This window comes from Mucilaginibacter sp. UYP27 (assembly GCF_040547175.1).
Lineage (GTDB): Bacteria > Bacteroidota > Bacteroidia > Sphingobacteriales > Sphingobacteriaceae > Mucilaginibacter.
Window position 1 is genome coordinate 691169 of the sequence record NZ_JBEPPE010000002.1, and the last position, 57671, is coordinate 748839.

The 57671-nt window shown below is 42.3% G+C and carries 57 protein-coding genes (2 of these 57 running past the window's edge); 12 read left to right on the plus strand and 45 right to left on the minus strand.

Translation table 11 applies throughout. The annotated features are described in order from the left end of the window. The 4 genes in view from ABIB39_RS11040 to ABIB39_RS11055 are tightly spaced (at most 37 nt apart) and all read left to right on the plus strand, a layout consistent with a single transcriptional unit that may run on beyond the window. Positions 1 to 1227 carry the 3' portion of an FAD-dependent oxidoreductase gene (locus ABIB39_RS11040; RefSeq protein ID WP_354429912.1) on the plus strand. 321 nt of this gene lie to the left of the window's left edge, so only the last 1227 of its 1548 coding nucleotides appear in the window; its start codon lies off the left edge, out of view; its stop codon occupies positions 1225 to 1227. 37 nt (positions 1228 to 1264) lie between these two features. Further along, positions 1265 to 1396, plus strand: coding sequence for a DUF3606 domain-containing protein (locus ABIB39_RS11045; protein WP_354430123.1), 132 nt, complete (start codon positions 1265 to 1267; stop codon positions 1394 to 1396). Between the two features lie 33 nt (positions 1397 to 1429). Beyond that, positions 1430 to 1879, plus strand: coding sequence for a hypothetical protein (locus ABIB39_RS11050; protein WP_354429914.1), 450 nt, complete (start codon positions 1430 to 1432; stop codon positions 1877 to 1879). Beyond that, on the plus strand, positions 1876 to 2301 hold the full coding sequence (locus tag ABIB39_RS11055) for a DUF1810 domain-containing protein (protein ID WP_354429916.1): 426 nt from the start codon (positions 1876 to 1878) through the stop codon (positions 2299 to 2301). Before ABIB39_RS11050 ends, ABIB39_RS11055 begins: the two co-directional genes overlap by 4 nt. Positions 2302 to 2739: 438 nt before the next feature. Here ABIB39_RS11055 and ABIB39_RS11060 read toward each other — a convergent pair whose 3' ends face one another. Both ABIB39_RS11060 and ABIB39_RS11065 read right to left on the minus strand, forming a co-directional pair. Continuing rightward, positions 2740 to 2880 carry a hypothetical protein gene (locus ABIB39_RS11060; protein WP_354429918.1) on the minus strand — a complete coding sequence of 47 codons (141 nt, stop codon included), beginning with the start codon at positions 2878 to 2880 and terminating at the stop codon, positions 2740 to 2742. 79 nt (positions 2881 to 2959) lie between these two features. Continuing rightward, on the minus strand, positions 2960 to 3979 hold the full coding sequence (locus ABIB39_RS11065; RefSeq protein ID WP_354429920.1) for a hypothetical protein: 1020 nt from the start codon (positions 3977 to 3979) through the stop codon (positions 2960 to 2962). 126 nt (positions 3980 to 4105) lie between these two features. Between ABIB39_RS11065 and ABIB39_RS11070 the strand changes: the two genes are divergently transcribed. The 3 genes from ABIB39_RS11070 to ABIB39_RS11080 are packed head-to-tail and all read left to right on the plus strand — an operon-like array spanning position 4106 to position 7157. Next, positions 4106 to 6340, plus strand: coding sequence for a heavy metal translocating P-type ATPase (locus ABIB39_RS11070; RefSeq protein WP_354429921.1), 2235 nt, complete (start codon positions 4106 to 4108; stop codon positions 6338 to 6340). A 17-nt stretch (positions 6341 to 6357) separates the two neighbouring features. Beyond that, a complete protein-coding gene (locus ABIB39_RS11075) occupies positions 6358 to 6570 on the plus strand; it encodes a heavy-metal-associated domain-containing protein (protein WP_354429923.1) in 213 nt (70 codons plus the stop codon). Positions 6571 to 6593: 23 nt separating this feature from the next. Continuing rightward, positions 6594 to 7157 carry a helix-turn-helix domain-containing protein gene (locus ABIB39_RS11080; protein ID WP_354429924.1) on the plus strand — a complete coding sequence of 188 codons (564 nt, stop codon included), beginning with the start codon at positions 6594 to 6596 and terminating at the stop codon, positions 7155 to 7157. 28 nt (positions 7158 to 7185) lie between these two features. Here ABIB39_RS11080 and ABIB39_RS11085 read toward each other — a convergent pair whose 3' ends face one another. The 3 genes from ABIB39_RS11085 to ABIB39_RS11095 all read right to left on the minus strand — a co-directional run bounded on the left by ABIB39_RS11085 (position 7186) and on the right by ABIB39_RS11095 (position 8720). Then, the gene (locus tag ABIB39_RS11085) at positions 7186 to 7647 is read right to left on the minus strand and encodes a 5-fold beta-flower protein (RefSeq protein WP_354429926.1); all 462 of its coding nucleotides are present in this window, start codon (positions 7645 to 7647) and stop codon (positions 7186 to 7188) included. Between the two features lie 354 nt (positions 7648 to 8001). Next, the gene (locus ABIB39_RS11090; RefSeq protein WP_354429928.1) at positions 8002 to 8226 is read right to left on the minus strand and encodes a hypothetical protein; all 225 of its coding nucleotides are present in this window, start codon (positions 8224 to 8226) and stop codon (positions 8002 to 8004) included. Then, positions 8220 to 8720: a hypothetical protein gene (locus ABIB39_RS11095; RefSeq protein ID WP_354429930.1), complete on the minus strand. Its 501-nt coding sequence runs from the start codon at positions 8718 to 8720 to the stop codon at positions 8220 to 8222. The genes ABIB39_RS11090 and ABIB39_RS11095 overlap by 7 nt, the downstream gene beginning before the upstream one ends. Before the next feature lie 158 nt (positions 8721 to 8878). Between ABIB39_RS11095 and ABIB39_RS11100 the strand changes: the two genes are divergently transcribed. Together ABIB39_RS11100 and ABIB39_RS11105 are read left to right on the plus strand one after the other, a co-directional pair. Continuing rightward, positions 8879 to 10045, plus strand: coding sequence for an FIST signal transduction protein (locus ABIB39_RS11100; protein WP_354429932.1), 1167 nt, complete (start codon positions 8879 to 8881; stop codon positions 10043 to 10045). After that, the gene (locus ABIB39_RS11105; RefSeq protein ID WP_354429934.1) at positions 10046 to 11257 is read left to right on the plus strand and encodes a sensor histidine kinase; all 1212 of its coding nucleotides are present in this window, start codon (positions 10046 to 10048) and stop codon (positions 11255 to 11257) included. A gap of 591 nt (positions 11258 to 11848) precedes the next feature. On the opposite strand, the gene ABIB39_RS11110 is transcribed toward ABIB39_RS11105, so the two are convergent. Continuing rightward, on the minus strand, positions 11849 to 12907 hold the full coding sequence (locus ABIB39_RS11110; RefSeq protein ID WP_354429936.1) for a PAS domain S-box protein: 1059 nt from the start codon (positions 12905 to 12907) through the stop codon (positions 11849 to 11851). Positions 12908 to 13113: 206 nt separating this feature from the next. On the opposite strand from ABIB39_RS11110, the gene ABIB39_RS11115 reads away from it, so the two are divergent. After that, a complete protein-coding gene (locus tag ABIB39_RS11115; RefSeq protein WP_354429938.1) occupies positions 13114 to 14835 on the plus strand; it encodes a GAF domain-containing protein in 1722 nt (573 codons plus the stop codon). Between the two features lie 150 nt (positions 14836 to 14985). After that, positions 14986 to 16707, plus strand: a complete 1722-nt coding sequence (locus ABIB39_RS11120; protein WP_354430125.1) for a PAS domain S-box protein — start codon at positions 14986 to 14988, stop codon at positions 16705 to 16707. Positions 16708 to 17916: 1209 nt separating this feature from the next. Here the strand turns inward: ABIB39_RS11120 and ABIB39_RS11125 are convergent. Further along, a complete protein-coding gene (locus ABIB39_RS11125) occupies positions 17917 to 18141 on the minus strand; it encodes a helix-turn-helix domain-containing protein (protein WP_354429940.1) in 225 nt (74 codons plus the stop codon). A 128-nt stretch (positions 18142 to 18269) separates the two neighbouring features. Here ABIB39_RS11125 and ABIB39_RS11130 point away from each other — a divergent pair, with 128 nt between their 5' ends. Then, complete coding sequence (locus ABIB39_RS11130; RefSeq protein WP_354429942.1) at positions 18270 to 19331, plus strand: IS110 family RNA-guided transposase; 1062 nt, start codon at positions 18270 to 18272, stop codon at positions 19329 to 19331. A gap of 296 nt (positions 19332 to 19627) precedes the next feature. Here the strand turns inward: ABIB39_RS11130 and ABIB39_RS11135 are convergent, their stop codons facing one another. From ABIB39_RS11135 to ABIB39_RS11320, 38 genes are all read right to left on the minus strand, one after another. Continuing rightward, positions 19628 to 21205: a hypothetical protein gene (locus ABIB39_RS11135; protein ID WP_354429943.1), complete on the minus strand. Its 1578-nt coding sequence runs from the start codon at positions 21203 to 21205 to the stop codon at positions 19628 to 19630. 9 nt (positions 21206 to 21214) lie between these two features. Beyond that, a complete protein-coding gene (locus ABIB39_RS11140; protein ID WP_354429945.1) occupies positions 21215 to 21766 on the minus strand; it encodes a WcaF family extracellular polysaccharide biosynthesis acetyltransferase in 552 nt (183 codons plus the stop codon). Beyond that, on the minus strand, positions 21753 to 22322 hold the full coding sequence (gene xrtY, locus ABIB39_RS11145; protein ID WP_354429947.1) for an exosortase Y: 570 nt from the start codon (positions 22320 to 22322) through the stop codon (positions 21753 to 21755). The genes ABIB39_RS11140 and xrtY overlap by 14 nt, the downstream gene beginning before the upstream one ends. Further along, the gene (locus ABIB39_RS11150) at positions 22312 to 23193 is read right to left on the minus strand and encodes a glycosyltransferase family 2 protein (RefSeq protein WP_354429949.1); all 882 of its coding nucleotides are present in this window, start codon (positions 23191 to 23193) and stop codon (positions 22312 to 22314) included. The genes xrtY and ABIB39_RS11150 overlap by 11 nt, the downstream gene beginning before the upstream one ends. A gap of 38 nt (positions 23194 to 23231) precedes the next feature. Continuing rightward, positions 23232 to 24371 (minus strand): XrtY-associated glycosyltransferase XYAG1, encoded by a 1140-nt coding sequence (locus ABIB39_RS11155; protein ID WP_354429950.1) that lies wholly within the window; start codon positions 24369 to 24371, stop codon positions 23232 to 23234. Beyond that, entirely contained in the window at positions 24368 to 25768 is a 1401-nt protein-coding gene (locus ABIB39_RS11160; protein WP_354429952.1) for an exosortase Y-associated Wzy-like protein, read from the minus strand. Before ABIB39_RS11160 ends, ABIB39_RS11155 begins: the two co-directional genes overlap by 4 nt. After that, complete coding sequence (locus tag ABIB39_RS11165; RefSeq protein WP_354429954.1) at positions 25758 to 26939, minus strand: glycosyltransferase family 4 protein; 1182 nt, start codon at positions 26937 to 26939, stop codon at positions 25758 to 25760. The genes ABIB39_RS11160 and ABIB39_RS11165 overlap by 11 nt, the downstream gene beginning before the upstream one ends. Positions 26940 to 27215: 276 nt before the next feature. Next, positions 27216 to 28487 carry a glycosyltransferase gene (locus ABIB39_RS11170; RefSeq protein ID WP_354429955.1) on the minus strand — a complete coding sequence of 424 codons (1272 nt, stop codon included), beginning with the start codon at positions 28485 to 28487 and terminating at the stop codon, positions 27216 to 27218. A gap of 159 nt (positions 28488 to 28646) precedes the next feature. Continuing rightward, positions 28647 to 29603, minus strand: a complete 957-nt coding sequence (locus tag ABIB39_RS11175; protein WP_354429957.1) for a hypothetical protein — start codon at positions 29601 to 29603, stop codon at positions 28647 to 28649. Next, positions 29587 to 30810: a glycosyltransferase gene (locus ABIB39_RS11180; protein WP_354429959.1), complete on the minus strand. Its 1224-nt coding sequence runs from the start codon at positions 30808 to 30810 to the stop codon at positions 29587 to 29589. Before ABIB39_RS11180 ends, ABIB39_RS11175 begins: the two co-directional genes overlap by 17 nt. A 9-nt stretch (positions 30811 to 30819) precedes the next feature. Then, entirely contained in the window at positions 30820 to 31767 is a 948-nt protein-coding gene (locus ABIB39_RS11185; RefSeq protein WP_354429961.1) for a glycosyltransferase family 2 protein, read from the minus strand. 5 nt (positions 31768 to 31772) lie between these two features. Next, the gene (locus ABIB39_RS11190; RefSeq protein WP_354429963.1) at positions 31773 to 32690 is read right to left on the minus strand and encodes a hypothetical protein; all 918 of its coding nucleotides are present in this window, start codon (positions 32688 to 32690) and stop codon (positions 31773 to 31775) included. 4 nt (positions 32691 to 32694) lie between these two features. Further along, positions 32695 to 33615 (minus strand): glycosyltransferase, encoded by a 921-nt coding sequence (locus ABIB39_RS11195; protein ID WP_354429964.1) that lies wholly within the window; start codon positions 33613 to 33615, stop codon positions 32695 to 32697. A 6-nt stretch (positions 33616 to 33621) separates the two neighbouring features. Beyond that, positions 33622 to 34833, minus strand: a complete 1212-nt coding sequence (locus ABIB39_RS11200) for a glycosyltransferase family 4 protein (protein WP_354429966.1) — start codon at positions 34831 to 34833, stop codon at positions 33622 to 33624. Further along, complete coding sequence (locus ABIB39_RS11205; RefSeq protein WP_354429968.1) at positions 34830 to 35696, minus strand: glycosyltransferase family 2 protein; 867 nt, start codon at positions 35694 to 35696, stop codon at positions 34830 to 34832. Before ABIB39_RS11205 ends, ABIB39_RS11200 begins: the two co-directional genes overlap by 4 nt. Beyond that, the gene (locus ABIB39_RS11210) at positions 35693 to 36763 is read right to left on the minus strand and encodes an alginate O-acetyltransferase AlgX-related protein (protein ID WP_354429969.1); all 1071 of its coding nucleotides are present in this window, start codon (positions 36761 to 36763) and stop codon (positions 35693 to 35695) included. The genes ABIB39_RS11205 and ABIB39_RS11210 overlap by 4 nt, the downstream gene beginning before the upstream one ends. Then, positions 36763 to 37785 carry an MBOAT family O-acyltransferase gene (locus ABIB39_RS11215; RefSeq protein WP_354429970.1) on the minus strand — a complete coding sequence of 341 codons (1023 nt, stop codon included), beginning with the start codon at positions 37783 to 37785 and terminating at the stop codon, positions 36763 to 36765. The genes ABIB39_RS11210 and ABIB39_RS11215 overlap by 1 nt, the downstream gene beginning before the upstream one ends. A gap of 413 nt (positions 37786 to 38198) precedes the next feature. Continuing rightward, a complete protein-coding gene (locus ABIB39_RS11220; protein ID WP_354429971.1) occupies positions 38199 to 38444 on the minus strand; it encodes an acyl carrier protein in 246 nt (81 codons plus the stop codon). Next, positions 38444 to 40162 carry an HAD-IIIC family phosphatase gene (locus ABIB39_RS11225; protein ID WP_354429972.1) on the minus strand — a complete coding sequence of 573 codons (1719 nt, stop codon included), beginning with the start codon at positions 40160 to 40162 and terminating at the stop codon, positions 38444 to 38446. The genes ABIB39_RS11220 and ABIB39_RS11225 overlap by 1 nt, the downstream gene beginning before the upstream one ends. Positions 40163 to 40171: 9 nt before the next feature. Next, the gene (locus tag ABIB39_RS11230; RefSeq protein ID WP_354429974.1) at positions 40172 to 41101 is read right to left on the minus strand and encodes a glycosyltransferase family 2 protein; all 930 of its coding nucleotides are present in this window, start codon (positions 41099 to 41101) and stop codon (positions 40172 to 40174) included. Between the two features lies 1 nt (position 41102). After that, on the minus strand, positions 41103 to 42206 hold the full coding sequence (locus ABIB39_RS11235) for a hypothetical protein (protein WP_354429975.1): 1104 nt from the start codon (positions 42204 to 42206) through the stop codon (positions 41103 to 41105). Then, entirely contained in the window at positions 42199 to 43203 is a 1005-nt protein-coding gene (locus ABIB39_RS11240; protein ID WP_354429977.1) for a glycosyltransferase family 2 protein, read from the minus strand. The genes ABIB39_RS11235 and ABIB39_RS11240 overlap by 8 nt, the downstream gene beginning before the upstream one ends. Beyond that, positions 43196 to 43744 carry a hypothetical protein gene (locus ABIB39_RS11245; RefSeq protein WP_354429978.1) on the minus strand — a complete coding sequence of 183 codons (549 nt, stop codon included), beginning with the start codon at positions 43742 to 43744 and terminating at the stop codon, positions 43196 to 43198. The genes ABIB39_RS11240 and ABIB39_RS11245 overlap by 8 nt, the downstream gene beginning before the upstream one ends. Next, a complete protein-coding gene (locus ABIB39_RS11250) occupies positions 43731 to 44273 on the minus strand; it encodes a glycosyltransferase family protein (RefSeq protein ID WP_354429980.1) in 543 nt (180 codons plus the stop codon). The genes ABIB39_RS11245 and ABIB39_RS11250 overlap by 14 nt, the downstream gene beginning before the upstream one ends. Then, positions 44266 to 45369 (minus strand): DegT/DnrJ/EryC1/StrS family aminotransferase, encoded by a 1104-nt coding sequence (locus ABIB39_RS11255; protein ID WP_354429981.1) that lies wholly within the window; start codon positions 45367 to 45369, stop codon positions 44266 to 44268. The genes ABIB39_RS11250 and ABIB39_RS11255 overlap by 8 nt, the downstream gene beginning before the upstream one ends. A gap of 6 nt (positions 45370 to 45375) precedes the next feature. After that, complete coding sequence (locus ABIB39_RS11260) at positions 45376 to 46380, minus strand: ketoacyl-ACP synthase III (protein WP_354429983.1); 1005 nt, start codon at positions 46378 to 46380, stop codon at positions 45376 to 45378. A gap of 1 nt (position 46381) precedes the next feature. Next, on the minus strand, positions 46382 to 47137 hold the full coding sequence (locus tag ABIB39_RS11265; protein WP_354429985.1) for an SDR family NAD(P)-dependent oxidoreductase: 756 nt from the start codon (positions 47135 to 47137) through the stop codon (positions 46382 to 46384). Beyond that, positions 47130 to 48188 carry a ketoacyl-ACP synthase III gene (locus tag ABIB39_RS11270; RefSeq protein WP_354429986.1) on the minus strand — a complete coding sequence of 353 codons (1059 nt, stop codon included), beginning with the start codon at positions 48186 to 48188 and terminating at the stop codon, positions 47130 to 47132. The genes ABIB39_RS11265 and ABIB39_RS11270 overlap by 8 nt, the downstream gene beginning before the upstream one ends. Further along, on the minus strand, positions 48188 to 48424 hold the full coding sequence (locus ABIB39_RS11275; RefSeq protein WP_354429988.1) for an acyl carrier protein: 237 nt from the start codon (positions 48422 to 48424) through the stop codon (positions 48188 to 48190). The genes ABIB39_RS11270 and ABIB39_RS11275 overlap by 1 nt, the downstream gene beginning before the upstream one ends. A 7-nt stretch (positions 48425 to 48431) precedes the next feature. Continuing rightward, positions 48432 to 48965, minus strand: a complete 534-nt coding sequence (locus ABIB39_RS11280; RefSeq protein ID WP_354429989.1) for a GNAT family N-acetyltransferase — start codon at positions 48963 to 48965, stop codon at positions 48432 to 48434. Further along, positions 48962 to 49384, minus strand: a complete 423-nt coding sequence (locus tag ABIB39_RS11285; RefSeq protein ID WP_354429991.1) for a sugar 3,4-ketoisomerase — start codon at positions 49382 to 49384, stop codon at positions 48962 to 48964. Before ABIB39_RS11285 ends, ABIB39_RS11280 begins: the two co-directional genes overlap by 4 nt. Continuing rightward, a complete protein-coding gene (locus ABIB39_RS11290) occupies positions 49374 to 49778 on the minus strand; it encodes a sugar 3,4-ketoisomerase (RefSeq protein WP_354429992.1) in 405 nt (134 codons plus the stop codon). Before ABIB39_RS11290 ends, ABIB39_RS11285 begins: the two co-directional genes overlap by 11 nt. 1 nt (position 49779) lies before the next feature. Then, positions 49780 to 51048 carry an ABC transporter ATP-binding protein gene (locus ABIB39_RS11295; protein WP_354429994.1) on the minus strand — a complete coding sequence of 423 codons (1269 nt, stop codon included), beginning with the start codon at positions 51046 to 51048 and terminating at the stop codon, positions 49780 to 49782. After that, complete coding sequence (locus ABIB39_RS11300) at positions 51048 to 51908, minus strand: ABC transporter permease (RefSeq protein WP_354429996.1); 861 nt, start codon at positions 51906 to 51908, stop codon at positions 51048 to 51050. The genes ABIB39_RS11295 and ABIB39_RS11300 overlap by 1 nt, the downstream gene beginning before the upstream one ends. Further along, positions 51901 to 53022, minus strand: coding sequence for a glycosyltransferase family 4 protein (locus ABIB39_RS11305; RefSeq protein ID WP_354429997.1), 1122 nt, complete (start codon positions 53020 to 53022; stop codon positions 51901 to 51903). The genes ABIB39_RS11300 and ABIB39_RS11305 overlap by 8 nt, the downstream gene beginning before the upstream one ends. After that, positions 53015 to 54796 (minus strand): asparagine synthase (glutamine-hydrolyzing), encoded by a 1782-nt coding sequence (asnB, locus tag ABIB39_RS11310; protein WP_354429999.1) that lies wholly within the window; start codon positions 54794 to 54796, stop codon positions 53015 to 53017. The genes ABIB39_RS11305 and asnB overlap by 8 nt, the downstream gene beginning before the upstream one ends. 126 nt (positions 54797 to 54922) lie before the next feature. Next, entirely contained in the window at positions 54923 to 55438 is a 516-nt protein-coding gene (locus tag ABIB39_RS11315; RefSeq protein ID WP_354430001.1) for a UpxY family transcription antiterminator, read from the minus strand. A 15-nt stretch (positions 55439 to 55453) separates the two neighbouring features. Then, on the minus strand, positions 55454 to 57671 hold the 3' portion of the coding sequence (locus ABIB39_RS11320) for a GumC family protein (RefSeq protein ID WP_354430002.1). 203 nt of this gene lie beyond the right edge of the window; 2218 of the gene's 2421 nt are visible here — the last part of the coding sequence; its start codon lies beyond the right edge, outside the window — the gene reads right to left on this strand; its stop codon occupies positions 55454 to 55456.

Consider the following 57671-nt stretch of genomic DNA (forward strand, 5'->3'; position numbering starts at 1 on the left):
TTTGCCGATGCGGTAAACGAGGGCTTTGCACTGATCAAAGACAATATTAATCGATACAAAATCAATTGTGATTTCGAGGACAAGCCCGGTTACCTGTATGCGGAAGATGAAGATCAGGCAAAGCAACTGGATGATATTTACCAGGGTGCAAACCAGGTTGGTGTAGCTGCAGCATATATACAAGAGGTACCTACGCCGTTTAATTATGTGAAAGCTTTGCTATTTGAGGGGCAGGCGCAATTTCATCCTTTAAAATATTTACAGGGGCTATTGGCTGAGTTTAAAAGTAGTGGTGGTAAGCTGCTTGAAAATAGCATGATTGACGAAATATTAAAGGATGGTGAGGTGTATATTGCTAAAGCCGGCAAACTTGATATTAAGGCCGCAAGCATCATTTATGCTACACATATCCCGCCTAAGATAACCTCGTTCAGCTTTAGGTGCGCACCTTATCGCAGTTACATTATTGCGGTTAAACTTAAAGGAAATGATTATCCTAAAGCTCTTATTTATGATATGCAAGAGCCTTACCATTATTTCCGTACGCATGAAATAGACGGACAGCCATTACTGTTGGTGGGTGGTAACGATCATAAAACCGGCCATGATGATCCTGAAACGGCTTTCGCCGACCTTGAGAAGTACACCCGCGAGCATTATTCTGTTTCTTCGGTAAAATACCACTGGTCAAGCCAATACTATGTACCGGTGGATGGTTTTCCATATATCGGCCAAATGCCTGGCGCGCCTGCCGGCACCTATTGCGCCACCGGGTATAATGGTAATGGGATGATGCTGGGCAGCATTGCCGCAAAGATCATCAGTGACCTGATATTAGGGATAGAAAGTAAATTCGAAAATGTGTTTAGCCCGTCGCGGATCAAACCTATTGACGGCTTTACAGAATTTGTAAAAGAGAACGCAGACGTTGCTTATCATTTTATTACAGATCGTTTTAAAATAAACGAAACAGACTCGCTGAAGCGGATGGCAAACGATACTGGTAAAGTAGTAGAAGTTGATGGCGAAAAAATAGCCGCCTACCGGGACGAAAAGGGGGTACTACATACCTTAAGCCCGGTTTGTACACACGCGGGGTGTATTGTTAACTGGAACCAAGAGGAAAAAAGTTGGGATTGCCCCTGCCATGGTGCAAGGTATAGTATTGTCGGAAAAGTACTGACCGGCCCGGCAGACCGCGATTTGCAGCAACTTAACCAGGACTAAATTAATTAATAAAAGTAAAGTTAGATATGGACGACAGATCAAAGCCGGAAGCCCGGATAGCAAATTCATTAATGTAAACGAAGATTACGAAGTGCAATACTGGACAAAAGAACTGGCTGTTAGCAAGCAAGAACCGGAAGTTGCGGTAAAACCGCCGGGACTACAGTAATTGCTATACCCTAACATCTTACAAATAAGTACCATGAGAATCATTAAAAACTTATTAGGAGGGCTGGCCGGCGCGGCAGCTCTTAACCTGCTTCACGAAACTGTGAAGCGGTTTGACCACGATGCACCCCGGGTTGAACTGGTAGGTGAAGAAGCGATAGTTAAAGGTATGGAAGCGATAGGTAAAGAGCCGCTATCCGGCGATGCACTGTATGCCGCAACATTAGCCGGCGATTTGTTAAGTAATACCTTTTATTACAGCCTGATAGGTGCCGGAAAGCAAAAGAACCTGCTTTTACGCGGTATAGTTTATGGTGCCTTTGCAGGGTTTGGCGCAATAAAACTTACCAAGCCCGTAGGCTTGAGTGATGCACCGATAACCCGTACAGATAAAACAAAGATATTAACCGTTGCTTACTACACTTTTGGCGGGTTAGTTACGGCATTAGTGATAAAAAGCATGTGCAAAATAAGCTTGTTATGACAGAGGATAAATTGAGCCGCTTTATTGACGCACAAGCGAAAGATTACCAAATTGCGCTAAGCGAAATAAGAAGTGGTAAAAAACGTAGCCATTGGATGTGGTATATTTTCCCCCAGGTGGCAGGATTGGGGATGACTGAAACCTCGCGTTATTATGCTATTAAGGATGTAAAAGAAGCAACCGACTACCTGGAGCACCCCAGGTTAGGGATTCGTTTGGTCGAAATATGTAATGCATTACTTGCGCTGCACATTAACGACCCCAATGCATTGTTTGGCAGCCCCGATGACCTGAAATTAAGATCGAGTATGACGCTGTTTGATGCGGTGCCGGCTACCTATCCCATATTTAGCCGTGTACTCGAAAAATTTTACAATGGCCAGCGCGATCCACGAACGCTGCAAATTTTAGGTATCGGTTAGTGCAGTTTGCAGTAAACAAAACCTGCTAAGTGATTTTTAGAAAATGAAAAGTATTCCCCGGATATAACAGAAATTATCCGCCAAGTCACAAGAACCTGGAAAGGGGGCAGATAAGCCGATAACTAAGAGCGAAGGGTTACTGTGGTACCCAAATTAGTCTTTTAGGTCGGCGATAAGCATCTCGGCAGTGGACTCAACTGTTTGATGAATAATATCCTCGCAAGTGCCTTTAAAAACTTTACGGAAGTTTAGTTTTTTACCCTGGTTAAATGCATATACAAAGATAGTTCCAACCGGTTTTTCGGCCGTTTCACTTATTGATCGTGATAGCCACTAAATGCTGTTTTAAGCACATACTTGCCTGTTGGAACATTGTCAAATTGAAATGCACCGTTACCTTTAGATATCGTGCGCTCACTAGGGAAGAATCTGCACTTTTTAAAAGGCGATACTGGCATATTCTACCGGCTGCTTACTTTGCCGGTCGGTGATCAACCCTTTGATCGCGCCAGTTTGCGCCATGAGCAGATTGGATAATGATATCAATAAAACAAAAAAAAGCACTTTAAGCATATTCATAGATAGTACAGATACGGACACCGCTAAGATATTGTAAGAGGAGTATATTATTACAAGCAGTACGCATCCTTTGAATACCTTACAAGGTTTTTAACTTCACTTGTTCCGCTTCTTCCCAAACCAACAGAAGTTTACTTTCAGGCAGGCCTATAGTTTTTAAATAACTGCCTCTACTTACATCGATCACTCTATTGGTTCCGACATATTTTATTTTAAGGTTACCGTTCTCGGAAAATGAAACCACGTTTTGGCCGCCTATTGAACTGATACTACAATCACGCCCTGTGCCTAATTCTAACTCATTGCTGCCCGGCTTAGCATAATAAACAGTGCCCTGTCTTTTCCAAATCGTCGAGATGGAATGATCGGTATTGAATGTCAAACCGCCGCCGTCCATTGGGCAGGCGTTGAGTTTCCACGTACCGGTCCCTAATTTTTGCGCGGCATCAAAAGTAATTCCCCGGTTTTCTGATCTGACGAGGTATAGATCTCTCGACCCCATCATCCAATTGCGGAACATGATCGCTACCCGGCTTCCGTCCACGGCGATGCTTGGACGGCAACATTCACATACATGGCCGTCCGGCGAGTGATAAGCCAACCTGTTACGGCTCCATTTATTTGGTTTCGGTGCTAAAGAGGAGAAGTAAATGTTATTTTTTTTACCAATACGGGTATCCAGCCATACCGCATAGAAGTGATCCTGCACATCCGAAGCTATATTCATTAATCCTTCCGGCGCAGACGCGCGCTGGTCGTTTAAAAAGCCCATCGCCTTCCAGCCTTGCCTTGTTCGATGGTTCAGTGTGAAATAATGAATATCCCCTTTTTTGTCGATAGCCGTTACCAGGCTATAAGATACTGAACTGGCCAATTGCGGTCCCCTGGCCATGCCCAGATGCATATCAGGCACGATACCGACTAAAATTGGCTTTGAAAAGGTTTTACCTACATCAGTAGAGGTTGTACAAAAGATACTGTCCGTTCGGCCATAGACCAACCTAAGCGTACCGGCTGCATCCTTAGCGACCTGCGGCTGGCGACCCTGAAAAGAAGTTTGTGCAGTAGCAGTGTTCCAACTGATAAAGCATAGTAGCAAAGCAAATAAGTTTTTCATAGGGTTTGATCATGTCAATAACAAGGTAAAATTATGTAAAAAACAAACGGAATGCTATAAAATTACCTGCGGGGGTATGGGTTAATTTTGTGTCGTTAGATAATAATCATGGAAACAACAAAATTACAGACACTGACTTTTCCCGTTACCGGCATGACTTGTGCCTCTTGCGCATCCAGCGTGGAATCCATGATCGGTAACCAAAAAGGCGTAGAAAAATCAGAAGTCAATTATGCCACACAATCGGTAAAGGTCGTCTTTAATCCTGAATTGGTACAGGCCATAAAATTGCAGCAAGCCGTTCAGTTAATCGGATATGACTTGATCATCGACGCGGTTAACGGAAAGGAAAAGCAGGAAGAAGCACAGCTGAAACAATATGATAAGCTAAAAAAGAATATTACCTGGGCAACAGTGTTAACAATTCCGGTGGTACTGATCGGTATGGTGTTTATGGATATTCCCTATGCCAATTACATCATGCTGGTATTAACAGCACCCGTGCTGTTCGTAGCCGGAAGAAGTTTTTTTACCGGAGCCTGGAAACAAGCCTCCCACGGAAAAGCCAATATGGATACGCTGGTAGCCATGAGTACCGGGATCGCCTTTTTATTCAGCGTTTTCAATACCGTCTATCCGGAATTCTGGCACCGGCAGGGCTTGCATCCCCATGTTTATTTCGAGGCGGCTTCCGTCGTGATCGTTTTTATCATGTTGGGCAAACTACTGGAAGAAAAGGCAAAATCCAATACTTCATCCGCGATAAAGAAGCTAATAGGCCTGCAACCAAAAACAGTGTTGCGCGTTACCAAGACGGGCGAAACAGAAACCGCCATTGAAGATGTGCAGGCCGGCGACCAATTGTTGGTTCGTCCCGGCGATAAGATCCCGGTTGATGGTGTAGTTTATCATGGCAACTCATTTGTCGACGAAAGCATGATCAGCGGCGAACCTGTTGCCGTGGAGAAGAAAGCCGGTGACCAGGTGTTTGCAGGTACCTTAAATCAAAAAGGTAGTTTTCGCTTTACGGCCGAAAAGGTGGGCAGCGGCACGATGCTGGCCCAGATCATGCAATTGGTGCAGGATGCGCAGGGTTCTAAAGCACCTGTACAAAAATTGGTTGATAAAATAGCCGGAATATTCGTACCTATAGTGATGTTGATCGCTTTGTTAAGTTTAGCAGCCTGGCTGCTATTTGGCGGTCAGCACGCGTTTACGCAAGGGTTACTGGCGATGGTAACGGTCCTGGTCATTGCTTGCCCCTGCGCATTAGGATTGGCAACACCCACGGCCATTATGGTGGGTATTGGTAAAGGTGCTGAAAATGGCATATTGATCAAAGATGCCCAAGGTCTGGAATCAGGTCATAAAGTAAATGCGGTAGTTTTGGATAAAACCGGAACGATCACTGAAGGTAAGCCTGTTGTTAATAAATGGGTTTGGTCTGACGCTGCTACCTTAAACCAAAACCTTTTACAATCGTATTTTTTATCTTTAGAACAACAATCGGAACATCCGTTGGCCGAAGCTATTGTTGCCTATTTAAAGCCGAACAGTTTAGCGGCAGTTACCGCCGACTCATTTAATAGCCTTACCGGCAGAGGTGTTGAAGCGCAATTTGAAGGCCGGGTCTATTTTGCCGGCAGCCATAAGCTGATCGAAGAAAAAGGAATAACGATCCCTCAAGAATTATCAGGCCCGATTACCAACTCGTTAAAAGAAGCAAACACCGTGATTTACTTTGCGGACGATGCGCAAGTACTGGCAATGGCCGCGATAGCCGATCAAATTAAACCGGGTTCAGTGGATGCGGTAAGACAATTAAAATTACAGGGCATCGAAGTCTATATGCTCACCGGGGACAATGCGCAGACCGCTGCGGCGATAGCAGCCCAGGCTGGTATTGAACATTTTCAGGCTGATACTTTGCCTTCGGCTAAAGCTGCTTTTGTAAAGCAATTACAGCAACAGGGCAAGGTTGTGGCTATGATCGGCGATGGGATCAACGATAGCCAGGCGTTAGCGCAGGCTGATGTTAGTATTGCGATGGGAAAGGGTTCGGACATAGCGATGGATGTAGCTAAGATCACTTTGGTATCATCCGATCTGCGGCAAGTACCTAAAGCATTAAGGCTCTCCAGGCTAACGGTTCGTACAATCAGGCAAAACCTGTTCTGGGCCTTTATTTATAATGTTATCGGCATACCTATCGCTGCAGGTCTGTTATACCCGATCAATGGCTTTTTACTCAACCCGATGATCGCCGGTGCCGCAATGGCGTTGAGTTCTGTATCGGTAGTCAGCAACAGCCTGAGGCTAAAATATTTAAAACTTAATCTTTAATTTAAAACTTAATCAAAATGGTAACTACAAAATTCAAAACCAATATTAAATGCGGTGGTTGCATCGCAGCTGTTACACCTGCATTAGACACCTTATCAGGTATCGCGAAATGGGAAGTTGATACTGTCAACCCGGATAAGATCCTCACTGTAGAATCGAACGAGGGACTAACACCCAACGAAGTTATTAGGGCTTTAAAATCCAAAGGCTATAATGCAGAAAAAATTTAGTCGTATTTTTGATTAAATAACACATGGTACTGCATATCAAAAATATGGTTTGTGACCGCTGCATCATGGTGGTCAGGCAGCAGCTGGAAAATATCGGGCTGAATGTAGGTGAGGTCAATTTAGGCAGTGCTGAAGTTCAGCCTGCTCCGGACAGTGAACAGCTGAATTTGATTTCATCTCAGCTTAAACTGTTGGGCTTTGAGTTGCTGGATAATGAAAAGGACCGCATGGTAGAACGGATCAAAAACCTGATCGTTGAAAAAGTGCACTATAGCGACCTGGCAGATGCCCACCTGAACTTTTCACAATACCTGTCGGATGGCTTGAAAAAGGATTACGCTTACCTCAGCAGGATGTTTTCTGATGCGGAAGATATAACCATCGAAAAATTTATCATTCAGCAAAAGATCGAAAAAGTAAAAGAGTTGCTGGAATATGGTGAGCTAAATCTGAATGAAATTACCTGGAAGATGGGATATAGCAGCAGCGCACATTTATCTGCGCAATTTAAAAGTGTAACCGGTTTAACGCCCAGCCAGTTCAAGTCGTCAGGACAGGGCCAGCGGGGGGCTATTGATAAAATTTAGCGGGTACGGCAAGCGTACCCGCTAAATTTTAGTGTACGGGATGTGGTGTGCTTTTTTCTTTCAAAAAAAGGCAATGTGCAGCGCAGGCATGTAACTTATAATTTTTATGAGTTGTTCCGAAATTATGGCCCTGCGGATCCAATATCTCACACTCTTCCGCGTCTTTATCTTTTACCGTTAGTATCGTTTCACCAACATTGTTAAAGTAAAAGCCGTTCTTTTTTGCCATTCCTAACTTGTTCCCTTTGGCATTAATAACGTTACCATTTTTGTCAATAAAATAAATGGTTTTTCCTTGATTGTCTCTGACGATGTCGTCTTTTCCAATTTGTCCAAGAAGTGTACCGCCATGGTCATGTATACCGCCCTTTTTGTCGATACGAATAAAGTTTGATGTGGCTTTTGTTGGCGCTTTTTGCGCGAATGCGGTAGTAAGGGTAAGCATTAGCAGGGCCGTTAAAGCTAACACGCTGGTTTGGATCTTTTTCATGATTGTTTTTTTAACCAAAGGAAGCTGGAAACCCGCTTTAATTAACTGACGAACAGTAAGAAAAAAGGTGATCTTAGTCATCCGGGGTTGCTTGCAGGTACATCATCACGTACCCTTGAGCAAAGCGGAACCATCACAGTAGAATAATATCTTTATAATTACGTTTGCGCAGGAAGCGCTTCGGTGCTTATTACCGCGTTTAACAGACCAAAGATGCCTACATACATAATTATGCAGTAAATGCTTTACGCATCTGCTGCATAATTATAAAAGCTCACTTAGGTGAATCTTATTTCTTATTTAAAATATGGTTTGCTGCCAGCACCAAAAACATATAATCGGTAGTTCCCCCTCCTAAAACATATTCACCTGTTGCCATAAGAAAGGCCAGTTCAGCAATCCCGGGAAATCGGGCCGGATTAATGCTGTTCCGGATGTTATACCACTCGGAATGTATGACCAATTTGCCCGGTTAAACCCATAAGCGGTAGTCATCGATTTGGCACCAATTTCCGATGCAAAAGATGCTGTATTGGAGCCGGGATGGCAACCCAACACAAAATTCATTGCACTTAACATATACTCGTCTGTAAAAATATCAGGGAAGTAGGTGTAAAGGAAATATTGCTTGTAACCAAATTTTTGTATCCCCAAGCCCGCGCCCATATTGATGGCTCGTATGGTAAACCATAAGGCGTTTTAGTGCCTTGTATTTTTATATGTGCATATAATTTTTTAACGGCGTTGGTTATTCGGTCATGATAATTTTTATCGCTGATCAATGACATGGTTCGTGCAACCAACCAGCCGTTATAATCTATACTGGACGCGATATTTTTGGTTTGGCTAACTAAATAGTTAGCGTACATAGTGTCTCTGGTTGTTATTAGCAGTTCTACCGCCAAAGGTACTCTCCCTACCGCGTTTTCACCCTTGCTACCGTTCCAAATTTCTTTAGCAATTTGCAAACATTGCGTAGAAAGGGTATCATTATAACCTTTCATTACCCTGCTTGCCGCCGCCATTGATGCGGCAGTAGCAATGCTCCGTGATGGGTTATTTTCCGTAAACACCCAGCGGTCATCGGGCGTATTTCGAAAACCCGAACCAACTGCGGGGGCTTTGCTGCCGGCCGCCGGTTTTACTGCCAGAAAATTTTAGCTTTTTTAAATCAAAACCGATAGATCGTTGTTTCCATTAAATACTTTAAAAGACCTATATTTTAAAAACAATGACTAAATCCGCAATTGTTTTCACTCAACAAAACGATGGCCGCGCTGCCGGAAAAGAGCTTGGAGAGAAAATCATCGAAAAACTTGTTGACAAAACACCAAACGTGGTGATCGTTTTTGCCTCCTCAGTGTATGATTACGGTGCGCTCCTCCATTCGATAAAGGAAACATGCATCCCGGGAATCCTGGTGGGTAGTTCTTCGGCCGGCGAATTTACCTCAGATGATTTCGGCACTGATTCCGCTTGTGCAATAGCCTTGTATTCTACTGAGATGCAGTTCAGGGCGGGCATCGGAGAAGCTATAACAACCAGCCGCGACAGAGTAGCTGATGAGTTGTTAGCCATATTATCCCCTGTGCACGAATACCAATATCAATATTATTCTGCAATGGTATTTGCCGACGCGTTATCGGGTTTTACCGATGAACTGATAGAATTGTTAACTGAAAAAACGATGGGGAAATACCAATTTTTTGGCGGCGGCGCCGGCGACAACGCAAATTTTCAGAAAACCCATGTATTTTACGACACGGAAGCTTATACCGACTCTGCAGTTATATTAGAAATATTGTCAAACAAGCCAATTGGTGTTGGCTCTGCCCACGGCTGGAAAGCTGTTGGTTCCAGGATGCGCGTGACAGAGACCAATGGAATGACGCTGGTTAGTTTAAACAGTCGCCCTGCAGTGGAATTATTTAAAGACCATGCAGATAGCACCGGGCAAAACTTCAATGCTGATGAGCCTATTTCTTTTTTCCTGCACAATATTATTGGGATAGAGGTTGCTGGTGATCATAAACTTAGGGTGCCATTAGCTGTTCTTCCTGATGGTTCCATTGCCATGGCGAGCGACATCCCAAACGGCGCGTATGTCAGTTTTATGGCGACAGATAACGATTGTTCAAAACAAGCGGCGATTCAGGCTGCCGCGGGCGCGATAAAACAACTGGGCGATCATAAGCCAAACGTAGCCTTATTTTTTGACTGTGTAGCCACAAGGCTCCGGATGGGAAAAGAATTTGACTTCGAGCTTGAAAAGGTTAATGAGACGCTTCAAGGGGCTAATTATGCAGGCTGCAATACCTATGGGCAAGTGGCAAGGGTAAACGGACAATTTAGCGGTTTTCAGAATTGCACCGCCGTGGTTTGCGTAATTCCCGATTAAATGTTGTCATCACTCGTCGCAGGCTTAAATGACCCGACCAACCGGTTTCAGGCAGCAAACAAGTTGGCGCACTTTTTTGGTTGCTCTCATTTATTTGTATTTATTGTCGATTGTGAAATCGGGATATTATTACCTGCGCCAGGTTTTCCTCAAACTTTACCGAATGGGAAATCTTGGCAGGACTTTACTTCAGGTTGTTCCAAAAACGGGCACCAGCAGGGCTTGTTACCATTCCCTGAAGCTAACACGTTACAAAACTCCATCGGTTTTTTGGGTCCGGAACAGTCTGTAATTGTTTTCTTGGGCGGAGTTCCAACGCGTGAACAAGTCAGACCGTTGATAGAAATTTTACCTATCCTAATAAATTTATTTACCAGGGAGTTTGTTGAATTCAGTACTCAAGCCCGCATCGACTTTGCTGACAAGGCGGTGACCAAAGCGGAAAAATTAGCCGCGACTATTGATGTTATGAGGTTGCATTTGAAAGATGCGCTCGTTGAACAAAACAAAGACAAAAAGGCTATTGAAGAATTAATGCAAAAGAAGGATGAGTTTATGAATGTTGCCAGCCACGAACTCAAAACGCCCATTACTACCACCAAAGCTTATCTTCAGATCCTCCAAAAAATGATTCCTCCGCAGGGAAAATCCTCCGCCGGAGATTTTATTTTTAAAGCCAATAGGCAGTTAGGCAAACTAACCGACCTAATTGATGACCTGCTTGATGTAAGTAAGATTCATGCTGGTCAAATGGTTTACCATTATGCTGAGATCGATTTAAAAAATCTTATTGAAGAGGTAGTAGCGCAAGTACAGGTTACCAGCCAAACTCATCAAATTATTATAGCCCATAATGTTTCTTCTAAAATAAATGGAGAACAACACCGTCTGGAACAAGTTATCAATAATTTTTTATCCAACGCAATCAAATATTCGCCGGGAGCCGAAAAAATCATCCTCAGAAGTGATATAAACAACTATACCGTTAAGTTGTCGGTAAGGGATTTTGGCATCGGTATACCACCCGAAAAACAACAGTACGTTTTTGACAGGTTTTATCGTGTACAAGAATCGTCAAAAAAATTTTCAGGCCTGGGGTTAGGATTATATATATCGGCAGAGATCATCAAACGCCACGGTGGAACCGTAGGTGTAAACAGCGATGCCTCCGGGTCAGAGTTTTACTTTACATTACCTTTAGTAAACTCCTAAGGAGATCGACTAAGACTTTGCCTCTGGGTTATTGAACCAATCTTTACTTCCTGCGGTTAGCTGTGATAACGATTATTTTTAAGCGAAGAAATATTACAGCCTCCGGCAACAAAGAGGGGGCAATTCCCAGCATTTTTGAAAGTCCCCCGAGGGCGCGTTAGTGTACAAGCAAACTCGCTTTTTATGATTAACGCCACTAAAATTTATAAAATCAATGTCAGTATTCGATAGTATATTAGAGATATAAAATGACGGGAACAGGCGGGATAACATCTTTACCGAAGACGGAAAGGTACTCGCTGAAAGATGGTTATAACTTGCCCTAATGATGTTGAAGGAATTTACAGAAGCTATAATCAAGTCCGTTCTTCAACACCCCGGTAAAGAAAAAAACTATTTTGCTTTCCAAAAGGGATGTTGTTGTAAAGCCAATAATTTGCTTAAGACTAGAAAAAGTGTTCACAAAACATAAAGGAATATTGAAATACTTGGGCCGGATCTGATCACGCAGATCAAATACAGTTTTTATATGTTAAAAAAGTGAGGTTAATGAGTGATCTGTCGAATAATGTTCGGGAAACTTTTAGCATCTCAGTGAATGGTATCGATCTTATCATGGATGAGTCTAACCATACCATCTAGTTCATCGGCGCATTTGCCAACCAACTTAATTAACTCTTCTTTTTCATCGTGATCAGTAGATTTTTCGATCAGGTCCATCAATCCTTGTATAGAAGCAACCGGACGGCGCATTTCGTGAGAACTGGTCCATGATATTTCCCGAAGGACGGTGTTGTGGCGAAGGATTTCATTGTCGGCCGCCACACGGCTACTGATATCCCGGAAATTACAGACTATAGCGTTGACACTGGGCTCCGCCAACATATTGGTAAACAAGCATTCCAGCCAAATATAATGCCCATCTTGGTGGCGGGAGCGAAAGCTAACCATTACTGGTTGAGCTGGATTCAAAATTATCTCATCAATTGAGGCATGTACCCGCTCTTTATCGTCCGCGTAGACAAGTTCGTCAATGTACGTGTACTGCTGCTCATTGCTCCACCCATTGATGCGTGTGGCCGAGAGGCTTCTGTAGAAAACGCGAAAGTTCCGGTCCAGCAGGGTAATACCATCGTAACTATGCTCAATCAATTTGCGAAAGCGCAGCTCGGTTGCAACTATCCGGCCGGTTTGTTCTTTTACCCGGCGCTCTAATTCATGATGCATTGCCTCACGCTGGTCTTCCGTTATCTTTCGCTCGGTCTGGTCACGGGTCATTTTTGCAAACCCGATATGCTTATTGTTTTGATACAAGGGTGTAAACACGATATTTGCCCAGAATTGCGAGCCATTCCGACGGATCCGCCAGCCTTCACTTTCATGGGCACCGCTTTCCAGGGCTTGTGATAGGTTGTGTTGAGGCTCGTTGTTGAGGATGTCTTCCGGGGTGTAGAAAATCGAAATATGCTTACCAACAACATCAATTTCCTTATAGCCCTTGATCCTCGCAGCCCCATCGTTCCACGTGAGGATATATCCTTCGGGGTCAATCATAAAAATAGCGTACTCCTTAACGCTGGCAACTAATAGTTGGAATAGCGACTCGTCAGGATTGGAAGATTCTTGTACGATATTTTGCTTAACGATCACGATGTTTTGGTGGTTAAATATTTAGTTGTTTACGCAATTTATTATTTTCACCTCGATATTTCAAATTCTTTTGTTAACCAATTATAAGCGACGATTTATTGTAACGGAAGTTGACTTAGAACTTAAATATATTTCTGCTTTTACTTGAAATAGCAAAACACTTTTGTTTAAATTGCATATATGCTTTGTAACCTATTATAGCCAATATGTCCAAACTGCCATCATTAGTTTTTGCTATTGTGTTCCTGGTCATGTTGGCGCTAACCCAATTGCTAACCTATCAGCAGTATAAATTTTCAATCAACAAACACAAGAATGAACTTATACAAGAGGCCGCCACAGCAAAAGATCGTTTCCGGAATATATTATTCAACGACATCGCCGCAGCTAATACCCTTGCTATTATTTACAAACAATACGGCGTTCCTGCCAAATTTGACAGCGTCGCCCGTCAAATAATATATAACAGCCGATATGCCCAGGCGTTACAGATTACTGAAAATGGAATAGTAAAAAATGCTTACCCCGATGCTCGTTATAAAAGCACTATTGGCACTAATGTAAATGCTGATCCGACACGTAAGGCCGAAGAGGCGCGCGCTGTTGACCGAAAGGATATTTATTTTGCAGGCCCGCGTCGCCTACGTTTTGGCGATACAGGGATACTGGGCAAAGTACCTATCATTGTAAACAACAAGGTCGTGGCAGTTGCGACAGTGCTTACACGGCTTAACATTATAAAACAACAGCTTCAGCATCCAGGCTACGATAAAAAATTTGCTTATCAATTGGTGAAAACTGAGAAAAAACGCTCTGTACCGTTCCTGATATCTACTGCTAAACCTGCCAAAGAAAGTGAGCATGTTTATACCCAGATACCCGAAGGCGACTGGTTGTTGCGTGTAAGCTATGCTGATGGCTATGCTTTATATAGATTTCCATTTGAAATGTCAGTTTTGGGCATCTTATTATCGCTTGCCGCAGGTGTGCTTGCCTACAGAAAAGTGAGGGAACCCTACAAACTTAATGCAATAATTGATGTTAAAACAGCACAAGCTAATAAAGCTGTTAAAGAGTTAAACCTGCTTAATCAGGTAAATGATATTATCCTGACCGAGCAAGACATTCCTAACCTGTTTAACAAGGTTTGTTGTTGCATAGGTGAGTCGGATAGATATTTACTTGTCTGGATATGCGAAAAACCGCCTGAAAGTGCAGTCGATCAAACAATAGTTCCGCTGGTGGCAATTGGCGCTACCGACTATTTGAAGGATGCAAAGATAGTGCTCAATGACCCCGAGCGATCTAACGGGCCTACCGCGAGGACTCTACTTACCGGAAAAACTGTTATAAATAATGATGTTGCCCATTCCGCGTATTTTGGTCAGTTTGTAAAAGATGCAGACAGGTTTGGCATTCGTTCATCGGCCGCATTGCACCTTAACCTTGGCAGCGACGAAAGCGGGGCGTTAGTCATTTACGCGGGGCAGGCCAACGCATTCGATGAGCATGAGGTATCAACACTTAACCGCCTTGCGGCAAATTTATCCATTGCAGTACAAAACATTAACACCCGCAAAGAAAAAGAAAGCACCAGGCGTCAATTGCAGGAACGGGTAAAAGAATTGACCACTATCTATAAGGTTAACCAATTACTTCAGCAGGAGCATTTGGATACAGACACACTGTTACAGGAGATAGTAGAAGCGTTGCCTCCAGGCTGGCAATATCCTCATGTATGCCAGGCAAGGATATGGTTTGATAATAAGGAGTATAAAACAGAAAGATATACAGATTCAGTATTTAAACAGACAGCTGATTTTGGTTTGCTTGACGGCAGAAAAGGAAGCGTTGAAGTAATATATACTGAAAACACCCCCCCCCGAAGCGGAAGGGGTATTCCTGGAAGAAGAGCGCAGCCTAATTAATTCTATAGCCGAAGCCATAGAGGTTTATTTTGACGAGGATATTCAGCAGTCGGAACTTGCGAAATCTGAAAACAGATTCAGGGGAGCTTTTGAGGATTCAGCAATTGGAATGGGGCTTACCTCGGTAGAAGAAAACTCTATGGGCGATGGATAAAGGTAAACCGATCATTACACGAAATGCTGGGGTATACCGAAGACGAACTTTTATTGCTCACCTTCATGCAAATTACCCACCCCGATGATTTGGCAAAAGATCTGGCAGCTCAAGACCGTATCTTGAGGGGAGAAGCAGATACTTATCGTTTAGAAAAACGGTATATCCATAAAAACGGAAGCATAATTTGGATAAATCTTAATGTGTCACTTATCAGAGATAAAGATAGCCGTCCGCTGTACCTTGTTGCCCAGATGGAAAACATTACTGAAAAAGTAGAATCTCAGTTTAAGTTTCAAAATCTGGTAGAGAACTTTACGGTAGGGGTGTACATAATCCAGAATGAAAAAATGGTATACGTAAATCCGAGAATTGTAGAAGAGATGGGGTATGCCGAAGAGGAGATAATTGGACAGCCATTTGAGAAGTTTATTTACAAGGACGATATCAAGCTGGTTAGAGGAAACATGAGGGAGCGGGTAGAAAAAAACATCAAATCTACCAGCAGGTATGAAGCTCGGATAGTAAAAAAAGACGGACAGTCGTTATGGTTCGAGATATTAGGCGGGGCAACTTTATACGGTGGACAGCCTGCCCTGATAGGTACAATGGTGAACATTACCGAACGAAAGGCAGTTTATGATGAACTGGAAAGGTCAGAGGCCAATTTGAAGTCGATGTTCGAAACTACAGATGTATCATACATGTTGTTTGATACCGAATACAATATTATTGCCATTAACAAGCACATGAAAGATATTTACTTACATGCTGCCGGTACGGAATTAAAAGCAGGAAGTAATATGGCCGATTCGCTCTTACCCGAAAGACGGGAGAAAGCCCTTGAAAGATACGACCGCGTATTACAAACAAATCAAGCAGAAGATTACGAAATATCCTATACAAAAGATGGTGTTTCCCGTTATTATATAGCCAACGTAAAACCTGTTCATGATGGCAAAAAGGTGATAGGTTTATGTGTTTCGGGTATTGACATTACCGAACGGAGAAATGCCCTTGAGCAGTTAAAAAATGCGAATACGAACCTGCAACAACGAGCCGGAGAGCTGGCTGTCTCAAACGCCGACCTGGAGCTTTCGAAAAAAATGTATAGCGAGCTGTTTAATTTCAGCCCCTTACCGGCATGGGTTGCGGATATTAATACTTTACGATTTTTGGACGTTAATAATGCTGCCGTACTACATTATGGCTATACACGTGAGGAGTTTTTGTCAATGAGTTTGCATGTGATAAGGCCTACAGCAGAAATTCCTGACATGGAACGTGCTGTTAACGAACGTGCCAACCAAAACGAAGGCATTTACAGTACGATATTGACCCATAAAAAAAAGAATGGCGAATTAATGAGTGTCGAAATTCAAGTCGCGCCAATTTTCTATTCGGGTGTTAAAGCCAATATTGCGATAGCTACAGATATAACTGAAAGAGAGCATTATATCAAGGCAATTGAGGCACAAAATGCGCGCTTACTTGAAATATCGTGGATCCAATCTCATATAGTGCGCGCACCTCTTTCACGAATGATGGGACTGATCCCCTTGCTAGAGGGTTCAACCAATACCGCGGAGGAACAGAAGATAATACTGGATTACCTTTTAATATCGGCTCATGAGTTGGATGAAGTTATAAAAACGGTTACTGATAAATCAAAAATTGAAGACTTCCAAACATTAACGCCCGATATAAAACGTAGATAATGTTGCTTGCTCAGCTTAAAAAACTCCGGACTAATGCTTTCCATTCCTGGGGGCAAAGATACGTGAGGCCGACCTGGCCAACTTTCCGGTACGCGTAATCGGCGTTGCCCAGGTCAGCCTCTTTACGATGCAGATAAGCATGAACCCAGGCGGATTCCCGGTCGCTGAGCTGGTCGACCAGTTTGTGGGCTGATTGCCATCGCCCTTCGCATTGTACCAAAGGCTTTTAAGCTGCAAAGGCAACCCGCAATCGGGCTCATTTGCATTTAAAGAAGTGTTAAGTCAGTTAGCGTTTGCATTTGTATAAAAGAAAAAGCCCCTTAATTTTGCAATTAAGGGGCTTTGACACTTTTGTTAATGTAATCAGCGGAGAGCTAGGGTTCAGAACCTAAGCTCTTATGTATTGATTATCAGTACTTTGCATTTTAAAAGTTACCTTACTCTACGAATGACGCAAATAGCAAGTTTACTCTAATTGTTAAACCAAATATAAGGCATTTTTCCCTGTCTAAAGAATTTTTTAAATCAAAATCACCCCTTTCGAAGTGGAAATACTATCAATGCAATCCGTTATTCCATAAATAAGTGATAGGTATATTAATATAATGCTCGGATTTACACAACAAAATATTGGGATAAGCGTATACCTTGCTTTTATAAGCGTATGAATTTCTTAATATACTTTGCAATCTTCTTCTTGGCAATTGCCATACTCCTTATCTTAGGAATATTATTCTTTAGCTTTCTAAAGTATATTAAAAGGAAGTATTATCCCAATTGGAAGTTTCCTGATTATGTGAGTGTAGGGTATGCGGAATATCTATATCATAGGTATATTAAGAACGACGTAAAATAAAGCCCGGTTAAGGGCTTTAAATTTATGCTGGTTCCTATATTACTGATAAGATGCAATCCGCAGCGCGTTGAGCCTGTACAGCAGCTTTAATAACTAATGTTTTATCATTCTTTAATGCTTTAAGCCAGCTTTCAAAGTAGGCTGCACGGTTGTCGATAGCTCCATACTAATGTGATCAATGATCTTCGCTTGCAGCATCCCATCCTCATCCCTGTCCGCACCTACATTTAGACGGACGATTTTATGCGTTCCTATAAAGGCATGATCTCACCATCATAGATATCAATAAGGTTTTCAAAAAAGGAAACCAGGTAAATTCATTTATGTCAAGCTTAAAGGTAACTTTAGACGATTTAGAATTCAAGTAATTCTTTTGCTTCTATATTTAGGCCTTTTGCAAGTTCTTTCAATGTCAATAAGCTCAAATTGGTTTCGCCTTTTTCGTATTTTTTAATGTCTGCGTGATCAATCATGCAATTTTGTGCCATTTTCCTGTAAGACAGGCCTTTGACTAATCTTAATCTAGAAAGATTTTCGCCAAAATTCTTTAAAAACGAGGTGTCTTTATAATTTTTCATTTCCGCAAACTTTGCCGTCGGGAAATTCTATTTTAAAAATGTAAAAAGTGTTGGTGAAATCACCAACACTTTTTACATTTGCAACAGATTGAAATATGTGAAAGGCAATAATTAGGCTATCCAATGCTATGAATAATAATGAAATTTTTAAACCAATGAAATATAAATACTTTATTGGCATAGATATATCGAAAAACAAACTAGACTTCGCCGTAGTAAAGGATAACAAAGTGCTTTTACAGGAAATTGCCTTGAACGAACCAAAAGCGATATTAGCGTATTTGGAGACATTGAAAGCAAGATTGAGTATCAAACCATCCACCACGCTTTTTTGTATGGAACGGACTGGCATTTATGGCAATCATCTGATTGCCATGCTTTGGAAACGGAAATTTAAATTTGTCGTCGAACACCCGCTACATATTAAAAACTCAATGGGCTTAGTTCGTGGAAAAGATGATAAAATAGATGCATTAAGGATTGCAAAATTTGCGCAAAAGAATTGTGAAGAAATCAGGCTTTGGGTTCCTCAACGATTGGAAATGGGGCGATTGAAAAGCCTTGTCTCATTGAGAAATAAACTAATGGGAATCAGATTAAGTCTTAAAATGCCGATCGCCGACGTGGTGACATTTATGCCTAAATTGATAAAAGATCAAGCTATTCAAGCATGTGAAAAAAGTCTGGAAGCGCTAAGCGATGACCTGTCAAAAGTTGAATTAAAAATTAAGCAGGAGCTAACTGAAGACAGTAGATTCAACCGGTTATTAGAAATCCTGACATCAATCCCAAGCGTTGGAATAGTAATGGCTGTGCAATTTATCACCGCTACGAACGAATTCAAAGATATCACGAGACCAAGGCAATTTGCATGTTATGCAGGAGTAGCACCATTTCGATTTGAATCGGGAAAAATCATAAAAAAGCTTAAGGTATCTCATCAAGCTAACAAAAAAGTAAAATCGCTATTACATATGTGCGCGATAGGAAGTTTGAGAGTGGATAAAGAATTAAAAGCTTATTTTGACAGGAAAAAAAAGGAAGGGAAGCCTGGGATGCTTATTGTCAATGCAATTAGAAATAAGATTATCGTCCGCGCTTTCGCATGTGTGAATCAGGATCGACTTTATATAGCTCGCGAACAAAAAGATGACGAAGATGAAAATTGTTTAATGATATCCAACCCTTGATTTTTGGAAATTAAATATATCGGGTTTAGCAGCAGATGATTGTCCCTCGTACAAAGTTAAAGACTTACACGTATTTTTAATCTCTGTTGTTAACCTGATATAATTTGCATTGAAAAACTATATAGTTTCATACTATCATTATACAGCATTTATAAAATGCGGCGGAAAACTTGCGAAAGTTAGATTTAAACTTTTTATGAGTAGCTTGAATCTTAACAGTTCAGGTGTACTATGGAGGAAAATAATTTTAGCTTTTCAAGTTCTCGAGCCGCTTACTTTTTTGATCAACAAAGACGTTATCGCGCCTCAGTAGCGAAGTAAAGTACATAGTTATCGCTTAGTTCTTTAAGCGAAAAACCTTTGTACCCCGGGAAGGATTTTAGGATAACAGATGCCCTTATACCAATATAGTATTGGGGCATTATAATATAAAGCGGGCCCGAGTAGCCCTTGTGGATATATTGATCAAAGTCTATATTGATGTCTGTGTTAAGTGCATCGAGTGTAATTATCCGGTTACGCTGTATCTCCAGCCCAAGATCGGGGCTAAAGAAAACAAAGGTGGCATCTTTCTGCTTGTCGTCGAGCAGTTTAACATAATTAAGACTTTCCTGGTCTATAAATTGTTGCCCAATGCCCGATGTGCCGTAAGCCGTGTAGTGATGCAGTCCATAACTACTTGTACAGTAAAATATCACCGAAAAACAGCCAATTACAGCTATAAAAGCGCCCAAGATCAGTCGATAAGCCATCTTATACCGACTAAATAAATACAGCATTCCCGGTGTAATAAGTAAACCTATAATTCTAAAGTGCCTTGCCTCATAGGAAATATCTAACCGGCGCAAAAATGCCGAACCGAAGAACAAAAGTGATACACTATAAAATATGATAATGATGTTGCGGTAATTTTTATCGGGGACTTGGGTACAGATCTTGCATATCAAAACAATACTCAATAGTGCAAGCAGGATGAGTAGGGCGGCGGCCCAGCCGGCAGATAGTACGGCGCTATCATTATGAAAAATAAAGCCGTTTACCAGGTCATCAGCCGAAAAGCCCGCAAGTATTGGCGATGCGATAGGGAAAGTGAATACCTTCCAGCTCAAATCAATACCGTTTGATCCCGAAGCGGGATTTTGGCCTTTAGACAAGTATGCCCATGATATAACTACTACAGATATCAGTGCAGGTATGCCAATCCAAAATCCTTTAAAAAGCCATGCTTTGACGTTGCGGCTTTGGCCAAATAGCTGGATCCACAGGAAGAATAACCCCGCAAAATACATCCATATGAATGAGGATTTGCAGATGAATCCAATCCAGCCGGATAGCAGTACAAACAGTAGCAGTTTCCAATCGGGTTTGTTAAATACCAGGCAACCGTACAGGAACCATCCCGCGAAAGCGAATAACAATGTTTCGCCGCCGATGTAAAAGATATATGGGGTAAAAAAAGCCTGCTGGCAAATGGTCACCAATAAACTTAAAGCGCTTATAGTTGGCGAAAAACCAACTTTTCTAAAGAATTTATAAAAGCCAATAAGCCCAAAAAATTGGCAAAGCATAGTGGTTACCGATGCAGCGTGCCCCGTATTTAATCCTAACAGGGCTTTAAAAAAATAAGGGATAAGATACTGCCCCGGCGACCACCACGATATAAACTCGCTGGTGTTTTGGGCTATATTTTGCTGGCTGGGTTTGCTGAGCACATTAAACGGCCCGCCAAACTCCATCGACCGTAAAACCTGGAACCCCCAGCTGGCATCAGGGAAAATTGCAGCCGGCGTAATAATAACTAAAATGCCCAATACAGAAACAATTGTAAAAACTGTTAGCAGGATGATACGGTGCGAAGGAAAGGTGTTAGGCATGATAGATATTTATTCGATAGAACGGCCCCGTACTTTAACGGCGGGGTTACCCTGGTATATGCTATAAGCTTCAAGATCTTTTGTAGCTACAGACCCACTGCTTAATACAGCATGGCTTGCTATGTTAAGCCCCTGGTTAACAATTGCGCCGCAACCTATCCAAACCCCATCCTCTAAAGTGATAGGCTTGGTTATCAGATCGAAAGTAGCTTTTTTATAATTATGGCTGCCGGTTTGTAAAATAGCCCCTTGCGAGATGCACACGTTACTACCGATAGTAACCGTAGTGAGGCTGTCTATCCAAACGGCTTCCCCTATCCAGCTGTGGTTGCCAATTTTGAGGTGCCATGGGTATTTGATGTTTATGCAAGGTTTTATCATAACACCTTCGCCAATTTTAGCCCCAAATAGACGCAGCAGTGCAACTTTAACACCGCTTACCGGTAACCAACCCGATTTAAAAAACAAACCGTTTACATAATACCACAATAACCTTTTGAGGGCGTTGCCACCGGGATGGTAGGGATGATTGTTGTATACCGATAGGTTAGTTTGCTGCATTTAAGGTTGTGGTTTTGTCCTGGTAACGGGTATAAAAATACAAGCTAATGGCTATAAGTATGTACACTACAATGTTAAAAATAGTGTGGTGATCGGATAAATAGACGTTTGTATTTCGTTTCCAATAAAGCGCGAGCAATACAAACCGCAATATGTTTAACAATTGAATGGTAACCACCCCTACAACCCAAAATAATACTTTAGATTTTAAGCTGCCCGGGTACGCAACTACAAACGCCGTAAAAAAACACATTACACCAAAACCAAGGCAATCATAGGCTATATGTAAAATGTTATGGCTCACTACCAATAGTTGATAATCGTTTGTACGTGTTTGGTAGCCAAGTATCCTTAAAATTGAGGCGCTGCTTTCTATTAAAATATAACGCAGGCCGCTTATCATATTCAGGTGCTTTTCAAAAAAAGGCATGTACAAACCACCCGGGCTTGTGATGCTTACATAGCCAATATAAAAGCCGTAAAGCAAGCCGAATAAGCATAAAAACTTAATCGCAAAAATTAAAGCAGGGTTTAATTTGGGCCTATTACCCTTCATTTTTTTGTTGCTTTAAAAGTTCGTAAACCTTAATGTCTATCATCATCCGAAACCAAAAGCCCTGTAAAAAATGGAATACAAACCCCGTTTTACCATCTAAAAAACCAAGTTTAATAATATACCTTATAAAGTAATATAATACCGGCCGCACAAATAACGGAAACGCCTCATATTTCTTTTTCATGTAACGTCTGCGCTGCATAGGGTTGCCCCAAAACCTTGGTTCAATTAGCTGCACATCGTTATTTTTGTTGCGTTGATCAACCTGGTATTGCGCTTCAAGCGTTGCCCAGTGATTGTGCCTTATTACAAAAGTATTTATCGAATCGGTAATTATATCGATGATATCACCCTTTAATATTTTTGTTTTACCGTTAACCAGAAAATGCTGATCGTACAGCTTTACTTCGCAACTGCCAAAGCCGTTCCTAAACATATTGGCGTGGTAGGTTGGGTAGTGGCCCCCATGTTTTATCCATTTGCCCATAAACATGGTGCGGCGGCTAATTAAAAAGCCGTTTATATCGCTTACGGTTTGGGTTGTTAGGGTGGCATCAAGTTCGGTAACAAGCGCTGCGCTAACCCGGTGGTCGGCATCGAGGTTAAGTACCCAAGTGTTTTTTAAGGGCAGGTTTTGTAGCGCCCAGTTGCGTTGCGCCGCATAGTTCTCAAACGGATTGGTGTATATGTTAGCCGTGTATTGGCGGCAAATTGCCAGTGTATTATCTGTAGAACCCGAATCTACAATATAGATCGTTGCGTTGAGCGGTAGCACGCTTTGTAAGCATGCTTCAATGTTTTTTTCCTCGTTGAAAGTTAAGATAACGATGTCTAAACTTTCCGTCACTTTAATCGCGATTTGATTTGGCATGGGTTGTCGAAATTAGACCCGTAAGTGTTATATGATTATCAGTCATTTATATGTTGCTTGTAAAGGCCTGTATAAAGTTTGGTTAATGGTATTTCGTTAAAGTTGTTTCTTATGATAAGCGGCGCGTTTTTTCTAATCGCCAGTATTTCATGTGTTTTGTATGTAATGATTTGGTTGAGAGCGAAGCTTACCGAATCTGCGCTGCGTTCACATAACCAACCTAATTTGTTTTCAGTCACGTAATTTGCCAGGCCAACGTCCGTACTTATCAGCACTGGCGTACCGACGCTTAAGCTTTCGATAATTGCGTTTCCAAAATTTTCGTCGTATGATATTAAAACAAAAAGATCATGCCTGGAAAGCACATCAAACTTATCATCATTTAGGAAGCCAACCCATGTAATATGTTCAGCAATATTATTTTTTGTCGCTAATGCTTTTAGTGTTTTTATATAGCCGGGATTTCCATCACCGGCTATAGTTAGATGGTAGGGGGCAGCAACATCGGGAAGTGCATTGAAAAGTATTTCCAAATTTTTCTTTTCCTCTATACGTGATAAAAATATGAGTTTGAAAGGCTGAGCCAGGGCTAGTACATTTTGCGGGTAACCTTTACCTAACTTAACAAAGTTAGGTATCGTTGTCATACTTTTAGGTGATACAAGGCTTTGAATGGCCGTATACTCGTGTTGAGATGTTACATGGATGTGGCTGCGATTTAATAGTAACCTCCCTATTAAATTATGTAAAAGTTTTTTTATACCGCTATTTCTATTTTCAAACGAGTAAGGGCTTAGCGTACCCCTTGGTGAGATAAATACAGTTACGCCGCGCATTAAAGCAACAATGCATGATAATACCGACACGAGATTCCACCAGGCGTGGATGTGGACGGCATTATATTGTCGCGCATTTTTCCAAAGTGAGATCAGCAAAGCAGGTGAAAAATGGGTATGATCTTTGGTGATACGCTTAAAATAGATAACATTGACGCCATCAATTTTAACAGAGGCGTTTGGCACAACATCCAGTTCGGCCAAGCCGTTAGCGGTTGTTGCATAAACATCTATTTGATGACCGCTCGCGACCAACTGTTCGCACAATTTAGCCACAGACATGGTTGGCCCACCATAAATATAGGCCGGTTTATATGCCGCTATTATATGCAGTAATTTCAAACCTTTTTTAAAATTTTAGCTCTTTTCAAAATCATGAAAATTACCAGCATACTGATGTAACTCCAAAATACCGAGTTAAACAAAAACTCGAAACTCAACCCGCGCCACAATATTTGGAACAATCCGCTAAAGATTAATGCTGAGCCTAAAATGTATCCGCCAAAAAGGGTTTCGGCTTTAACTGATATCAATTGGGCGACAGCGCCGTAAATAAATAAGTAAAACATTATCCCTGGCGCACCTCCGGACAAATACGCATCAACCACAAATGCCGGCTTTGCTGAAACACTGGACAATCTGTTCACTACACCAGCGTTATAAACACGTTCCATCACCAAATCTTCAGTGATCGGTTTTTCCGGCCAAAATACCCGGGGAATAATTGCTATAACGGATTGTTCTAACAAAACAGGGCCATAATAATCAACGGTTTTTGGTGTAGATTGAACGAACAAAGTAAACATGTCGATCTCGCTTAAACGATAAGCGAAAAAGTCCCAGTTCGATTCTTTGTTATCTTCGTTTAATGCAGCGTCAAGTGCGATTTGCGATGATTCTGATGCATCTGCCTCACCAGACCATGCATTTTGCCTGAAGCTATTTACGTAGGTCGGTAATATCAAAAACGCAAAAAATAGTAAGGGCCCAAAAATAACAACAACCAGTTTTTTATAAATAGGATATAAAAACACACCTAATACAAGTACACTTATAATAATTGGTTCTTTAAAGCCGGAATGAAATGCCTCGTAAAGATTAAATGCATATAACAACGAACATATAAAAGTGTTAAAAGATTTTTTTAAAGGAATAGCAAAGGCAAGCGCCAGTGTACCTGCAATAAAACTCAAAGAACTAAGCTGGTAATAGAATTGGCTGAGGCCGGGTATCTTAAGAAAAAAAATAGACACAGGAAAACTTATAACAGCGATCTTAAGTAAAAGGTTGGCTATTGTGCTATTCTCTATAAAATACGTTTTCTTGGCAGGGTATTTCATGAAGACCAAGATCCCGGTGACAAACGATGCATGTGCCAGACAATAATATCGCTGGCATTGTGCCACAAGCATCATCCGGCTTTGGTCAACTAAATAAAAGTCGCTGAGTTTTTTAAAATCATTATAGCCAAGGGTATCCAGGAAATAAAAGATTGAAGTGCAGCTCATAAACCCGGCAAATATTACCTGCATAATAAACAAAGGACGCATCAATTGCTCACCTATGCTTCTGTCTCCGGGAATTGGTTTCACCCATCCCGATAAGCTTATCAAAAAAATAAAGAATGAGCCTGCCCATGAAATTATGTATGATGTAATGGGATCTTGCTGAAATACTACAGCCAGGATCGATGGAATAAAAAGCGCTAAATATCGCTCAAATCCTTTATTATGATGCATTTTTGCGATTAAAAGTTTTTTGAATTTTTGCAGTCCTATAGGTAATTTCCCGTGCAATTTCGGCAAAATTCCAGTTTTTTATTATTTCCGCAGATTGCTTTCCAAAGTCTTGCAAAGATTTTTTGGAGGTAGTGAGTTTAGATAAATATTGATGTAATTCACGTTCGTTACCTGCTCTAAATATATAGCCATTAATGCCTGGCTTGACCAAGTCAACAGCACATCCAACCTTATCGGACACCAATATTGCTTTTCCACATGCCATAGCTTCGTTTACAGCCAGGCCCCAGGTTTCTCCAGGTCCTTTTGAAGGAAGACAAAATAAATCACAAGCCTGGTAAAATACCGGCATTTGCGTTTGATTTTGAAAATCCATAAAATGAACGCGTTCGTTTTGCACTAAACTCGTTAGTTCACCGCGTAAATCGCCATTGCCAACGAAAAGTAAGTGAGCGTTTGAAGCATCTAATCGTAAAAACGCGTTAAGCAATAAGAGTGGATCTTTTTTAACTTCGAACTTGCCTGCAAATAATAAAAGTGTGTCGGCTTCTTTAATCCCAAGGCCTGCACGCAACTGGCTTACTTCGTTGCTTCTATCCTCTGAAAACCGGTTGTTGTCGACTGCATGCGGCGCAAACGATAACTGACTGTCATTCAAACCAAACTTCTTGTAATAGTTGAAGTTATTTGTCCCAGTGTAAAACGCGTGATCTATAAAACTGTAAACCCATTTTAAAACCAACCACCTGAGCTTGTTTTTTAACCATGGTCGATTATCCAGCAAATTTGAATCCCCCCGAAAAAATAGGGGAACCTTACCTTTAAAATAACGGAGCAAATTTAAATGGCTTTTAAAGGACCAGCCAAAAACTAAAATAGCATCAGGCCGCCAACTGGCAATCTGTTTTACCAAACCTGGATTTATTATACCTTTATAATTTGATGAACCCGGGTTAGCAGATGTATTATTTACCCATTCATAAGGGTAACCATCCAACAAAGGAATATCCCAACTGATTTTTTTGCCAAATCCGGGATCAAACTTATGCTGTGCAGCCTCACCCCAGGTGTAGAATACCTTGATCCCGATCTGTTGCTGCTCGTGCAGTAGTTTAAATACCGGGGCATAATATTGAATTGGATGGGTGATGATAATGGCTAACTTTTGCATCAGATAGTTTCGTTCATAACAAATTGGATTTGTCGTTTGTACGAGGATTTTTATAAAAGCCCGCTTAAAAGGATGATAGATATAAGAATTAGCGCGGTCGGAAGTCTCCCGTTCATGGCTGTCATGTTACTTAATCCCGCTGCCTCTAAACTTAAATAAGGCTCTTGAGACCCCTGGATGGTAATTGCTATCTCATAAACGCTACAATTCTCTTGCGGACTATACATTGCCGAAAGACGGCTTATTATAAGCTCAGGGTACGTTCTGTTGATCACATCAAATTATTCTATCAAACAAACGGCACTGTGCCCGTGTCATTTCAGCCGCTGCGTATTTTTTTACGGACCCTGCATTATACTCAACCTTCTTAAAATTTCCGTTGACGAGTTGATTAAAAAACTCATAAAGATCTGAAGGGGTTACCTCATCATAATTATAAACATGCTGCACGCCGTAGTCGTGCATAATGGATATTGCCGAGCTGGCTTTGTTGAAAATGGCCAGCACCGGTTTGTTTGTAAGCAAGTATGGAAATATTTTTGATGCTGTGTACTGCGGATCATCAGATCCGGGGATGAATAATACATCGGCTTGCTGCAATGTAAGCAACGTGTGGTAATAGCTAATGCGGTTAGTCGTTTCGATAAGATTTGCCTCAATACCAAACTGTCTAGCAAGCGGTAAAATGGTGGCAATGCCATGGCCGGCCGGGGCATAACTGGTACCGATAAAATGAAACCTTACCTTTGAAAAACGCGCAGGGTCATTTGTCAAAACCGTTTTAAAAACCTCAAAAACCGGGCTGATCGCCCTGTACATATCCTTTCCACCGCGGCCTACATATACAATATTAATAAAATCCTTGCTTAAAAGGGATTTAAAGCTCTCCCGGTTTTCTTGAGCGATCTTCAGATCCGGGGCAAAAGCGCCGAATGTAATTACAGCCGAGGGAATGTCCTTAATTTCCGGATAACGGGATTTGACCTGGTCAATGTAACCGCCAGATACGCTTATCAACCCGCTGGTGTTTTTCAGAGCGATGGGCTCCAGGTATTTATTTAGCCTGTAGGCGAACCAATATTTTGGCGGGCGCTGGCTTTTAGGTTTGTTGAGATAATAATCTGAATGCCAGGGATCTTGTATGTCTATAACATACGGAATGCCAAAGCGTTTTTTCCAATAGGCACCTAAAATACAAACCGGGAATTGGGTGGTTGAAAAATAAATAAGATCAAATCTATCCTGTCTTAAAATGCTGTTTACCTTTTGGCTATAATGCCAAAGGCTGCGCAATGCCAGACTGCCCAAGCCAATTTTGGATGTAACACTTTTTGGAAACGCTTTGACATAGTGTATTTTTACCGAAGCAGGAACACTTTGCGACAACAATTCGTCCTGAGACAAGTCGGAATATTCAGGAGCAATGGTAACCACCTCTGCCTGCCAGCCCTGATCTGTCAGGTACGGCAGACTCATGCGTACCCGCTGCATATCGGCAGCGTTTACCGGCGGAAAATACGGGGAGATGATAAGTAACTTTTTTAGCATGCTAAGATGCGTTTTCTACAAAATCGTAAAAAAACTGGGTAAAGCCCCAAAATCATGTTCAAACCGCGGCTTTGATTCAATAGCTTGATATTGCTTAGATTTGAGATTCCCTATCATACCATCATTACGATCGTATCAATAGCGTTTTCTGTTGTTTGTTTATCGTTGTCGTTTCCACCATCTGCTTTGTTTTAACTTCTGCCTTGCCTCTGTCCAATCGCAAACCTCATCAATGATATCATAAAAGCCTTGTTGCTTTTGAGGCAGATCATTGTTTTCAACCCGTTTAACAATGATGGGCAGTTGCTCATAAAATGATTTGGTACGGTAGGGTGGGTGTAACGACCACATCCCTTTGCCTGATCCTAAAAAGTCGATGCGTTTCAGGTTATGTGTTTCAATATAGCTGGCTATCAAATGTTCCGGCAGATCGGCGATATGATGCATTTCAACTAATGCTTTTAATTGATTTCGCCACGAAGGCCTGGCTAGCGAAAGCTTGTTGGTCCTGAATTTTGATGTATCCATTAGAAAAATCCTGGTGCTCATGCCGCCCAGCCGCCAGGTAAAGGGGGCTATTTTTTGGATTATGTTCTGGCTCATTAAGGTATCGTCAGCATTAGGCGGCCCGGGAAGGGGGGCCATTACAAAGCAGGCGGCATCAGCAGTGAATTGTTGTACTGCTTCCGCTATCCATTTTTTACTGCCTCCGCCCAAAAACATGTCCGAATCTAAATGAAAAACAAGGTTATTGGCTGAAGTATATAAGCCGAAAAAGTAAGCATAAAATGGCCCTCCCCTGAAATCTTTTACCGGCATAATATCTTTCCCAAAAAAGTACTGTGCAACTTTTTGCTTAACGGCGGGCGTGTAATCAACAGGGATGATTTTAACCGGATAATGTGGTTCAATCACTAGTGTCAAAAATTCATCAAGAGAATTTTTGTATTTGAACCAACCTTCGGCAAAGCGGCCTTTGCCCGGTTGGGTATCTACCGTTAAAATAATCTCGTCGACCTGGGACTGGAGCATCATCAATTGGTGCGGAAGCAGGTGCCTGACATGTGGATAATCGCCTGGGGCGAGGTTTATCTGTAAGCTAACTTTCTTTTTCAAAAATGCGATTGATAAGATTGACCAATTTGGCGGCTTCGCCGGGCCATGAAAATTTCGATGTGTAAAAATGAAGTATTTTGCTTTTCAAACGACTTAATTCATTAGTTTGTAATTTTGAACCAACCTGATTTAAAATGCCTGTTAATTCCACTGCCTGGTTTTGTTTATACAGGAATATAAAATCGGGGCATTGAGTAGCTATCTCGGCATGCCCCTGTGTATAAGAGGCTATAACCGGCAGACCAGCGGCCATATAGTGAAAAAGTTTATTTGAAACAGTGAGGTCTTTATTTGGTGGGTTATCCGGCTCAAGCGCCAGGCCGATATGGTATCTGCCCGTATCGGCTAGAATTTCCTGGTTTTTCAGCAAAGGCAAAAAAACAATTTGATCTTTTGGAGATAACCGTCTGCTCAAACTATTTTTGTAGCTTTCAGAGACATTGCCCCTCAGGCTCAGCTTGAATTTCGTAGTGCTTTGAGCCATACAATGGATAAAAAACTCCAGTCCGCGCCCTTCGCCTATAGTTTGCGAAAGCCAGTACAAGTGTAGAACATCCTGTTTTTTTGGCACACAAACGCTACTGTTTGGCGAAAATGAATTATAAATAACCGAGGGCATATTTGTTGTTTTATAAAAAGCCTGCAGCCCAAGTGCTAATGCGTGCGACGTGGTATAGCAGGCAACACCGTCTTCGATGGCGATTTTTTCGGCGCGTTTTAGAAGTTTAATCGGTCTTTTTTTGCGGGCACTGGGTAAAAGATCTTGTGAGTACCAGTCTTCTATATCGAAAGCTACTTTAGACGTATGTACCATTAAGCTGCCGGTTACGGTCGCTAGCTCCTGGTGCATGATGTACAGGTCGGCCTTTTGCATGCAAATCCGTTTTTTTAACCGTAATGCACCATAGCCTAAACTAAGCCTGCTTTCAATGCCCGCTGATTGGGCAAATAGCCAAAACTTTTTGGTTAGCCGGGATATAAAACCGGCAATGGCAGGCTTTCGCAAGTCACTGTAAATTTCATAGGATATGCCCGTTCCGGAAAGTAAGGAAAGATCTTCCCGGTATAATGGATCACTATAAATTGCTGTCAGTATGGTTACCCGGTACAACGCAGCTGAAAGTGCCAATGCCTCCTTCAGTACCCTGGGGTTGCGGCACAGGTGGGATTGGCTTACAATGCAAATTTTAGCTTTATTATTATTCAACACTGTTTGTTACAAGACACGGCCTTTTAAAAAAAGTTTCACCCATTTAGTGAGTTTCCAACCTAAAACAGGCAGCAGATAACTGGTAAAGCCCCCGGCCATAAATTTCAGGTCTGGCTTAGCCAATTGGTCAATTTCCTTTTGAGCTATGGCAATCAATTGCCGATGAGAGGGGTAAAGTTCGTAAATGAAACCCTGTAAAAGGTTAGCGCAGCTTCGCTTTATTTTTGAATTATTACCTCCGGATTGTAGTACCAATTTAATGGATAAGCTGATGGACCGGTATAATGAGCGATAAGCCTTATCACCTTTATGGCCCGAAAGACCGCCAATATCAGAGCGGTAATAGAGAAAGGCCTCGTTACAAAATAGAATCCTTTCGGCTTTGGTAAACAGGCGGGTGTAAAATTCCAGATCATCATTAAGGCTCAATTCCTCATTCCATAACCCTGCCTTGTCTATCAGTAGCCTCGGGATAATGGCCCGGCCAGGAGCTGTCATGGGGTTGCCCCTGTACCAGTAAGTATTGATCCAGTCGGTGAGTTGCATTTCCTGATAGGGGATCAGTTCTTTTTTAAAAGTGCTGAGATCGTCATTATAAAAGCGGCCCCATCCTGATAATACAATAATATCGTTTCGGCCTGCTGCCCTTTTGACCTGTTGCTTAATAAAATCAGACGGGAGCAGGTCATCAGCATCAAAAAAAATAATGTATTCGCCGGTCGCGTTTTGATAAGCCGTATTGCGGGCAGCCGAGGCACCCATATTTAGTGTGGATATTGATCTTAAACGAGCATCATTGATCTCACAAATTTGTTTTAAAGTACCGTCCGTGGAACCATCGTCGACTACGATGACTTGTACATTAGCATAGCTTTGCGCCAATACCGATCGAACTGCATCGCCAATATATCTTTCACAATTGAAGGCAGGCATACAAATTGAAACTAGCGGCATCGATTTTAAACCAGTTTTTTCCATGCCATTTTGTAATAGCCTTCCTTTGAAAGGTCAACATAGTGATGTAGTACCCCGTTTTGGGCGGTTATGGTTGCCATATCCGGGTTTACAATGTATTTGCCGGCCGGCAATTCCGTCGCCTTGTCCTCGCCGATGATCATGGCAGATAAGGCCTGCTCCAAATAATACGTAGTGCCCTCATAGTGCTCCAGCGCAGCAACCCACCTTTCCAGGTCGTTCCAATCTATTGTGTCGCTGTTTAAACCGATTGCTCCTACGTTTATCAGTGGTTTGATAGTATTGCCGGCTACTTCTTCCATTAGTTTTTTTGAATAACCATAAGCTTCCCCACAATCGATGATATGGAGCGGATATAGCGGGTTGTTGAGCCAGGTAAGCAATTCCTCAGGTTCGTGCCAGAAAAGCATGTCTGAATCAAGTACAAGTTTCCACCCACTGCCGGGGATGGTATGGATATCGGTTAGTTTTTTGATGTGCGGATAAACATCCCTTTTATGGTGGAGGCAAGGGTATTTCTCAATCGGGAGAACATTCTGCAGGTTTAATGCTATTAATTCTTTAGTTATGATTTTTGCTCCTGGAAGTTGTTTTTTTATCCTGTTAATAAGGACTTCGTCAAAACTGCCGTCATCAACTAATACAAACCTGAATTTTTTTTTGGATACCAGCACCAGTGAACGAATACAGAACAAGGTTTGATACAGGTAATTTTGCCCCGTTAAGAAATATACAGGAAGCCCATCATTTCCCGAAATGACGGGTGGCAAATTGAAGGACACCTTTTCCATGAGCTTACGGGCTGCCATCATTTTGCGATAATTGATATACCCGCCAAAACGCCTGAGATAGTTGAGCCTGGCTTTAGGGTAGCGGTATAGAAGGTTGATAAGTGCCTGCATGTTATTACTTTTGAGGTAGGTTGGCCAATCCCTCAAATAAGCCGCATGCCCCCTGCCATTTGATATATGAAGGATTATTTTGCCATGCTTTATAGGTAAACCATGCTTTTATTTTCCTTGGGAGCACACCTGACACTGATATCTTTTTCCATGGATTGATGCCGTGACTGTGCAATAACTGTACCCATGACCTATTGGTATTGTGAGCCAAACGGGCTAGGTATGCTGGCTGCATACGCTCGGTCGTTATGATATGGTGCAATTCCAGTTGAGGAAAATAGCCAACCTGCCAGCCCGATTTCAGCATATTGAGCACGAGGTCATTATCGCCTCCCGAACTCAGTGAGGTTGCCGTGCGGTCGCTGATGTTGCTTTCGCCTGATTTAATTCTTTCGATGTACGATGTCAATGCTCTACGCCTGATTCCCATGCCTGCGCCGATTGGGGCGGCGTCGGGATATCTATTATCCCAGCCATAAATGATTGTGTCGTTACCCGGATTGCGGAGGGCTAGGTTAATATGAAACTCATTAAGCCATTGAGGCGGGGGGGTCTCAAATAAAGGCAAAGATTTACCGCCGATGGCTGCCAGTTTCTCGTTTTGATCAAAGATAGTTAGGACGTTTTCAAGATAAGCGCTGTTCAGGACATTGTCGTCATCAACCATTACGATTATATCACCTTTAGATTCATTAAAACCCCTAAGCCGGGCGTAAGTTAGACCTTGCCTGGTTTCTGTAATAACCTGGGAAGCAGAATGCCAACTGAGATCATGCTGCTGCCGGAAATTGTTCGACGAGTTGTTATCTATAATGATCAGTTCCCATTCGCGCCTGGCTAACGACTGTATTTTTAATCCCACAAGCGTTTGCGCTAGTCTTTTTTGATCAGGGTTGTAAGTAGGGATGATAACAGAAAGCCTCATTAATTCTTATTTTTTTACAAGCAGGGTTTGGTAATGCTTCAATGAATTTGCCGCTAGTTGTTCCCCTGTAAATTTATCTTCCACCGTTTTCCGGGCGCTGAGTCCAAGGTTTTTACGTAGGACCTTATCGTTTACAAGTAATATTATCTTGTTGGCCAGGCTTTGAGCATCACCTGCATCAGCAAGTAGACCATTGTAGTTATCAGTAATAATATCCGGCACACCACCTACCCGGCAGCCTATCACAGCTTTACCATAACTCATCGCCTCAATAAAGATGATCCCGAACGATTCGTATCTTGATGGTGCTACAAAAATATCGCAATTGTTATAAGCGTCTGCCAAAACCGTATTGCCAGTTCTGCCCCTAAAAAACACCTTATTAATGACGCGGTCATCGTTATCATGCTCAAATTTGGTTTGATAATCGTTACCCGGATCATTGCCTATCAATTCAAATAGTATGTTTTGATTTTGTTTTAATACTAAAGGGATAGCGGCCAGCAGCACATCGGAACCCTTTCGGTATTCAAAGCGACCGGTATATAAAATTTTAACGGTGGCATCATTGTTATCGCTTTCCCGATCCAGCATGGGAAGCTTTACGCCATGCGGAATGATGGTAAAACGTGCTGCGTTAATGCCGTAAAGCCGCTCAAGTTCCAGCCCGTGACTTTTGGCATGTGTGAGTAGATACAGGCTCTTTCTTATGAACGCGATTTCCATAGCGGCAATAAGATCCATCCCCCGCGATTTAAAAGGGTAATGTTCCTTCATCATTTGTGAAAAGGTTGTGCTAACTCTTATCGCTATCGGTGGCTTTGTTTTTTTAAACAGCGTAAAATAGCATAGTGAAAAATAACTGCTGGCTTCAATTACATCTATATGATATTGCTTTACTATTTTATTCAAAGCCTTGGCCGTAACAAGCATACACTGCAGTTTTAAAGCTAAATCAATGACAGCCCATTTGCTTTTAAAAAGACGGTATACCGCTGCCGGAACCTTAACTTTGAAGGTCAATACCGTTACGTTGTCAACAGGCGCGTGTGAACTGAATGATTCGTGCTCATTTTCATAGCGCCCCCTTACGTGCATCACAATGACCTTATTGCCGCCGGCTGCAAGACTTTGGGCCAATAATTGATAATGATTGGCTATACCGCTATCCATGGTATGCTCATCGGGGAAATAAGGTGTGATTAGTCCGATGTTCATTTTGCAGATCGCAGGCTCCAGGCTAGCATTCTTAAAAGAGTTTTAACCCTTGCTGCAAAGCTAAGCGGGCTGGGGGAGTATACATAATATAAAATATTGCTCCAGGCAAATTTCAAGCTCTGTTTTTCTTTGGCTAAATAAAGGCAGCAATAAATAGATTGGTTTAGGGAAGCCTCTTTATCCACTATGTTATTGACAGCGTGGTGCAGGGCCAAAAACTTGTAGTGATAACCGTAAAAACGATAATCATACATAGTTGAGCTTAATCCGGCCTCGCCAAAGTGCGCTACATCTAGTTTCATGTATCGGGTTTTGAAAGCGGGGTTGCAAAATACCTTTAAGGTTAAATGATAATCGGCGGCTACTTTAAAGCTAAGCTCGTATTTTCCGGTATAGTCAAATATCCCGCGCTTATAAAATACCCCCTGGTGATGTATGCCGCGTGACAACACTTTGTTTAAGTTATCATCGGCATATTTTATGCCGGATTTTGCGCCGGTTACATTGCCATAAACCAGATCGGCGTGCTGATTTTGTATTTCATTATAAACCTTTTGCAAAGTATCGGGGCCGGCAAGTATATCATCACCACCCATAAAGTATAACCACTGCCCTTTTGCGAGGTCAAGGCCTTTATTCATGGCATCATAAATGCCTTTATCTGGCTCGGATATGAATTGGGCGGCGGTGTTCCTGCGTTCTTTAAAATTGCTAATGATAAACAGGGTATCGTCGGCTGATCCGCCATCAATAAATACCACTTCCAGGTTCTCAAAAGTTTGCTGACTGATACTTTCCAGCGTTTCGGGCAGGGTGTTGCCACTGTTGTAAAGTGGAATGATGATAGAGAAAAAAGGGGTCAATTGGTCTCTGTCTTTAAAATTTCGTTTACTTTTCTTACCCAAATACCATAGCCTAGGTCATTCCAGTGTGCGTCACTAGGCGAGTATAAATTCCTATTATCCTGTTTAAATAAGCCGTAAACAGAGATTATGGGAGTACTTGATCTACTTTCAAGGCGCTGGAGTAAATGGTTGTAGGTAAAACGATGAGCATCATAAACTGAGGCTGCGTTAGGAATAACGGAAAGGAATACCTTTTTAAAGCCTAATGATAGGTATCGCTGCTGATCGGCAGCGAGGCTTGCACTTACCGAGTCGATTTCCGTATCGGTAAGGGGTATGAAAACAGATTTGGGAGAAGTGGTATCCACCGTCATGTTGAGGAGTAAGCGTTTCTTATCGGTGCTGACTGCAACTTCTTTTGGCAGTCTCCCTAATATATGATAATTAAAAGATGCCTTAACTTCTTTGGCCGGACTAAATACCTTATCGTCAAAAAGCAACAGCTCGACGTTTTTATTAAGGTCTTTATTAAAAATGATATTATCAATTCGTTGAAATATGCCAACCGGTTTTGGTCCGGTTGGCAAGTCTGCAGCATTTGTTATCTCAAAAGATTTTTTTGAACGGTAGCCGGCAGTGTTCAATTCTGAAAACTCCATTATAAGGTAGTTTTGCTTACTGGTGTCGGGTTTGATGGGGCCAAACGGAAACCGCCTGTCTGAAAAGATCACCTTGTCAAAACCGGTGAAAGTATCATCAAAGATCTTATCGGCCGTAAAACTATCCCCTATGATATACAGTATTTTGTTGGTCGGTTTTTTGCCATCACGGTTATTATAAATTTTAAACGGTGTTAACTTGAGCCGGTACTCTGGTAAAAAGCAAATGCCATACAGGTCGCCATATTGCCACCTATCGGTACGCATAAAGACGTTGTGATAAAGTGATTGTGGCCTTGCGCTTTCAGGTATAAGGTGATCATAATACCTGTCATGTTTAACCCGGTTTATAAAGCCTTGGTTCATAGCTGTAATCAAGACAGCCAGGCCTGCAACGGTAATCAATATGCCGGTTATCTTACGCATCAAAACTGGAAATAAATAAATTGGGCCTCGTTAAAAACACCTAGAAAGTAGCATAAAATAAATAGCACAACTGAAGTCAGTATTTTTTTAGAGATGCTCCGGTCTGCAATTTTATACAGGTTTTTCTCACCGGCCATCAATATCATAATGATTAAAAGGCAATAGAAAATCTCCTTGAAATTCATCAGTCCGGAAGCAGTATAAGTCATATTGTTAAATGTTATTATATGGCCGAGCATAAATAAAGCGTCACCAATCGTATGCGCCCTAAAAAAGATCCAGGCAAAAAGCAAGTACATGAAGGTGAAAACTACGCTTAAGCTTCGATACACAGGTGCCGGAATTTTTTTTGACAGCCTGTTACGCCGCTTTTTAGTATACACCTCGTAACACATGGCTAAAGCATGTAATAGTCCCCAGATAATAAAGGGCCAGCCAGCCCCATGCCATAAACCGCTAATGAAAAAAGTTACTGTCAAACTGAAATATACAGCCCCTTTACCCCAATCACGTTTATTAATGAGGATGGGGGTAAACACATAATCGCTAAGCCAGGTGGATAGCGAGATGTGCCAGCGCCGCCAGTAGTCGGTTATCGAGGTGCTGGAGAACGGGAAATTGAAGTTCCGCATAAGTTCAATGCCCAGTGTAAGCCCTGCACCTACGGCGATATCTGAGTAACCGCTAAAATCGCAGTAGATCTGGAAGGCGAAGAAGAAAAGACCCACGATCATATCAAGCGCTGAATGCGCATGCAGGTTGGCAAACAATGGGTCAACGTACAGGCCCAGCCTATCCGCGATCACCACTTTTTTAAATAGGCCAAGCATCATTAAGAAAATGCCCGTCACCAGATTCTTGGTACTGTAGTTGTTAACTCGGTGCAGTTGCGGTAAAATGTGCTGTGGGCGCTCAATAGGGCCTGCCACCATCTGCGGGTAAAACATCACATATAACGAATAAATACCTAAATGGCGCTCGGCCGTCTGATTGCCACGGTATACCTCAATAGTATAGCTCATGGCCTGAAAAGTATGAAACGACAGCCCAATAGGCAAAATAAAATTAAGAAGCGGGATTTCGTGCGCATGAAATGAGGCGCCAAGAAGATTAATGTTTTCTGCTAAAAAGTTGAAGTATTTATAAAAAGCCAAAATACCAATATTTGCCGCAAGGCTTAAAATAAGGTATGTCCGGCGCTTTCGACCATTTGACCTTTCAATCAATATACCGGCGCAATAATCAACAATGATGGTGAAAAATATAATGAGAATATATACCGGTTTAAAGTACATATAAAAATAACAGCTTGCGGACAGCAGCCATACCCAACGAAATTTATGGGGCAGCAGGTAGTAAACAGGTGTTACTATCAGGAAAAAAAGCAGGAAGAGAAGGGAATTAAAAAGCATAGGATTGGCGAGATGTCAGTACCTTATTTCTGCAGCTTTTGCGCTATCATGCTGCACATACTGCCAACATTCTCCCAGTTGTAAATTTCGGCGGTGGTAAAGCGTATACCGAATTTTTTCTCTATGGCTACTATCAGTTGAATATGGTTTAATGAATCCCATTCCTCAACATCTGTAGCAGTAGTTGATCTGGTAAGCACGATGTCGTCGTTTTCAAGTACATCTTTAAAAATATCATTAACTTTTGTTAATATTTGGTCGGTATTCATTATTGTTTATAGGTAATAAAAGTTTGTTTAAGTAAGTAATTGTCTGTAAGTAGTTCCCAGGTATCCCCGTTTTTGGTGAAGCCAAGTGTTTGATAATGATCTTTCACAATGCCGTTCTTTTTGGAGGGCAGGTACTCGCCAATGATTCGGCTGAAACCGTTGGTTCGGACCGTTTTTACAATATGGTTGAGGGTGAAGTTTTCCATACCGCGATTTAAAACCCGGCAGCTCATGATCCAGGTATCTATAAAAACGGTGTTCCCGTCGGTTTTTTTCAGGATCACAACAGCGATTAACCCGTTATCGCCAAATTTGTCCTCAAGGCTAAAGGTCAGCGTTAAATACTCTTCCGATTCGCAAATTGCGGTTAGATCGGGCTCAGAATAGCGAATTGTGCGTAAATTAAACTGGTTTGAACGAAGTGTTAACTGGGTAGCCCTTGGCAGGGTGAACTTATCAATGCTGTTTACCTGGGCCTCCATATCAAGGCCGGCCAGATATTCGGCCTCATTAGTAAATTTGCTTTGCAAATTGTGACGCAAGGCTTGCTGTCGGTATCGTTCGTTTCGGCCTTTATCATCCTGAGTATAAGATGCTGTATCAAACAGATTAAGGCTACGTAAAAACAACATGAAATCGGCGGGGTCTTCTGGCAATGTGGGTATCGTTAACTCCGGGATGGCAGTTTTGACCATATCGCGCTCAAAGGGATTGTCATCTAAAAACACTATGCTGTCCATCCCTATATTCAATACCTGCTGTATGTACCTGATGTTATCAACTTTGTTTTCCCAGTTTGCTACGAAAAGGCTGATATCATCAATTTTGAGTACCATATCCGGATGCGAGATGAATGGTTCCCTGGCAACTTCGAGCGTATTTTTGCTGCATATCGCCAGTATAATGCCCCTGTTTTTAAGTTCGCGGCACCAAAGCTGCAGTTCGGTGAAAGCCTTGCCCATTCCAAGGCTGCCTATTTGGATATTCTCCAGACCGTCATCGCCAATAATGCCGCCCCAGAGTGTGTTATCAAGATCGAGAATAAGGCATTTTTTTGATTTACCGAAGTTGGAGGCGATGATCTGGCAGATGCTTTGGGCAAATGCCGGTAAGAAATCGATCCCAAAAACCATATTTGCGTGTAGATACATTTTGGTATCGAAACTGTGTTCATAACCCTTAAACGCCGCTATCGAAGCCAGATCGGTGATATGGATCCCTGGATTTTCACCGGAAAGGTCCATTATACCAAGATTGATTTTCCTGAGCTGGTATAGGAATGATGTTTGAGTTTTAGCGGCATAGCTGCCGAAAACCTGGTCGTTTATTTCAATGTAGGAATTGATGATTACCTGTGCTTTCAAGCGCTGCGACAAACTGCTGTACAAATCGCCGGTTTTGGCAATGATCTGTTCTGCGAAGCCGGCACGGTTGTCCTGTTTATAAAAGCTGTGGAGCAGATGCTCGGTCGACCGGATGATAATGACGTAGGCAGGCTCAAAAGCGTATAGCTCAGATGTCGGGTTATAAACCTGCTGTTCAATCTGGTTGTAATCAGCCTCATACATTTCCATGTTCAAACCCAGCTCAATAGCGTAACCCCTGATCGCTGTATTCATAAGCTGTGAAGCACTATCAGCCAGTAAAGCCACTTTAACAGGCATTGAGCCAGTTGTATCTTTTTTTAAATTCTTCTTAAGATCGGAGAATAGGAGCATTAAACAAAATTATAATAGGTTAAGCACCCGGTAAATCTTTACGCGGATGCGGTTTAAAAAAGCTATTCTTTTCCACTCGTGAACTGTACCATGAGCGTCTGCCGCCCAGATTCTTTGATGATCCGCCTCCCACTGCGCCTTCATTTTAGGTGAATGAGTTTTGGCCTGTTCATGGATGTGCGCCACGGACAGCGGTTCTTTTATGAAAGCCCTGCTGCGCCCTTTTACCAACCTGAGCCATAGTTCATAGTCAAGCGCGCAGTGCAGCTCCTCCCAAATGGGCTGATGGATGGCGGCACTCCAAAAGGTGGAAGGCTGTACCAATCCCGGTATTTTGATGAAGTAATCGATAAAGGGAAGAATGCGGTTAAGTTTATCCTCACCCGTTAAAACGTTATGGTCAACGCCGTAACCGTAGATAAAATCAACCCCAGTTTTTGCAAACGTATTCAAGACTCTATAAAAAACTCCTTCCAGGTAATAATCATCACTATTGATCCAGGCATGATATTCACCAGATGACAAGCTGAAACCCATGTTAATGGCATGACTTTGACCGCGGTCTTTTTCGCTTTGATAATAGCTGATCCATGGGGCATATTTTTCCAGTATTTGAAGGGAGCCATCGTCGCTGCCGCCATCCATTACAATATACTCCAGGTTAGGATAGTTTTGCAATAAAACCGCCCTGATGGTCTGCTCCAAAAAACTTGCCTGATTATAGGATGGCGTAATAATGGTAAGCTTCGGCCAATTTATTTTATTCTCATAAATTGCCGGGCTGGTTTGCCGGTTCCAAGGCCAGCCGGCTTTGTCCCGCGGGGGCGCAGGTAGCGTACCCAACAGACCGTTTACATTGTGTTCAATTACAGGTAGCGAAAGCGTTATGCCTTTACTTTCAAAGTGCGATCGATAAGCGGCAAGGTTAGGCAGGTTCATTTTATACTTGGCTTTTTATAATCAGGGTTTTAACATAATCAACAAATGCTTGCTCTTGCCGGGGTTGAACTAAAAAGGGCGGAATAGCGAAGTCTCCTGAACGCAGAATTTTCTTTAACTCGTCATAACTGTCGTAAACCATCAAGCCTTGAGCTGGGGGGCAGCTTCGTGCCGCATGGGTGTTGGCAATTACCGGCAACCCGGCAATCAATAATTCAGGAATGCGTGTCAAAGCGCCACTTGACGGTTGCTGGTGAACTATGGCACAATCGGCAATTGTTATCAGGTCTGCCAGGGTTTCGTTATTTACGGAACCCCATATTTGGATATTGTTTCCTGTAAAGAGATCTTTTAGTTTTTCAGAACCAAAGCCTGCCACATTTATTTTCAGGCCAGGTATTGCTCGGATGTACTGCAGAAGTTCCGTAAACCCAGTAAAAGTGGGCTGGTTATGGAAGGTTCCAAGTAACAGTATATTTTGTTGTTTTGTATCAGGTTTAGCGGTAACAATACTTCTCCTTTGCCTTATATCCAGCAAAAACGATTCAGCGGTAGGGGCCGGATAATATGGTAAATAACCCGCGTTTACACCGTAGTTTGACGCTAACCAATGTTCCTCCTGTGAAATCGTAAACACCTTATTGCACAGTTTTAGGTAATTCATTTCTTCTGACAGCCATAGCGGCGCAGGCTTATTTGAAAATACACTTTTAGCGCCTGCTACCAATGATTCTAGGTTATGCGGCAACGCAATAACAGGTACGTGGTATTTATAGAGTACCTCGGCCAGGATGAGGTGATATTCCACCGTTGATTCCCAGATAAACAAGCCGGGTTTGTATTGTTTCACAAACTGCTCAAAGACGGCCTTATACCGGCCGATGGCATATTTGTTTTTATTGCCCGTTCTTAGGGTCATATTTTGCTGCAGGCCAACTAGATAGTGCGATAGTTTGTTTCCCGTAGCTATAGTATAACTTAAATCGGCATCGTCAGCGGAAATCCCAGCTTCCGAAAGCAAGTGCTCGATTTGTGCCGTTCTTTTATTTCCGCCATGTCCAAAAGCATCCGGCAAAAAATGGGAGTGTTTATAGGTTTTAAACAATGGTTTTTTTAGATAAATTTAAGCTCAATTGCTTGATTTTTATAGCCTCGTCCGAGACTTCAGCTAGTTTGCAGCCATTTGTTAGAAAAATCGTTTCCGCCTCGTAGGCATAATGCCACTTTTTAATTCGCGGAAAGATTTTGCAAATGGAAAAGCGAATCAGGCTTGTGCATAAGAGTATGCATTTTTTAGTGGCCGATAACCGGTTGATGGCAATCTGTTTGCGGTAAAGGTTCAGCACAAGTTCCTGATATTGATTAATCTTCAAAAGTCCGTCTTTGTAGCCTTCGGCCAGGCGGTTAGGGAGGATATAATGGCTAAAAACCAGCGCCTCATCATAATAGAGCCTGTAACCGGCTAAAACAAACCGCATGCAAAGCTCAATATCCTCAGCCCTTGCGGTTTCATTTTGACTGGGGCCAAGCAAAATGGCGGGCAAATCACGGTTAACTTCTTTATAAAGAGATCTTCGGAGTATCATACCCGCTCCCCAAAGGTAACCTTTGGCCGTTATATCAGCGGAGCTCGCGTTCGGCTTACCTACCGCATAACTGTTCTGGCAATCCCAAAACCAAACGGGTATGTCAATGTCCGATACCGCGATGCCTTGCCCACCCACAGCCGCTAATAGCGGGTTTGAGTTGATGATCTGAAATGCCTCATTTATGTAATTGTTACTTAACCAGTTATCATCATCGCAGATAACGATGTATTCATATTTTGCTTTATCTACCCCGGTAGACAGCGCGTGATATTTACGTGGTCGTGTTTCGCTTAAGACTGTAAAGTCTATGTTAGGTAAATCGTATTGTTGCCATTCTGCGCTGGCAACTGTAAAAGTGTCATCAGTGGAGGCGTTATCGATAACGATAACCTCCCAGTTAATTGCCGGCGATACCACCTGCAAAGCCAGGTGCCTGAGTGTTTGCGGTAATTGGGTGGCACCGTTATAACAACAAATAATTACCGATATACCTGAACCTACAGGTTTAACCATTACGTGTCATTAAGCTTTTTAGTGTAGCGGCGTCATTTGTGGTTAGCAGATAAGATTTTTTCAAGCCCTGGTTGTTAGCCAGGATCTGCGCGTCGAAGGCGGGTGCGTCATTATCTATCAGTATTAGAAGCTCCATCACCGCGTCAAGGTGAGGGCATATGTTAATATAATCATATTGCTCATCTGCAAGGGAATCATCACAATTACAAAAAATTGCTTTAAAACCAAGGTTGATACTGTCAATAGATGAGTAACCCATAAAACCGCCCACCGTAAAGTTTAAAAAGTACCCGCTTTTAAGCTCGTCGGTCAGTTCAGCCATCGGAATAGATCTCTTGGTAAAGGCAATGTTTTCGGTAACCCCGAGCTGATGGGCCATCCGGATGATATTCCGGTATATACTTTCATCTTCAACAGCACCAATAAAAGTTATCACAAAGTCCCGTAACCCCCGTTGTTTAAGCTTATGGCAAAGGTCAACCAGATTTGGGAACGAATTTTTGTCCCCGGCTATACGGGCTACTAAATTAACCCTGATCATTGATGAATAATTTTGACAGCACCAGTTTAGTTTTCAGCGCATCGCCATATTGGCTTCGAAGTTCACCTTCCTGGTAATTATTAATGCATACTATGGTGTCATTACTGTCCCCAAAAAGTTCCTGCTGATAACTGTATTCCCGATTAGGGTATTGAACTGCGTTGTTCACATTCCAAAAAAAACGTTGCGGATGCAAAATGGTATCAAAAACTTTATCTACATTATACAACCCGATGGTATGGATGCTGGTAAAATATTTTTGAGCAAAATACTTTAGTTTGATGGCCCAGTATACCGAACGCAGCATTTTCACCGGCGCCCTGAGGTGTCTGTAGGCACCGATACGTGTGCGCACTACTTTAATGCCTAAGTTTTTTAAGACCTCATCGTAATATTCAATATCGTAGTTGTCCAATATCAATACCGTCGGCCTAATGCTATTTTTTCGAGCGAATATTGCAAGTTCCATCAATAATCTTTCAGCCCCGCCGATCGCTAACTTATTGCTGACAATCAAAATTTTATCCATGAAACAGGCGGATGATTTCACACACATATTTAATTTCCCCTTCTGTCATACCCGGGTTAAGCGGCAGGCTTAGGCAAGTTTCGGCCAATTCCTCGGCTATCGGGAAATCACCTTTTTTATAACCCAAATGCCCATATGCTTTTTGCAAATGCGGCGCAACAGGGTAGTGGATCGCTGTTCCGATTCCCTTGCCTGTCAAATGCTGTTCCAACTCATCGCGTCGGGCGGTACGGATCACGTACAAATGATAAACATGATCGGCCCCCGGAGCGGTTACCGGGAGTATTAACCCCGGAATACCCGCAAGCTGATCGGTATAGGCAGCAGCAATTTGTTTTCGTTCATTTAGCCAGCCATTCAAATATTCCAATTTTACTAAAAGAAAGGCCGCCTGCAATTCATCCAGTCTCGAATTTACGCCGATAACGTCGTTATAGTATTTTTTTTCCGAACCATAATTACGGATCAGTTTTGCTTTTCGCGCCAGACCTGCATCGTTGGTCGTTAAAGCACCGGCATCGCCGTAAGCGCCCAGGTTTTTTGTCGGATAAAAGCTGGTGGCGTTGATATTGCCAAAGCTTCCGGTGGGTTTGCCATTATAGGTACAACCTTGTGCCTGAGCATTATCTTCCACCACATATAAATCATGTTTACTGGCTATCTGCATTATGGCATCCATCTGGCACGCCTGCCCATACAGATGTACCGGCATGATTACTTTTGTTTTTGGTGTAATGACCGCCTCAAGCCGGGTCACATCTAAATTGAAAGTTCCCGGATCGGGCTCAACAGGGATAATAGTAGCGCCAGTCTGCGATATAGCCAGCCAGGTGGCTATAAAAGTATTCGACGGCGTTATCACTTCGTCTCCTTCACCTACTTCCAGAGATTTGAGGGCGATGTGCAATGCATCGAGGCCGTTGGCCACACCGATGCAATTCTGCACCTGGTTATAGTTGGCGTAAGCTCGTTCAAAGTCGCTTACCTCTTTACCCAGTATATACCAATTGTTTTGAAAGACCCGCTCAAAGGCCGCGCGGATCTTCGCTTCTATTAAATGATTCTGGCCAGTAAATGATAAAAAAGGAACGTTCATTATGGGTCAGCTAAAAGTTATTACAGTTGCCCCCCAGGAATAGCCAACGCCAAAACCGGCCAAGAGCCAGTTCGCCCGTGGGCCCGCCGGTTTTTCTTTCATAGCCTCGTAGAGTGCAATGGGTACCGATGAAGAAACCGTATTGCCAATTTTAGCCATGTAAATAAAAAAGTTTTCTGTAGGGATTTCCATCTTTTTGCGCAGGTGTTCCAGCATATAACGGTTAGCCTGGTGTAGAATGAACTGCCCTATTTCTGTTTTGTCGAGCATATTCTTAACGAGAGTATCTTTAATGAGTGCCGGTACAGCACGGGAGGTAAAGGCGAATATCTCAGGCCCATCCATAAATAAAGTGCCAGGCGATTGTTCGTTTCCATAGGCATCGTTCACGCTTTCGGTGTTTTTATCAGGATAGCGGACAGCACCTTGTCTTACTATGAGGTTTTCGGCGCCCTTGCCATCGGTGCCTAATTCAAATTGGCCAATCGCGGCAAAGCCATTGGTACTAACGAGTGTTGCAGTAGCTGCATCCCCAAAAATGGTGCGGTTACCTTTATCTCCGCGATGGATGAATTTTGAATATGTTTCTGAGGTGAGCAGGAGAATATTTTGGGCTATCCCGGCTGAAATCAGCCCTTTGGCCAACGCCAGGCCGTAAATGTAACCCGAGCAGCCTAAATTAAAATCAAGCGCACCGGCGTTTACGGGGATGTTCAGCCTGTCCTGTAAAATGCAGGCAGTGGTGGGTAGGAAATAATCCGGGCTTTGGGTACAGTACAACACAAAATCAATTTCTGCCGGACTGATATTATAACGCGCGAAAAGCTTTTGTGCGGCGGCAATGGCCATGTCTGACGCAAATTCATCAGCAGCGGCAATGTGCCGTGTATCGATGCCAATCTTATTCGCTATCTTTTCTACGGGCCATTCCGGGAATAAAACTGACAGCGCGGCATTGTCCAGCTGGTTTTGCGGAAGATGATAGGAAATTGCTTTAATGTATGCCTTCATTTTATTGGGCGGTAAAGCCACCGTCAATAGTTATTGTGGTCCCTGTTATCCAACTACTTGCACCCGATAATAAAAATAGGCAGCAACCTGCTATATCGGCAGGCGTGCCGTACCGGCCTAATGGATATTTTTTTTTATCAGCCGCGATGCTTTCGGCAGATACATGCTCGCCAATTTTAGCCGTTCCTTCAGTTTCAACCATAGCCGGCGCAATACAGTTGATCCTGATTTTGTTGGTTGCCAGCTCAAGCGCCGCCGATTTACAAAATGATTGCAGACCTCCTTTGGCCGAACCGTATACTGAATTAGCCAGGGATCCTATTACTGCACCGTTAATTGACGAAAGCAAAACGATAGAAGAAGCCGGTTTTATTTTTTTAAATTTATGCAAAGTGGTTATCAGTAAAATAGGTGCGCGCAAGTTCACGCCCAGCATCGTGTCAATAAATGCAGCATTAATGAATTTTAGGGGTACCAATTTCATTAAACCTGCGGATTGGATGATGCCATCGACCGCAGGCATGTTTTTACAGGTAGTCTCAATGAATTCATCATCTTGCAAATCGCCGGGAATCATTTGGTGACTACCGCCTGCAAGTAATGCCAGGGTCTTTTTAAGGCGGGCTTCATCACGGCCGAGCATGATTACCGTTGCACCTGCTTTTGCGCATTCAATGCTGACCTGTTTACCAATACCTGATGATGCACCTGTGACAAGTATCGTTTTCTCGCTGAAGTTGTAGTTATAATCACACATAATATACCAAGTCGGGCACTATCAAATTGCTTGTTGTAAAATGTACGCTGCCCCATGAAAGTCCTACACCAAAACCGCAGGCAATGTTTTCATTCTTCCCAATCCGCAAGCTATCCGCACTTTGAGTAACCATAGTAAGGGGAATAGTGGCGCTACTTGTATTGCCATAGTTTTTTAATGAAAACGGGACCTTTTCTTCGGGCAGTTGCAGTTTTTTTCTAATCCGTTCATTCATCATAAGGTTGGCTTGGTGAAAGTAAAAATTGTCAACCTGTTCTCTATCGATCTCAAATCTTGCAAGCAAAGCATTTACCGACTCCGGGGCTTTCGAAATACCGAACGAAAATACGTCCATGCCATCCAATACAAGGTGCAGGTTTGTGCGGGTAATACCTTCTGAAATAGAATTGGCAATTATAGACGTTTCGTTAAATTTGTTTCTGTAACCGCCATGATTGATAATGATGGCCTGGTAGCCACTGCCATCGGTGCCTAATTGAAACTTTAGCCCTTCCTCTCCTTCTATAAATTCCAGGGCGGTAGCAGTTCCTGCATCACCGAATAGCGGGTACGTGCTTTTATCATCTTTTGAACTGGTAATAGACGAGGTATCGCCGGTGAGGAGCATGGCCTTTTTGATCATGCCCGATTGCATATATCCTGCTATGGTACTTAGCCCGTAAATAAAGCCCGAACATCCTAATGAAATATCCAACGTAAAGCAGTCTGTTGATAGGCCAAGACGGTTTTGCAACACGCATGAAGTGGCTGGCAAAATATAATCCGGCGTTTGAGATACAAACACCAGCCCGTCAATATCATTCTTATCCCAATTGAGCTCTTCAATCAGCTTTTCGGCAGCTTTGAAACAAAGGTCAGAGGTGCAGGTACTTTCGTTTACAATGTGGCGGCGCTCCACCCCGGTGGTTTTAATCAGCTTTTGCATATCCACCGCCGAAATATTGGTAAGGCTCGTGTTTTCCTGAACCGTCGCCGGCACACAGGCTGATACCCCTTTAATTACCACATTTTTTATATGCAGAAATGCCATTATGCGTTTGCTTTTGAAACTACAATAGTATAAATGTCATTAATGGTTAATGATTTTCTGACATCATCACCAGTAAGCCTTACCGAGTAGCTTTGATCAATCATTGCGATTACCAATAGGGCAGTCATTGAACTCCACTCCTCGTTTTCTTTGAACAGGGTATCGGCGGTAAATGGTTCGTCCGGTATTTCGTCAAATTGTTCGGCGAATTCCTTTACAAATGTTTCTATATTCATGCTTTTGTTATTTGGGGTCAATAATATCCGTTAAAAATTTATGCTTACGCATGTAGCCCTCTCTACGCATCTCGAGGTAAATGTTCTGTTCGTCTTCACCGGTTTGCGTAAAGAACATTTTATGGTAGCGTACCAGTTTTTTGTTCTCTTTCCTTACATCTATCATGCAGCATTCAAAATTTAATTCCTCAAAAATGATCGAGGTAAGAAACAGGTCGGCTTTGATAGAATCTAATGCGTTATTATCCCTTTCAGCCAGCCAGCTGCCTGAAGTTACGGTAGCTCCGTCAATGTTATATAACCTGAAAACCCCAAGAGGCTGATTTTGCATATCGGTATATAAAAAGTAATATTCCTCGGCCCTTGCTTCCCGTTGTTTATAGTTACAGATCCAGCTTTTTTGGGCATCGAGATCGTTTTCAACTGGCGAAACGTGTCTGGATAACTTGGGGTTGGTACGCATGCCCAAAATAAAAGCCGCATCATTTTCTTCCACTAGCCTGAAAATCAAGCCATAACGATGTGTTGGCAGTTGTATCAAAGATCTTTGTATTGTTTAAACGCCGGGTAATCTCTTAAATAATCATCTTCGGTGTATAGCATAGATGCCAGTACAAGGCAAATAGCACCCGATGAGAAATTGGAAATATCGCGCCAGATACCCGGTTTTATATGAAGCGCCATGTAGGGGCGGTTTAATTGTACCGTTTTTTTATTAACGCCGTCATCAATGGTGATATCGAAACTGCCGCTTGCTGCGACAATAAACTGTTCCAGTTGTTTATGCCCGTGCGCAGCCCTTGATTCGCCGCCGGGGATGTCATACAAATAATAGATCCGCTTTACATTAAACGGAACATGAATATTATTTTCTACAGGGGTAATATTTCCCGCCCGGTTATGAATGCGGCGCAGGTGAATAATGTTGCAATCAAAAACGGTTGATGTTTTACTGCTCATGCGTTTTGTTTACAAACTGGTCAAAATCCCTGATGTAATCCTGCTCGTCATACTTACCGTCGGCCAGGATGAGTGCGAGCGAGTTTGTAGAAAAATTTTCAATCTCTCGCCACATCATTTTAGGCACATATATACCATAGTATGAACGGTTAAGGCTAAATCGCATTTCCTTTTCTCCGTCATGAAGTACTACATCAAAACTACCGCTGAGGGCTACTATGAATTCCTGCAGGTTGACGTAGGCATGCCCGCCCCGGCGTTCACCACCCGGTACGTCATAGATCCAGTAGGTACGCTCAATTTTAAAGGGAATATGGTTATCCTCCTCAATGAACGATAAGTTACCCCGGTCATCTAAAAACTTGGGCAGTTGTATAATGTGTGGGCTTTCCATATTATTGAGCCTGGTAACTAAAGTTAAAGGTAAGTTTTGGATGGATCACTCCAGGGGCTAAAGAACTGTTGCTCCCTTTAGTTTCGTTCTCCACCTCAAAGCCGATAAAATCATCGGCACCAAATAAGAGGTGTCGTTGGTTTTCGCCAAAGATCAGCTTAAAGGCATAATTGCCCGCATTTAACAAATCAGGGGGGATGACGCATTTAACGGTATAAAGTCCGGTCCTTGAATCATTGTTGGTGGAAAGGAGCACGCCGTTATGAAACACGGGTATCTCATCGCTGTTTTTTAATTCGAAAGTAGCATCAAGGTTGATACCGGCCTTTTGATTAAAAAAGGTCATTTCGAAGCTTAGCCCTGTAGACATGGAGATACTGTCGCCATCAAGCGGTTTGATGACAAATTTCATCACCCTGATGTTTTCATTTCCTGGAGCCGACTGGATATCCCCATGGTGCTCAAAGCTCGATTTAGTATTGTTGTTTTTTTGATAAAAACTCACAGCTTCCAGCTGTTTATCCTGGTAGATTAGCTGTCCGTTAGCTAAAACTATACCTTTGTTGCAAAGTGTTTTCACAGCCGCCATATTATGGCTTACAAACAAAACGGTACGGCCTTCGCCCCGGCTAACCTGTCCCATTTTTCCGAGACATTTTTTTTGAAACTCCGCATCGCCAACAGCGAGTACCTCATCGACAATCAGAATCTCGCTTTCCAAATGGGCTGCGACTGCAAAGGCCAGCCGCACGTACATGCCCGATGAATATCTCTTTACCGGCGTATCTACATAACGTTCTACACCAGAAAAATCAACAATCTCGTCAAACTTGCGCTTGATCTCAGCTTTTCGCATACCTAAAATAGCGCCGTTTAGGTAAATATTTTCGCGCCCCGTAAGTTCCGGATGAAAGCCGGTGCCAACTTCCAGAAGACTGGCTATTCGACCGCGCATTTTTACGGAGCCGGTGGTAGGAGAGGTAACCCTGCTTAAAATTTTCAGTAACGTACTTTTACCGGCTCCGTTACGGCCAATAATCCCTACCGCATCGCCCTGTTCCACTTCAAAATTGATATCCCGCAAGCTCCAAACAACGTCGCCTTCACCTTTTAAAGTTCGATCGTTCATTTCACCTATTTTAAGAAAAGGATCTCCTTTGCCGCGTATTTTTGCCCAATAGCGCTCAATATCGCGAGATAGGGTACCTGTTCCGAAATCACCGAGCTGGTAAGCCTTTGAAATATTTTCTACTTTGATCGCCTTAGCCATTACACCGTATCGATAAATGTTTTTTCAACTTTATTAAAAACGATAATCCCTGAAAATAATATGACTAGTGTTACACCTAAGCTGTAGCAAAGTAACCCCCAGCTAAAGACCCCGTTACCCAGAAATCCATACCTGCAAGTTTCAATAATGGGAGTGATCGGGTTAAATTTAATAATCCATGAATAGCTGCTGTATTTTTTTATTACTTCAGACAGGGGATAAATAACGGTTGTAGTATACATAAGTAGGGGTACGCCAAACGATACGACAAAAGCCAGATCGCGGTATTTAGTAGTTACCGCCGAAATGATCATCCCAAAACCCAACCCGAGCGCGGCAATCATCATCATCAAAAATGGGAACAGCAATGCGTAAATATTGGGCGAAATATGGTAGCCCGCCAACATGTAGTATAGCAAGAGCACGGCAAATAACATTAACTGTACGCCAAACCTTATTAAATTGGAGAGCACAATACTCAACGGCATGATTAAACGAGGGAAATAGACCTTACCTAACATCCCGGAATTGTCTTTAAATACGGTTGATGTTTTAGTGAGGCAATCGGCAAAATAATTCCAGAGGATGGTTCCGGCGAGATAAAACAACGGGCCGGGTATCCCATCCGTTTTAATTCCTGCCAGGTTGCCAAATATCAAATTGTAAACTAAAATAGTAATAATGGGTTGTACAAAAAACCATAAAGGGCCAAGTACCGTTTGCTTATAAAATGATACGAAATCACGCCGTACCAAAAGTAACAGCAAGTCACGATATAGCCAAACATCTTTCAGTTTGAGATCAAGCAAGCTGTTTTTTGGGCTTATCTCCAAGTCCCAACTTTCGTTTGGTTCAGTCATTCATTAACAAGGTTTGCAGCTCCCTCATATAAGATCGCTCATTGAAATAATGCAGGCACCTATGTTGTAAATGCTCGCGTTTATTTAAAGTTAAATATTCCTGGAGGTGCCTGGAAATACAAGCCTCCAATTCATTTTCATCATCGGTATTTATTGCTGTTCCCAGTTCGCCGTTACGAATAGCGTCAATACTTCCATCTGCATTACCACAGATAACCGGCAGGCCGCATGCAAGTGCTTCAATAAATACTATTCCAAAGCCTTCTTTTTTACTTGGTAATACGAACACGTCAGCAATTATAAAATGATCGGGTAGCTCTTCCTCTTTAACAAAGCCGGTTAAAATGACGTGGTCGGTTACGCCTGTATCTGCTATTAGTTTTTTCACCCGCGATCCTTCGGAATCATCATATTTGCCAGCTAAGATGTATTTAATACCCGGGAATTTATGTTTAAGTATCCCAAGCGCCTTTATGACACCGTCATGCCCTTTATAAAGTTCAGTTGACGCCAGCCTGGTCAAAGTAAAAATAACAGGGGTATCCTTCGTTAAACCATAACGTTCCATTAAGTACGCGGGCCTTTCAAAATTGTCAGGCAGCTTCATAAATGGATCCAAAGGGTTGTTTAACACAACACATTTATACGCGTTGGTCTGATGCATCGAGTGTAATTTTGCTTTTGTAAAATTACTTACGCAAATAACCTTGTCGCATTTATTTAAAAGGCGTTTTTTAAGAATGGATAATGGTCGCCAAACCTCAATGCCATGTGCTATTAACCAAACCTTGGTTTTAGGGCTTATTAATTTAACCAAAAGGCCAACAAGGGAAAGGTTTATATGGCTTAATATAATTACATCATTTTTCCTGGCGTAAACCAAGGTTTTAACAATAAAAGCCATGCGGTTTTTGCCAAAGCCTTGAAAATTCTTGGCCGGTAAATATTGCGGCATCAGGTCGCTATCTTCATCATATAATGATCCAAACTTAAAATTCCAGTTATTTTGGTTGCAAATATAATTTAGAGAATGGGCCAGTGTGCGGGTCATTTTTTGAATGCCGCCCGTTGTACTAAACGTTTGTAACGAGAAAAGCGTAATATGTTTAGACATGCCCTTGTACCTGGTATAATGCGAAGGCCCTTGACCAATGTATTGTCCCTTTGTTAAAACTGTTTATTACTTTTTTTGCCTGTACACCTTTATAATAGTCTTCATTGCTTATCTGCCCGTTAGCTGCCATCCAGCTTTGAAGCGGGAATGTGAAACCCATTTTTGGCCTGTTCCATACCGTTTCGGGTAACAAATATCTAAAAGTATCTACCAATAGTTTTTTCGGGTGTTTATCATCAAAACGTATGGAGGGGTCTAACTGCGAAACAAATTGCTGAAAATCTTCATCAAGGAATGGTACCCTAACTTCAAGGCCGTGGCTCATGCTCATTACATCAGTATCATGCAATAGTTGGTTTTGCATATACATGTTGGTTTCTAACCAGGCGGCATATAATTTATCACGCCGTCCAAAATTAGGTATGTCAAGGTCATCAAAGAGTATGCTGTTAACTTCATCCTCTGCCATGCCGGTCAATTTGGCAATATCTACAGTTGTGAATAAACCGCGTAAGAACAGGTAATCGGCAACGGTGCCATCGTGTTTAAGATACCCCAGCTTTTTAAAACGGTCCTTGCTAAACAGCTTGGCTAATGTAAACGAAGCAGATGGCAGCATTTTTAAGTATTGCAGGTATTTGATCCTATTAAATGAAGGGTAACCTCCCAGCAGCTCATCGGCACCAACGCCAGATAAAACTGTTTTTAAACCACCTTCTCGGGCATATTTACTAATAAACCACGAGTTAATGCCGTCGGTTGTTGGCATATCCATGGCGCTCAATATTTGCGGCAGGTGCTTTTCAAAGTCGTGTTGATTTACCAGGTGGGTAAAATTATCACCGCGCAATTTGTCTAATACAGCCTGTTGGTAAGAGCGCTCGTCGTAAGCCTTTTCATTAAAAAATATCGAAATAGTTTTTAGCTCTTCTATCTGCCGGGCAGCCAAAAGGGTGAGCAGGCTTGAATCGATGCCACCGCTTAAAAACACACCGATAGGCGCATCGGCAATTAATTGCCTGTTTATTGCTTTTGTAAGGTGATGTTTTAAACCCTCGCGTGCGGTATTAAAATCTTTAATATGGTTGGGAATTAGCGGCCTGATATAGTTTGTTATAGTATAGTCTCCGCTTTTTTGCCAGCATAAGAAATGGCCTTTAGGTAAGCTTAACACGCCCTTTAAAGTAGTAAAAGGCTCTGGTATGTGCCCAAAAGCCAACAGCCAGACAGGCCAGCGGGCGTCGCCGGTGGTGGTTATGCCGGCAGCTTTAAACGCTTTAATTTCCGACGCGAAAGTAATTTGGCCATCTTGCGTGTAATAATACAGGGGTTTAATACCCGTAGTATCGCGCACAAGGTAGGTTGCCTGGCTAACGGTATCATAAAGGGCAAAAGCAAACATACCCCGTAATTTGGTAAACGAACCTGTGCCCCAGTGTAAGTAAGCCTGTATAATAACTTCGGTATCGGTGCTGGTTTTAAAGGCGGCGCCTAAGGTTTGCAGCTCGGCCCGTAACTCGCGGTAGTTGTAAATTTCGCCGTTAAATGTTATCCAGGCTTTACATGCAACATCCGCCATAGGCTGGTGGCCGTTTTCGGTCAGATCAATAATGGATAGCCGTCGATGTCCAAATACGAGCTTGCCGTCGTGACTGCTGTAGATGCCAGCATCATCAGGCCCGCCATGCTGCAACTCGTTGCACATTGCAGTTACCATTCTTTCTCCTCTCGCGTCATTTGACTGATTACTAACCAGCCCTGCTATCCTACACATTAAATCTTATTATACATAGCTTCGCCCCGTAAGTCACACTCTATTTTGTAACTTATTATTTATCAATAGCTTATAAAGCTATTTCATTATGTTATATTCAGGCTTTACTGCACCTCTATCATGCAGTTAAGCTCTTTCAATTAATGACGCCGCCACGTTTACGATGATTGAGAAACCAAGGTTTTCTAAACGTAATAATAGTTGTTTTTGTGACTTGTACGCTATAATTTCGCCTGTAATTCCTTTTAAGGGGCCCGCTTTAATCCTTATCTCTTCTCCCGGCTGTAAATTCTCTTCGGTCACTTCCAGCTCAAGGGAACTGGCCATGACTAACCTGAGGTCATTTATTTGCCTGTCAGGCATAGCTGCTATTTTACCGCAAAAGTATAGGAAGCGGGCTACGCCCATGGTCATTAAAACACCGGCTTGTTCGTTACTGGCAATGCGTACAAACAAATACGATCTAATAAGCGGTTCCTCCACCCATTTTTTTCTGTCGCTCCATTGTTTTAAACGGCGGCTAAGTGGCAGGTATGCTTCTATCCCTTTTTCTAACAAAGCCGCATACGCTTTTTTTTCTGCACGCGGATGGGTATACACGGGGTACCATTTAAGGTCACGATCGCTTGCCGTTAAAACCATATCGTAAAAGAACACTTATTTTTTGAACCAACGACTAAAATTCCACCACTTCTTTTTGTCGTCTTCGATATAGTAGCCCGAGCTTTTGTAACCGCTATAATCCGAATAGTAATAATACTTGCCATAGTTTTCGCCGGTAAAGCGTGTTGTATAATATCTGGAATGTAAAAGGTCTTCTGCAAAAGCGTTCAGTACGATCACCGTATTATCCAAATGATACTCCTGCGCAATACGCTGCGGTATTGTAGCGGCATAATATTTTGACTTACCCGAGCGTATTACAAAAATATTGATGTCGCTTGCACGAATAAGTGGTATGGCATCAGAAACAAGCCCTATGGGCGCGGTATCTATCATAATGATGTCGTACCTGGTTTTAAGAGCTTTTATCAATTCATCCATTTTTACGCTGTGCAGAAGCTCGGACGGGTTGGGGGGAACAGGGCCTGATGTGATAAGATCTAAGTTTTCCTGCCCGGTTTTGATTACAATATCATCCAGGTCAGACTGGCGAGAGAGGTAAGTACTGAGGCCAACATCATTGGCGACGCTAAAAGTTTTATGGAGCTTTGAACGGCGCAGGTCCGCGCCTATCAGCACCACTTTTTTATCTATTAAAGACAGCGTACTTGATAAATTAACCGCGACGAAGGATTTACCCTCACCTGCTACTTCTGACGTGATACAGATTACTTTGTTCTCCTTATCAGCAGCAAGAAAATTTAGGTTGGTACGAACAGACCTGACCGATTCTGCAAACATCGTTTTTGGCTTGCTTATGGCGAGGATCTGCGAGTTGTTTTCATCGATCTTTTCAGGAAATTCTCTTATGACCCCTAAAATTGGTATTGAAGTTAGGCTTTCAACGGTTTCTTTATCGAAGATATAGGGGTTTAACATCCTCAACAAGACAATTAAGCCAAGGCCGGTTAGCAAGCCGAATATTATCGCTGATCGGTGGATCCCGTGCTCATCCGGCGAAACAGGCGCGTTATTTATTTCTGCTTTTTCGACAATAGTTGCACCGGGAAGTATCCCCGCACGACTTATTTGAGCGGACAGCTTCTTTTCTTCAAGGTAAGACAGCACCTTTTCGTTTACTTCATAGGGGCGGTTCAGGGCGATCAAGTCTCGCTCAGCCACCGGAAAAACAGATATCTGTTGGTTAACTACTTCCAATTGCGATGTTAGGTAATCGTAGTTACGTTTTATACCAATATAAGTAGCATTAATACTATTTAAGGCGTTATTCTTTAACTGCAAGATCAAACGGTTCACATCTTGTATTGGTTGTGAATTATAATTGTAAGTTTTTAATAACTCATAACGTTGATTAAGTAAAATATCCAATCTTTCTATCAACGAGGCAAGCGCAGGGTCGACATCTTTGCCTGCATTGAAATTTAGATTTACATTATTTTTTTCTTTGTCTATTTGTTCCTTTAACTGATCGATAGCAATTAACTGAAGTTTGACTATGGCTTGTTGAGATTCTATATCCTTGGCTTTGCTAAGAGCGCTCTCAGCGGAAGTGCTAACTTCCATTAACTTATTTTTTTGCTTAAACTCCAGGATGGATTTTTCAGATCCTTTTACCTTTGTTGACAAATATTCCAATTGGTCATTAATAAAATTAATCATTTGGGTGGCCGATTGTGTTTTGCGGTCACGGTCATAAAGAAGATATTCCTTCATGATGGCGTTCAAAATATCCGCAGCGAATTTGGGGTTCGCATCTGTTTGCTGAAGTTGTAAGACGTTTGAGTTTTTTGCCAGTTCTGCCATGCGTAAGCCGCCTCTTACCCGGCCAAGGAGCTCTTCAGGCGTATTGAATTTAAACAAATATACCGCGTTAGTTGCAATGGAACTAGAGGGTTTAATAGTGAAAGTAGTCGGCCCGATAGTAACCGGGTTATTATAGCGGGAAGTCATGGAAATCTGCTTCTCAGCAGTATTGTAGGACAGCTTATACGTGGTTTTATTAACGGCCTTAAAGGTCATCAGTTCACGTACAAAATTTAAGCTGTCAAATCTCAGCACTTGAATTTCAAGCGGTTTTTCAGGATAGATATCACTGGTCCTGACATGCCCTTCAATAAAGAAACTTATCGGGTAGTCAAGGTCCCGGATCGCCGCCAATATTACGGAGGGGCTTTGGATCACTGATGTTTCGCTTTGTATTTTTGACGGACCTCTATCGGAGGTTGTCATCGCTGTAGCAAGGTCAGCTATT

Coding starts and splice junctions, on each gene's coding strand:
- ABIB39_RS11050 (WP_354429914.1), top strand. CDS start 1,430: ATGAGAATCATTAAAAACTTATTAGGAGGGCTGGCCGGCGCGGCAGCT.
- ABIB39_RS11055 (WP_354429916.1), top strand. CDS start 1,876: ATGACAGAGGATAAATTGAGCCGCTTTATTGACGCACAAGCGAAAGAT.
- ABIB39_RS11060 (WP_354429918.1), bottom strand. CDS start 2,880: ATGAATATGCTTAAAGTGCTTTTTTTTGTTTTATTGATATCATTATCC.
- ABIB39_RS11070 (WP_354429921.1), top strand. CDS start 4,106: ATGGAAACAACAAAATTACAGACACTGACTTTTCCCGTTACCGGCATG.
- ABIB39_RS11075 (WP_354429923.1), top strand. CDS start 6,358: ATGGTAACTACAAAATTCAAAACCAATATTAAATGCGGTGGTTGCATC.
- ABIB39_RS11080 (WP_354429924.1), top strand. CDS start 6,594: ATGGTACTGCATATCAAAAATATGGTTTGTGACCGCTGCATCATGGTG.
- ABIB39_RS11085 (WP_354429926.1), bottom strand. CDS start 7,647: ATGAAAAAGATCCAAACCAGCGTGTTAGCTTTAACGGCCCTGCTAATG.
- ABIB39_RS11090 (WP_354429928.1), bottom strand. CDS start 8,226: ATGTTAAGTGCAATGAATTTTGTGTTGGGTTGCCATCCCGGCTCCAAT.
- ABIB39_RS11100 (WP_354429932.1), top strand. CDS start 8,879: ATGACTAAATCCGCAATTGTTTTCACTCAACAAAACGATGGCCGCGCT.
- ABIB39_RS11105 (WP_354429934.1), top strand. CDS start 10,046: ATGTTGTCATCACTCGTCGCAGGCTTAAATGACCCGACCAACCGGTTT.
- ABIB39_RS11115 (WP_354429938.1), top strand. CDS start 13,114: ATGTCCAAACTGCCATCATTAGTTTTTGCTATTGTGTTCCTGGTCATG.
- ABIB39_RS11125 (WP_354429940.1), bottom strand. CDS start 18,141: ATGAAAAATTATAAAGACACCTCGTTTTTAAAGAATTTTGGCGAAAAT.
- ABIB39_RS11130 (WP_354429942.1), top strand. CDS start 18,270: ATGAATAATAATGAAATTTTTAAACCAATGAAATATAAATACTTTATT.
- ABIB39_RS11135 (WP_354429943.1), bottom strand. CDS start 21,205: ATGCCTAACACCTTTCCTTCGCACCGTATCATCCTGCTAACAGTTTTT.
- ABIB39_RS11140 (WP_354429945.1), bottom strand. CDS start 21,766: ATGCAGCAAACTAACCTATCGGTATACAACAATCATCCCTACCATCCC.
- xrtY (WP_354429947.1), bottom strand. CDS start 22,322: ATGAAGGGTAATAGGCCCAAATTAAACCCTGCTTTAATTTTTGCGATT.
- ABIB39_RS11150 (WP_354429949.1), bottom strand. CDS start 23,193: ATGCCAAATCAAATCGCGATTAAAGTGACGGAAAGTTTAGACATCGTT.
- ABIB39_RS11160 (WP_354429952.1), bottom strand. CDS start 25,768: ATGCATCATAATAAAGGATTTGAGCGATATTTAGCGCTTTTTATTCCA.
- ABIB39_RS11165 (WP_354429954.1), bottom strand. CDS start 26,939: ATGCAAAAGTTAGCCATTATCATCACCCATCCAATTCAATATTATGCC.
- ABIB39_RS11170 (WP_354429955.1), bottom strand. CDS start 28,487: ATGCTAAAAAAGTTACTTATCATCTCCCCGTATTTTCCGCCGGTAAAC.
- ABIB39_RS11185 (WP_354429961.1), bottom strand. CDS start 31,767: ATGCCGCTAGTTTCAATTTGTATGCCTGCCTTCAATTGTGAAAGATAT.
- ABIB39_RS11190 (WP_354429963.1), bottom strand. CDS start 32,690: ATGCAGGCACTTATCAACCTTCTATACCGCTACCCTAAAGCCAGGCTC.
- ABIB39_RS11195 (WP_354429964.1), bottom strand. CDS start 33,615: ATGAGGCTTTCTGTTATCATCCCTACTTACAACCCTGATCAAAAAAGA.
- ABIB39_RS11200 (WP_354429966.1), bottom strand. CDS start 34,833: ATGAACATCGGACTAATCACACCTTATTTCCCCGATGAGCATACCATG.
- ABIB39_RS11210 (WP_354429969.1), bottom strand. CDS start 36,763: ATGCGTAAGATAACCGGCATATTGATTACCGTTGCAGGCCTGGCTGTC.
- ABIB39_RS11215 (WP_354429970.1), bottom strand. CDS start 37,785: ATGAGCTATACTATTGAGGTATACCGTGGCAATCAGACGGCCGAGCGC.
- ABIB39_RS11220 (WP_354429971.1), bottom strand. CDS start 38,444: ATGAATACCGACCAAATATTAACAAAAGTTAATGATATTTTTAAAGAT.
- ABIB39_RS11225 (WP_354429972.1), bottom strand. CDS start 40,162: ATGCTCCTATTCTCCGATCTTAAGAAGAATTTAAAAAAAGATACAACT.
- ABIB39_RS11230 (WP_354429974.1), bottom strand. CDS start 41,101: ATGAACCTGCCTAACCTTGCCGCTTATCGATCGCACTTTGAAAGTAAA.
- ABIB39_RS11240 (WP_354429977.1), bottom strand. CDS start 43,203: ATGGTTAAACCTGTAGGTTCAGGTATATCGGTAATTATTTGTTGTTAT.
- ABIB39_RS11245 (WP_354429978.1), bottom strand. CDS start 43,744: ATGATCAGGGTTAATTTAGTAGCCCGTATAGCCGGGGACAAAAATTCG.
- ABIB39_RS11250 (WP_354429980.1), bottom strand. CDS start 44,273: ATGGATAAAATTTTGATTGTCAGCAATAAGTTAGCGATCGGCGGGGCT.
- ABIB39_RS11255 (WP_354429981.1), bottom strand. CDS start 45,369: ATGAACGTTCCTTTTTTATCATTTACTGGCCAGAATCATTTAATAGAA.
- ABIB39_RS11260 (WP_354429983.1), bottom strand. CDS start 46,380: ATGAAGGCATACATTAAAGCAATTTCCTATCATCTTCCGCAAAACCAG.
- ABIB39_RS11265 (WP_354429985.1), bottom strand. CDS start 47,137: ATGTGTGATTATAACTACAACTTCAGCGAGAAAACGATACTTGTCACA.
- ABIB39_RS11270 (WP_354429986.1), bottom strand. CDS start 48,188: ATGGCATTTCTGCATATAAAAAATGTGGTAATTAAAGGGGTATCAGCC.
- ABIB39_RS11275 (WP_354429988.1), bottom strand. CDS start 48,424: ATGAATATAGAAACATTTGTAAAGGAATTCGCCGAACAATTTGACGAA.
- ABIB39_RS11285 (WP_354429991.1), bottom strand. CDS start 49,384: ATGAGCAGTAAAACATCAACCGTTTTTGATTGCAACATTATTCACCTG.
- ABIB39_RS11290 (WP_354429992.1), bottom strand. CDS start 49,778: ATGGAAAGCCCACACATTATACAACTGCCCAAGTTTTTAGATGACCGG.
- ABIB39_RS11295 (WP_354429994.1), bottom strand. CDS start 51,048: ATGGCTAAGGCGATCAAAGTAGAAAATATTTCAAAGGCTTACCAGCTC.
- ABIB39_RS11300 (WP_354429996.1), bottom strand. CDS start 51,908: ATGACTGAACCAAACGAAAGTTGGGACTTGGAGATAAGCCCAAAAAAC.
- ABIB39_RS11305 (WP_354429997.1), bottom strand. CDS start 53,022: ATGTCTAAACATATTACGCTTTTCTCGTTACAAACGTTTAGTACAACG.
- asnB (WP_354429999.1), bottom strand. CDS start 54,796: ATGTGTAGGATAGCAGGGCTGGTTAGTAATCAGTCAAATGACGCGAGA.
- ABIB39_RS11315 (WP_354430001.1), bottom strand. CDS start 55,438: ATGGTTTTAACGGCAAGCGATCGTGACCTTAAATGGTACCCCGTGTAT.